At 62.9% G+C, this 49479-nt stretch carries 80 protein-coding genes and 2 tRNA genes (2 of these 82 only partly in view); 31 read left to right on the forward strand and 51 right to left on the reverse strand.

What is annotated here, in order from left to right; all coding sequences use genetic code 11:
• The 8 genes from JQ617_RS08055 to JQ617_RS08090 form a co-directional block, all read left to right on the forward strand.
• Positions 1–61 carry the 3' end of an XkdW family protein gene (locus JQ617_RS08055; protein WP_212025744.1) on the forward strand. 362 nt of this gene lie to the left of the window's left edge, so the window shows 61 of its 423 coding nt (coding positions 363–423); the start codon falls outside the window, past its left edge; the stop codon is at positions 59–61.
• 6 nt (positions 62–67) lie between these two features.
• The gene (locus tag JQ617_RS08060; protein WP_212025746.1) at positions 68–289 is read left to right on the forward strand and encodes a DUF7940 domain-containing protein; all 222 of its coding nucleotides are present in this window, start codon (positions 68–70) and stop codon (positions 287–289) included.
• Entirely contained in the window at positions 289–921 is a 633-nt protein-coding gene (locus tag JQ617_RS08065) for a lysozyme (RefSeq protein WP_212025748.1), read from the forward strand. The genes JQ617_RS08060 and JQ617_RS08065 overlap by 1 nt, the downstream gene beginning before the upstream one ends.
• On the forward strand, positions 921–1232 hold the full coding sequence (locus JQ617_RS08070) for a hypothetical protein (protein WP_212025750.1): 312 nt from the start codon (positions 921–923) through the stop codon (positions 1230–1232). The genes JQ617_RS08065 and JQ617_RS08070 overlap by 1 nt, the downstream gene beginning before the upstream one ends.
• 201 nt (positions 1233–1433) lie before the next feature.
• Positions 1434–1604, forward strand: a complete 171-nt coding sequence (locus JQ617_RS08075) for a hypothetical protein (protein WP_212025752.1) — start codon at positions 1434–1436, stop codon at positions 1602–1604.
• Entirely contained in the window at positions 1604–1843 is a 240-nt protein-coding gene (locus JQ617_RS08080; protein ID WP_212025754.1) for a hypothetical protein, read from the forward strand. Before JQ617_RS08075 ends, JQ617_RS08080 begins: the two co-directional genes overlap by 1 nt.
• Positions 1844–1855: 12 nt before the next feature.
• Entirely contained in the window at positions 1856–2119 is a 264-nt protein-coding gene (locus JQ617_RS08085; RefSeq protein WP_212025756.1) for a hypothetical protein, read from the forward strand.
• Complete coding sequence (locus JQ617_RS08090; protein WP_212025758.1) at positions 2119–3387, forward strand: GDSL-type esterase/lipase family protein; 1269 nt, start codon at positions 2119–2121, stop codon at positions 3385–3387. Before JQ617_RS08085 ends, JQ617_RS08090 begins: the two co-directional genes overlap by 1 nt.
• A 58-nt stretch (positions 3388–3445) precedes the next feature.
• Here JQ617_RS08090 and JQ617_RS08095 read toward each other — a convergent pair whose 3' ends face one another.
• The 31 genes from JQ617_RS08095 to JQ617_RS08240 form a co-directional block, all read right to left on the reverse strand.
• A complete protein-coding gene (locus JQ617_RS08095; protein ID WP_249156710.1) occupies positions 3446–3685 on the reverse strand; it encodes a hypothetical protein in 240 nt (79 codons plus the stop codon).
• Positions 3685–3939: a hypothetical protein gene (locus JQ617_RS08100; RefSeq protein ID WP_212025760.1), complete on the reverse strand. Its 255-nt coding sequence runs from the start codon at positions 3937–3939 to the stop codon at positions 3685–3687. Before JQ617_RS08100 ends, JQ617_RS08095 begins: the two co-directional genes overlap by 1 nt.
• Positions 3936–4145, reverse strand: a complete 210-nt coding sequence (locus JQ617_RS08105) for a hypothetical protein (protein ID WP_212025762.1) — start codon at positions 4143–4145, stop codon at positions 3936–3938. Before JQ617_RS08105 ends, JQ617_RS08100 begins: the two co-directional genes overlap by 4 nt.
• On the reverse strand, positions 4142–4594 hold the full coding sequence (locus JQ617_RS08110) for an Ntn hydrolase family protein (RefSeq protein ID WP_212025764.1): 453 nt from the start codon (positions 4592–4594) through the stop codon (positions 4142–4144). Before JQ617_RS08110 ends, JQ617_RS08105 begins: the two co-directional genes overlap by 4 nt.
• The gene (locus JQ617_RS08115) at positions 4595–4735 is read right to left on the reverse strand and encodes a hypothetical protein (protein ID WP_212025766.1); all 141 of its coding nucleotides are present in this window, start codon (positions 4733–4735) and stop codon (positions 4595–4597) included.
• A 79-nt stretch (positions 4736–4814) separates the two neighbouring features.
• A complete protein-coding gene (locus tag JQ617_RS08120; protein WP_212025768.1) occupies positions 4815–5399 on the reverse strand; it encodes a deoxynucleotide monophosphate kinase family protein in 585 nt (194 codons plus the stop codon).
• Positions 5396–5599, reverse strand: a complete 204-nt coding sequence (locus tag JQ617_RS08125; protein WP_212025770.1) for a hypothetical protein — start codon at positions 5597–5599, stop codon at positions 5396–5398. Before JQ617_RS08125 ends, JQ617_RS08120 begins: the two co-directional genes overlap by 4 nt.
• On the reverse strand, positions 5599–6204 hold the full coding sequence (locus JQ617_RS08130; protein WP_212025772.1) for a Gabija anti-defense Gad2 family protein: 606 nt from the start codon (positions 6202–6204) through the stop codon (positions 5599–5601). Before JQ617_RS08130 ends, JQ617_RS08125 begins: the two co-directional genes overlap by 1 nt.
• A 27-nt stretch (positions 6205–6231) precedes the next feature.
• A complete protein-coding gene (locus tag JQ617_RS08135; RefSeq protein WP_212025774.1) occupies positions 6232–6609 on the reverse strand; it encodes a beta-sandwich lipoprotein in 378 nt (125 codons plus the stop codon).
• 8 nt (positions 6610–6617) lie between these two features.
• Positions 6618–6803 carry a hypothetical protein gene (locus JQ617_RS08140; protein ID WP_212025776.1) on the reverse strand — a complete coding sequence of 62 codons (186 nt, stop codon included), beginning with the start codon at positions 6801–6803 and terminating at the stop codon, positions 6618–6620.
• Positions 6790–6984 carry a hypothetical protein gene (locus JQ617_RS08145; protein WP_212025778.1) on the reverse strand — a complete coding sequence of 65 codons (195 nt, stop codon included), beginning with the start codon at positions 6982–6984 and terminating at the stop codon, positions 6790–6792. Before JQ617_RS08145 ends, JQ617_RS08140 begins: the two co-directional genes overlap by 14 nt.
• A gap of 207 nt (positions 6985–7191) precedes the next feature.
• A complete protein-coding gene (locus JQ617_RS08150) occupies positions 7192–7986 on the reverse strand; it encodes a hypothetical protein (protein WP_212025780.1) in 795 nt (264 codons plus the stop codon).
• A 43-nt stretch (positions 7987–8029) separates the two neighbouring features.
• Positions 8030–8155 (reverse strand): hypothetical protein, encoded by a 126-nt coding sequence (locus tag JQ617_RS40195; protein WP_283842039.1) that lies wholly within the window; start codon positions 8153–8155, stop codon positions 8030–8032.
• Positions 8156–8234: 79 nt separating this feature from the next.
• A complete protein-coding gene (locus JQ617_RS08155; RefSeq protein WP_212025782.1) occupies positions 8235–10304 on the reverse strand; it encodes a DNA polymerase in 2070 nt (689 codons plus the stop codon).
• Positions 10305–10514: 210 nt separating this feature from the next.
• Positions 10515–11129 carry a hypothetical protein gene (locus tag JQ617_RS40345; RefSeq protein ID WP_212025784.1) on the reverse strand — a complete coding sequence of 205 codons (615 nt, stop codon included), beginning with the start codon at positions 11127–11129 and terminating at the stop codon, positions 10515–10517.
• A gap of 61 nt (positions 11130–11190) precedes the next feature.
• Positions 11191–12327: an RtcB family protein gene (locus JQ617_RS08165; protein WP_249156713.1), complete on the reverse strand. Its 1137-nt coding sequence runs from the start codon at positions 12325–12327 to the stop codon at positions 11191–11193.
• A 2-nt stretch (positions 12328–12329) separates the two neighbouring features.
• On the reverse strand, positions 12330–12962 hold the full coding sequence (locus JQ617_RS08170; RefSeq protein WP_212025786.1) for a class I SAM-dependent methyltransferase: 633 nt from the start codon (positions 12960–12962) through the stop codon (positions 12330–12332).
• Positions 12963–12970: 8 nt separating this feature from the next.
• The gene (locus JQ617_RS08175; protein WP_212025788.1) at positions 12971–14599 is read right to left on the reverse strand and encodes a DnaB-like helicase C-terminal domain-containing protein; all 1629 of its coding nucleotides are present in this window, start codon (positions 14597–14599) and stop codon (positions 12971–12973) included.
• Positions 14583–14825 carry a helix-turn-helix domain-containing protein gene (locus tag JQ617_RS08180; RefSeq protein ID WP_212025790.1) on the reverse strand — a complete coding sequence of 81 codons (243 nt, stop codon included), beginning with the start codon at positions 14823–14825 and terminating at the stop codon, positions 14583–14585. Before JQ617_RS08180 ends, JQ617_RS08175 begins: the two co-directional genes overlap by 17 nt.
• A 123-nt stretch (positions 14826–14948) precedes the next feature.
• Positions 14949–15092: a hypothetical protein gene (locus JQ617_RS08185; protein WP_212025792.1), complete on the reverse strand. Its 144-nt coding sequence runs from the start codon at positions 15090–15092 to the stop codon at positions 14949–14951.
• Positions 15089–15322 (reverse strand): hypothetical protein, encoded by a 234-nt coding sequence (locus JQ617_RS08190; protein WP_212025794.1) that lies wholly within the window; start codon positions 15320–15322, stop codon positions 15089–15091. Before JQ617_RS08190 ends, JQ617_RS08185 begins: the two co-directional genes overlap by 4 nt.
• Positions 15323–15330: 8 nt before the next feature.
• Positions 15331–15771, reverse strand: coding sequence for a PDDEXK family nuclease (locus tag JQ617_RS08195; RefSeq protein WP_212025796.1), 441 nt, complete (start codon positions 15769–15771; stop codon positions 15331–15333).
• Positions 15771–16367, reverse strand: a complete 597-nt coding sequence (locus JQ617_RS08200) for a hypothetical protein (protein WP_212025798.1) — start codon at positions 16365–16367, stop codon at positions 15771–15773. The genes JQ617_RS08195 and JQ617_RS08200 overlap by 1 nt, the downstream gene beginning before the upstream one ends.
• A 168-nt stretch (positions 16368–16535) precedes the next feature.
• Positions 16536–16739, reverse strand: coding sequence for a hypothetical protein (locus tag JQ617_RS08205; RefSeq protein WP_212025800.1), 204 nt, complete (start codon positions 16737–16739; stop codon positions 16536–16538).
• 14 nt (positions 16740–16753) lie between these two features.
• Entirely contained in the window at positions 16754–17323 is a 570-nt protein-coding gene (locus JQ617_RS08210; RefSeq protein WP_212025802.1) for a hypothetical protein, read from the reverse strand.
• Positions 17320–17475: a hypothetical protein gene (locus JQ617_RS08215; protein WP_212025804.1), complete on the reverse strand. Its 156-nt coding sequence runs from the start codon at positions 17473–17475 to the stop codon at positions 17320–17322. The genes JQ617_RS08210 and JQ617_RS08215 overlap by 4 nt, the downstream gene beginning before the upstream one ends.
• Positions 17453–19963, reverse strand: a complete 2511-nt coding sequence (locus JQ617_RS08220; protein ID WP_212025805.1) for a DNA-directed RNA polymerase — start codon at positions 19961–19963, stop codon at positions 17453–17455. The genes JQ617_RS08215 and JQ617_RS08220 overlap by 23 nt, the downstream gene beginning before the upstream one ends.
• A 246-nt stretch (positions 19964–20209) precedes the next feature.
• Positions 20210–20283: transfer RNA gene (locus JQ617_RS08225), tRNA-Pro, on the reverse strand.
• Positions 20284–20379: 96 nt separating this feature from the next.
• Positions 20380–20865: a DUF192 domain-containing protein gene (locus tag JQ617_RS08230; protein WP_430642919.1), complete on the reverse strand. Its 486-nt coding sequence runs from the start codon at positions 20863–20865 to the stop codon at positions 20380–20382.
• 237 nt (positions 20866–21102) lie between these two features.
• Positions 21103–21762 carry a cold-shock protein gene (locus JQ617_RS08235; RefSeq protein WP_212025806.1) on the reverse strand — a complete coding sequence of 220 codons (660 nt, stop codon included), beginning with the start codon at positions 21760–21762 and terminating at the stop codon, positions 21103–21105.
• Between the two features lie 198 nt (positions 21763–21960).
• Positions 21961–22722 (reverse strand): SIR2 family NAD-dependent protein deacylase, encoded by a 762-nt coding sequence (locus JQ617_RS08240; protein WP_212025807.1) that lies wholly within the window; start codon positions 22720–22722, stop codon positions 21961–21963.
• Between the two features lie 471 nt (positions 22723–23193).
• On the opposite strand from JQ617_RS08240, the gene JQ617_RS08245 reads away from it, so the two are divergent.
• The gene (locus JQ617_RS08245) at positions 23194–23358 is read left to right on the forward strand and encodes a hypothetical protein (RefSeq protein WP_164933808.1); all 165 of its coding nucleotides are present in this window, start codon (positions 23194–23196) and stop codon (positions 23356–23358) included.
• Positions 23359–23426: 68 nt separating this feature from the next.
• On the opposite strand, the gene JQ617_RS08250 is transcribed toward JQ617_RS08245, so the two are convergent.
• The gene (locus JQ617_RS08250) at positions 23427–23714 is read right to left on the reverse strand and encodes a hypothetical protein (RefSeq protein WP_063684858.1); all 288 of its coding nucleotides are present in this window, start codon (positions 23712–23714) and stop codon (positions 23427–23429) included.
• A 682-nt stretch (positions 23715–24396) separates the two neighbouring features.
• Here JQ617_RS08250 and JQ617_RS40205 point away from each other — a divergent pair.
• Positions 24397–24522, forward strand: a complete 126-nt coding sequence (locus JQ617_RS40205; RefSeq protein WP_283842040.1) for a hypothetical protein — start codon at positions 24397–24399, stop codon at positions 24520–24522.
• On the opposite strand, the gene JQ617_RS08255 is transcribed toward JQ617_RS40205, so the two are convergent.
• The 3 genes from JQ617_RS08255 to JQ617_RS08265 form a co-directional block, all read right to left on the reverse strand.
• The gene (locus tag JQ617_RS08255; protein WP_212025808.1) at positions 24523–24720 is read right to left on the reverse strand and encodes a hypothetical protein; all 198 of its coding nucleotides are present in this window, start codon (positions 24718–24720) and stop codon (positions 24523–24525) included. It lies immediately after the preceding gene.
• Positions 24721–25114: 394 nt separating this feature from the next.
• Positions 25115–25255: a hypothetical protein gene (locus tag JQ617_RS08260; protein ID WP_212025809.1), complete on the reverse strand. Its 141-nt coding sequence runs from the start codon at positions 25253–25255 to the stop codon at positions 25115–25117.
• A gap of 227 nt (positions 25256–25482) precedes the next feature.
• Positions 25483–25620 (reverse strand): hypothetical protein, encoded by a 138-nt coding sequence (locus tag JQ617_RS08265; protein ID WP_167358215.1) that lies wholly within the window; start codon positions 25618–25620, stop codon positions 25483–25485.
• A 379-nt stretch (positions 25621–25999) separates the two neighbouring features.
• On the opposite strand from JQ617_RS08265, the gene JQ617_RS08270 reads away from it, so the two are divergent.
• Positions 26000–26218, forward strand: coding sequence for a hypothetical protein (locus JQ617_RS08270; protein ID WP_212025810.1), 219 nt, complete (start codon positions 26000–26002; stop codon positions 26216–26218).
• A 315-nt stretch (positions 26219–26533) separates the two neighbouring features.
• Here JQ617_RS08270 and JQ617_RS08275 read toward each other — a convergent pair whose 3' ends face one another.
• Positions 26534–26830 (reverse strand): HU family DNA-binding protein, encoded by a 297-nt coding sequence (locus JQ617_RS08275; protein ID WP_057754729.1) that lies wholly within the window; start codon positions 26828–26830, stop codon positions 26534–26536.
• 258 nt (positions 26831–27088) lie between these two features.
• Positions 27089–27880 (reverse strand): AraC family transcriptional regulator, encoded by a 792-nt coding sequence (locus JQ617_RS08280; protein ID WP_212025811.1) that lies wholly within the window; start codon positions 27878–27880, stop codon positions 27089–27091.
• 96 nt (positions 27881–27976) lie between these two features.
• Here JQ617_RS08280 and JQ617_RS08285 point away from each other — a divergent pair, with 96 nt between their 5' ends.
• A complete protein-coding gene (locus tag JQ617_RS08285; protein WP_212025812.1) occupies positions 27977–29524 on the forward strand; it encodes a carboxylesterase/lipase family protein in 1548 nt (515 codons plus the stop codon).
• A 16-nt stretch (positions 29525–29540) separates the two neighbouring features.
• Here JQ617_RS08285 and JQ617_RS08290 read toward each other — a convergent pair whose 3' ends face one another.
• Complete coding sequence (locus JQ617_RS08290) at positions 29541–29966, reverse strand: GFA family protein (protein WP_212026004.1); 426 nt, start codon at positions 29964–29966, stop codon at positions 29541–29543.
• A 390-nt stretch (positions 29967–30356) separates the two neighbouring features.
• On the opposite strand from JQ617_RS08290, the gene JQ617_RS08295 reads away from it, so the two are divergent.
• Positions 30357–30659 (forward strand): hypothetical protein, encoded by a 303-nt coding sequence (locus JQ617_RS08295; RefSeq protein ID WP_212025813.1) that lies wholly within the window; start codon positions 30357–30359, stop codon positions 30657–30659.
• Between the two features lie 167 nt (positions 30660–30826).
• Here JQ617_RS08295 and JQ617_RS08300 read toward each other — a convergent pair whose 3' ends face one another.
• Positions 30827–31162: a GYD domain-containing protein gene (locus tag JQ617_RS08300; RefSeq protein ID WP_212025814.1), complete on the reverse strand. Its 336-nt coding sequence runs from the start codon at positions 31160–31162 to the stop codon at positions 30827–30829.
• 335 nt (positions 31163–31497) lie between these two features.
• On the opposite strand from JQ617_RS08300, the gene JQ617_RS08305 reads away from it, so the two are divergent.
• Entirely contained in the window at positions 31498–31770 is a 273-nt protein-coding gene (locus JQ617_RS08305) for a hypothetical protein (protein ID WP_212025815.1), read from the forward strand.
• Between the two features lie 105 nt (positions 31771–31875).
• Here JQ617_RS08305 and JQ617_RS08310 read toward each other — a convergent pair whose 3' ends face one another.
• From JQ617_RS08310 to JQ617_RS08320, 3 genes are all read right to left on the reverse strand, one after another.
• Entirely contained in the window at positions 31876–32121 is a 246-nt protein-coding gene (locus JQ617_RS08310) for a hypothetical protein (protein ID WP_212025816.1), read from the reverse strand.
• Between the two features lie 10 nt (positions 32122–32131).
• Positions 32132–32290, reverse strand: coding sequence for a hypothetical protein (locus JQ617_RS08315; RefSeq protein ID WP_212025817.1), 159 nt, complete (start codon positions 32288–32290; stop codon positions 32132–32134).
• Positions 32291–32405: 115 nt separating this feature from the next.
• Positions 32406–32684, reverse strand: coding sequence for a hypothetical protein (locus JQ617_RS08320; RefSeq protein ID WP_212025818.1), 279 nt, complete (start codon positions 32682–32684; stop codon positions 32406–32408).
• A gap of 129 nt (positions 32685–32813) precedes the next feature.
• Between JQ617_RS08320 and JQ617_RS08325 the strand changes: the two genes are divergently transcribed.
• Both JQ617_RS08325 and JQ617_RS08330 read left to right on the forward strand, forming a co-directional pair.
• A complete protein-coding gene (locus JQ617_RS08325; RefSeq protein ID WP_212025819.1) occupies positions 32814–32990 on the forward strand; it encodes a hypothetical protein in 177 nt (58 codons plus the stop codon).
• 122 nt (positions 32991–33112) lie between these two features.
• A complete protein-coding gene (locus JQ617_RS08330) occupies positions 33113–33289 on the forward strand; it encodes a hypothetical protein (protein WP_212025820.1) in 177 nt (58 codons plus the stop codon).
• A gap of 209 nt (positions 33290–33498) precedes the next feature.
• On the opposite strand, the gene JQ617_RS08335 is transcribed toward JQ617_RS08330, so the two are convergent.
• The 3 genes from JQ617_RS08335 to JQ617_RS08345 form a co-directional block, all read right to left on the reverse strand.
• Entirely contained in the window at positions 33499–33678 is a 180-nt protein-coding gene (locus JQ617_RS08335; protein ID WP_212025821.1) for a hypothetical protein, read from the reverse strand.
• A 98-nt stretch (positions 33679–33776) separates the two neighbouring features.
• Positions 33777–33974: a hypothetical protein gene (locus JQ617_RS08340; protein ID WP_212025822.1), complete on the reverse strand. Its 198-nt coding sequence runs from the start codon at positions 33972–33974 to the stop codon at positions 33777–33779.
• Positions 33975–34121: 147 nt separating this feature from the next.
• Entirely contained in the window at positions 34122–34388 is a 267-nt protein-coding gene (locus tag JQ617_RS08345) for a hypothetical protein (protein WP_212025824.1), read from the reverse strand.
• 192 nt (positions 34389–34580) lie between these two features.
• Here JQ617_RS08345 and JQ617_RS08350 point away from each other — a divergent pair, with 192 nt between their 5' ends.
• The 4 genes from JQ617_RS08350 (at position 34581) to JQ617_RS08365 (ending at position 37535) form a co-directional block, all read left to right on the forward strand.
• Positions 34581–35075, forward strand: a complete 495-nt coding sequence (locus tag JQ617_RS08350) for a hypothetical protein (RefSeq protein ID WP_212025826.1) — start codon at positions 34581–34583, stop codon at positions 35073–35075.
• Between the two features lie 158 nt (positions 35076–35233).
• Entirely contained in the window at positions 35234–35488 is a 255-nt protein-coding gene (locus JQ617_RS08355) for a hypothetical protein (RefSeq protein ID WP_212025828.1), read from the forward strand.
• Positions 35489–36066: 578 nt separating this feature from the next.
• The gene (locus JQ617_RS08360) at positions 36067–36519 is read left to right on the forward strand and encodes a VOC family protein (protein ID WP_212025830.1); all 453 of its coding nucleotides are present in this window, start codon (positions 36067–36069) and stop codon (positions 36517–36519) included.
• Between the two features lie 377 nt (positions 36520–36896).
• Positions 36897–37535 (forward strand): glutathione S-transferase family protein, encoded by a 639-nt coding sequence (locus tag JQ617_RS08365; RefSeq protein ID WP_212025832.1) that lies wholly within the window; start codon positions 36897–36899, stop codon positions 37533–37535.
• Positions 37536–37669: 134 nt separating this feature from the next.
• Here the strand turns inward: JQ617_RS08365 and JQ617_RS08370 are convergent, their stop codons facing one another.
• From JQ617_RS08370 to JQ617_RS08380, 3 genes are read right to left on the reverse strand one after another with little or no spacing between them, the layout of a single operon-like run.
• Positions 37670–37837, reverse strand: coding sequence for a hypothetical protein (locus tag JQ617_RS08370; protein ID WP_212025833.1), 168 nt, complete (start codon positions 37835–37837; stop codon positions 37670–37672).
• 6 nt (positions 37838–37843) lie between these two features.
• The gene (locus JQ617_RS08375; RefSeq protein WP_212025834.1) at positions 37844–38095 is read right to left on the reverse strand and encodes a hypothetical protein; all 252 of its coding nucleotides are present in this window, start codon (positions 38093–38095) and stop codon (positions 37844–37846) included.
• A gap of 55 nt (positions 38096–38150) precedes the next feature.
• A complete protein-coding gene (locus JQ617_RS08380; protein ID WP_063683661.1) occupies positions 38151–38405 on the reverse strand; it encodes a PilZ domain-containing protein in 255 nt (84 codons plus the stop codon).
• Positions 38406–38632: 227 nt separating this feature from the next.
• Between JQ617_RS08380 and JQ617_RS08385 the strand changes: the two genes are divergently transcribed.
• From JQ617_RS08385 to JQ617_RS08425, 9 genes are all read left to right on the forward strand, one after another.
• Positions 38633–38707: transfer RNA gene (locus JQ617_RS08385), tRNA-Glu, on the forward strand.
• A 102-nt stretch (positions 38708–38809) separates the two neighbouring features.
• A complete protein-coding gene (locus JQ617_RS08390; protein WP_212025835.1) occupies positions 38810–39460 on the forward strand; it encodes a hypothetical protein in 651 nt (216 codons plus the stop codon).
• A gap of 180 nt (positions 39461–39640) precedes the next feature.
• Positions 39641–40267: a PilZ domain-containing protein gene (locus tag JQ617_RS08395; RefSeq protein ID WP_212025836.1), complete on the forward strand. Its 627-nt coding sequence runs from the start codon at positions 39641–39643 to the stop codon at positions 40265–40267.
• A 121-nt stretch (positions 40268–40388) separates the two neighbouring features.
• Positions 40389–41387: an acyl-CoA desaturase gene (locus JQ617_RS08400; RefSeq protein WP_212025837.1), complete on the forward strand. Its 999-nt coding sequence runs from the start codon at positions 40389–40391 to the stop codon at positions 41385–41387.
• A 138-nt stretch (positions 41388–41525) separates the two neighbouring features.
• The gene (locus JQ617_RS08405; RefSeq protein ID WP_212025838.1) at positions 41526–41768 is read left to right on the forward strand and encodes a hypothetical protein; all 243 of its coding nucleotides are present in this window, start codon (positions 41526–41528) and stop codon (positions 41766–41768) included.
• 138 nt (positions 41769–41906) lie between these two features.
• The gene (locus JQ617_RS08410; protein WP_212025839.1) at positions 41907–42062 is read left to right on the forward strand and encodes a hypothetical protein; all 156 of its coding nucleotides are present in this window, start codon (positions 41907–41909) and stop codon (positions 42060–42062) included.
• A gap of 318 nt (positions 42063–42380) precedes the next feature.
• Positions 42381–43421 carry a PrsW family glutamic-type intramembrane protease gene (locus tag JQ617_RS08415; protein WP_212025840.1) on the forward strand — a complete coding sequence of 347 codons (1041 nt, stop codon included), beginning with the start codon at positions 42381–42383 and terminating at the stop codon, positions 43419–43421.
• 69 nt (positions 43422–43490) lie between these two features.
• Complete coding sequence (locus JQ617_RS08420) at positions 43491–44069, forward strand: HdeD family acid-resistance protein (protein ID WP_212025841.1); 579 nt, start codon at positions 43491–43493, stop codon at positions 44067–44069.
• Positions 44070–44302: 233 nt separating this feature from the next.
• Positions 44303–45388: a 3-deoxy-7-phosphoheptulonate synthase gene (locus JQ617_RS08425; RefSeq protein WP_212025842.1), complete on the forward strand. Its 1086-nt coding sequence runs from the start codon at positions 44303–44305 to the stop codon at positions 45386–45388.
• 130 nt (positions 45389–45518) lie between these two features.
• Here JQ617_RS08425 and JQ617_RS08430 read toward each other — a convergent pair whose 3' ends face one another.
• Genes JQ617_RS08430 through epmA form a run of 3 tightly spaced genes read right to left on the reverse strand, consistent with a single transcriptional unit; the run spans position 45519 to position 47971 of the window.
• Positions 45519–45773: a hypothetical protein gene (locus JQ617_RS08430; protein ID WP_212025843.1), complete on the reverse strand. Its 255-nt coding sequence runs from the start codon at positions 45771–45773 to the stop codon at positions 45519–45521.
• Positions 45774–45815: 42 nt separating this feature from the next.
• Positions 45816–46910: a lysine-2,3-aminomutase-like protein gene (locus JQ617_RS08435; RefSeq protein WP_212025844.1), complete on the reverse strand. Its 1095-nt coding sequence runs from the start codon at positions 46908–46910 to the stop codon at positions 45816–45818.
• A gap of 8 nt (positions 46911–46918) precedes the next feature.
• Positions 46919–47971 carry an EF-P lysine aminoacylase EpmA gene (gene epmA / locus JQ617_RS08440; protein ID WP_212025845.1) on the reverse strand — a complete coding sequence of 351 codons (1053 nt, stop codon included), beginning with the start codon at positions 47969–47971 and terminating at the stop codon, positions 46919–46921.
• A 162-nt stretch (positions 47972–48133) separates the two neighbouring features.
• Here epmA and efp point away from each other — a divergent pair, with 162 nt between their 5' ends.
• The gene (gene efp / locus JQ617_RS08445; RefSeq protein WP_063683672.1) at positions 48134–48700 is read left to right on the forward strand and encodes an elongation factor P; all 567 of its coding nucleotides are present in this window, start codon (positions 48134–48136) and stop codon (positions 48698–48700) included.
• Positions 48701–48715: 15 nt separating this feature from the next.
• Positions 48716–49479: the 5' portion of a M23 family peptidase gene (locus JQ617_RS08450; protein WP_212025846.1), read on the forward strand. It continues 859 nt past the right edge of the window; the window shows 764 of its 1623 coding nt (coding positions 1–764); its start codon is at positions 48716–48718; its stop codon lies beyond the right edge, outside the window.

The following is a 49479-nucleotide window of genomic DNA, read 5'->3' on the forward strand; positions in this document are numbered from 1 at the left end:
CGCACTCAACCTAACGTCCGATCAGATTGACGTGCTGTTCAAGTACGCGGCCACCCAATAGGACCGCATGAAGAACCTCGAAGCCGAACTCATTGCCGACTGGCAGTGGGTTCTCAAGCGCTCGTGGTCTGTACGCTTCATGGTCATCGCAGCGCTCTTGTCGGGCGCTGAGACCGTCGTACCGCTCCTGAGCGACAAAATTCCCCACGGCCCATTCGCCATCCTCTCTTTCCTTGTCACGTCTGCTGCGTTCGTCGCGCGGTTCGTGGCTCAGTCTCGTGAGACTTAATGCCCCAACTCAAGACCTCCCATAAGGTCACAGGGGCCATCGCTGGCACAGTCATGCTCGCCGTCCCCGTGGTCGCTCAATTCGAGGGCCTGTGGTTGACGGCGAAGCCTGACAGGCTCGCACATGGCATCCCGACCGTCTGTTACGGCGAGACCGAAGGCGTGCGTCTTGGTGACACCTACACCAAGCAGCAGTGTCAGTTCATGCTTGCGAACAAGCTCCCTCGTTACCTCAACGAGATTGATCGCTGCATCAAGGTCCCCGTCAGCGACCGCACGCGAGCGGCCTACCTGTCCTTCGCCTACAACGTCGGCTCAGGAGCCTTCTGCGGCTCGACGTCCCTCAAGCTCCTCAACCGGGGCCAGGACGAAGCGTCGTGCCGTGCCCTCGCTCCCTACAATCGTTCTGCCGGGCAATTCCGACAGGGCCTCGCGAACAGGCGCTCGAAAGAGATTGCCATGTGCCTCGAAGGTCTCAAGGAGCCCAAGCGCCTCATCGGGCCTGATGCCGTCGAGAAGACCTTCAAGCACGCTGAAGCCGTCAACCCGAAGATTGCCGCCGAGCCAACGCCCGTGCTGCCTCCGAAGCTGACGTTCTGGCAGAAGCTCATGAATTGGTTCTGGAGCAAGTAATGCTTATCGCCCTCGAATGGGCTCTGAAGAACTGGAAGGTCGTCGCCATGGCGGCCTTCGTTCTCACGGCCTCCGGCTTCCTCTGGAAAGCTGGCTACCAATATCGAGCCGCACGAGACGCCGCCGCGCAGGTCAAGGTCCTTCAGGGCCGCCTCGACGCTGAGCAGCGCGCTACGTCGGCTTACCGCTCGCAGTTCCTCAAGGATCACGCCGAGCTATCCGAACTGAAGAGACGTGCAAGTGAAACTCCTCCCAATAGCGGCCCTTGTCTTGACCGGGACGCTTCTCGCCGCGTGCGATCAATCCACTAGCTCCTCCACGCCCTCCGCGCTTCCTTACGCTCCCGCTGAATTTCAGACGTGCTTCCGTGGCGTCGTTGGAGTGCCTGACAAGGCTCTCAGCGTCGCGGAAGTCGAGAGCCTGTGGAAGCAGGACCGTGTTCGTGTAGTTGCCTCTCAACGCTGCGGAGCGCGCTTCGTCGCATGGTACGAGAACCTTCGGAAGAACTGGAAGTGAAGACTCTCCACGACATGGCAACCAATGTGACTGCGGCGGTTGGCCTGTTCGTCCATTGGTGGCTTCCCGTGCTCGACGGCGTGTCCGTGCTGAGCGCGAAGGTCCTCCCCATCGCCTCCGTACTCTGGATTGGCTACCAGTTCTATAAGGCCAAGAAGAAGAAGTAATGCCGCTCGACCTCACTCGCCTAACCGACGCTGTAACGAAGGTTGCAGGCATCGCCGCTGAGAACGCGTCCCTGAAGAAGGACATGAATGACGCTCAGACGGCGGTGGATGCTCTCACGGCGTCCTTGATCGCTGCCACGACCAGCCCGGCTGGAGCCGTTGGCCTCGCTGCTGTCTCCGCTGCACTCGACCCTGATGCGGTCAACGCAGCCATCGCAGACCTCGCAGCCAAGACCTAACGAAAGACAAGAATGAAGAAGGTCAATGAGACGTTCACTGCCAAGCAGGCGAACGTCACTTCGGCCGCTTCGAAGATCGTCCCTGAAGCCGCCCGCGATACCGTCATGATCCGCAACATTGGATCGAACACGGTTTACGTGGGTGGCTCCAATGTCACGTCTTCGACCGGCTTCCCGATCAACGCGGGTGAAGCTCTCACGTTGGAGAGCACCATCGACGTTTACGCCATCACTGCCAGCGGTACGAGCGTCGTAGCCATCCTTGAGGAGCGCTAATGGCCCGTCTGTACTCTCCGGGCCTCTTGACGAAGTTCAACGACAATACGGTTGTTGGACTCGGAGATAGCCGCGTCGCGCAAATCCACGCGGACGGTGCTTTCCTCAACAAGAACGCTCAGAACCACTTCACCATGGGCAACGCTCTCGCGGGCAACCGCGCGGTGCTCGTGAAGAACCTTGGCGTCTCTGGAGACCGCACGGACCAAATCCTTGCGCGCCTCAGTGCCGCTCTCGCGACCGGCGCTAAGTGGCTCTACATTCACGCGGGCTGCAACGATATCGGCCAGAACTATCCGACCGCTACCACGTCCGGCATCACCGCCTGGACGAACATCAAGACCATGATTGATGCTGCGGTAGCCATCGGTATGAAGGTCATCTACGTCCTTGAACCGGGCGCGGCGAACTTCAACACGGCCAACCTGCTCCTGCAACTCGCCATCCTCAACGAGAACGCTCGTGAGTATGCTGAGACCTGCCCGAACTTGGTTCTGTTCGACCTGCCGTCCGCGCTGTGGTCAACGTCCGCCACGTCAACGTCTGCCGTGTCGCTGATTACCTCGCTCGACGGCACGCACGAGAACCTTGCCAGCGCCTACACGGCCGGTAAGGCGTTCGCGGCGCTGTTGACGGCCATCTTGCCTCCGCGCCCTCACGGCGTCCGTGGAGCCCATGAGGTCCCCGGCAACTCGCTCGTGAACCTGCTCAACAACCCAATGTTCACCACTCAATCGGGTGGTAGCGCGGGCACGGGCAACACGGGCACTGTCTGCGGCTCTTGGGCCGGTCAACGCTCTGGCTCTGCCTCTGGAGCCTACTCCGTGGGTACGGCCAGCGACGGCTCTGGACTGCGAGAGCAGATCATCGCCGCGACGTGGACCGCACAGGGTGAAGAGGTCCGTCTTGTCCAAGACGTGGCGATCGGTAATTGGTCTCCCGGTGACAGAGTGAAGCTATCGGCAGAAGTCGTAGTGGATGCTGGCGCGACCAACCTCGCTGGCGTGACGCTGTATGTGCAGGCCAACGGCACTGGCTCGCCAGATGGCAAGACCGCCGTGACCTCCATGGACGGTTGGTGCTCGACCGCAGGATGGGGCGTCCAGACCACTGAGGGATACAAGGTCCTCTTGGAAACGGAAGTGCTGCCTATCCCGGCCTACACCACGAAGAGTTGGCTGACTACCCATCTGAAGGTGGTTGGTGCTGGCGCTGGCTCTGCCACTGCCCGCGTCCGCCGCATGCAGTTGCGGAAGCGCTTCGCCTAAAAAAAGAACCGATGATCGACCTTGGGATTGCTCCCTTGGCCGTCATCGGTTTTTTTCGTTAGATCAGGCCACGCCGCAAGAGCGAAGCCTTCTTGGTCCTCTGCGACCTGTCACAGTGGTTCGGGTCGATCCAGTCCAGAACCTTGCAGAGCACGCATCCCCAGCGCTTACCATCGTCCCGCGCGTTGGCGGACCTGAATGAGATTGTCTCATCCGGGTAGCCGCCGAACAGCGCGTTGCCGAGTTGGTCGAGGCCGATCAGGACGCCGTAGATGTAGCGCCGAACCGGCTTCAGCATCAGCCGAGCAGGTTCTTGATGTTCGCAGCGACCTTGCGCGCCGCCTCGACCTCTGCCGTATGCTCAGCGTGCTCCTTGAGCGCCTTGGCGGCGGCCACGGTCTTGCGCTGCGCGTAGGCGACCTGCTGAGCCGCATGGGCTTCGAGGTCCTTGACGGTCTTCGTCAGGTTCGCGGTGATGCTCGAAACGGTCTTGCCGCTCTCGAAGGAGAACTCGAAGCGGATGAAGTTCTTGATGAGGTCGAGAATGTTCACTTGGTCTTGCCCTTGGTGATTTGCTGTTGGTTGGTGCCCTTCATCGCGACGCGGACAGGACCGACAGTGCCCTCTTGGGCCTCCGTCTCCTGCACTTCCGTCACGAAGGCGAAGTATTTGCGCGCGTTGTCGAGGACGTTCGGGTTGCCCACGGTTGCCGTAGCGACCTTAAGGCACTCCAAGCGTAGCTGTTGTTCGGCAGTCATTCAGTCTCCGGTTCTTGGTGGCCGGGGCGCTCCACTTGGACTTCGCCTCCGGTCGTCATGTTGCGCCTGCACGCGGCCTTCACAGCCTCTTCGGCCGTCGCGCCCATCTCCATCGCCCCATAGGCCACGTCGGAGCCGGAGCCCCACGCCGCGAACGGTTCTGGATAGGCGGGCAGGAAGCGGTCCCCGACGCCGTGGAAGGTCGTCACGACGCCTCCAGCCTCCACGAGGATGCCAACGAAGTCCTTGCCCTGCGGCGGCGGACCTTCCTCGCAGTCCTCAAGCCACTGGACCAAGCGCTCCTCAATGGTGTCATCGCCCGCAAGAGCGAACAGGGAGCCGTCTGACAGCCTCCTGATCTTCTTGCAGGTGTCCGTGAGGATCAGGGTATCGAGTGTGACACGGCCATCGGCCGCCAGAACGCCGTCACGGTACGCAATGGTCGTCACTCAGCAGCCGCCTCTCGTGTCGAGCCACGGGCGCTGGAGGCACGCCGTGCGACCTTCAGCCTGATAGGCCCCATAGGCGCACAGGCCCATGAGGACGACGTAGAAGGCCAGCACGAGCCTGATGTAAGCCCGCTCGCTCATGCGCGGTACATGCGCTGGAGGAGCTTCACGAGCGCTCCAGAGCCCCACGAGAGCAGCAGCCAGCCCGCGAACAGGACAATCAGGACTTCCATGCGTCGGTCCTCAGAATGTCGTTCGCCACGTAGGAGACGTTGAGCTTCAGGTCGTCCAGCGTGCCGTTGTTGTAGATGGTGAAGTCGAACTCGTGGTTATCGAGCAGTCCTTCAGCAATCTGAGTGTCGCCACGAGCGGGGCCAGGACGAATGATGCGCACGCATCGGCCGCCGTTCCGCTTGATCATGTCGAACTCGTTGGGGAAGCGCATGTCGTCGAAGATGACGCCATAGCTCTTGAGGGCCTTCAGAGCCCGCTTCTCAGCCAGCATGGTCCACACGTTCGTATGGACGCACTGGCGGCCCCAATTGGTGCCGATGGTCTGGAGCATGGACCGCAGCGTCACCCCAAGCTCAGGGATGAGCGCCTTGTCCTTGCGTTCGTCTCGCAGCCACGCCCTCGCCTCCTGCTCGCTCCCGATGAACGGGGCGGCGACGCTGACAACGAAGTCGTAGAAGGGCTCAGCAAACGCCAGCTTGATACCGAACAGGTGCTCCGTGAGCATGAGGCTCACAGTGCTCTTGCCGGACTGCATGGAGCTTGAATAGAGCCCGATCAGGTGTTGCTTCAAAGGACCTCCAGAACGGCCTCGCGAACCTGCCAGTCCTTCTTCCAGTGCTGCGACCAATAGCCGTTGTTGGCCTTGAGTTGCTTCAGCACGCCTGCGGCGATGCCATAGGTGCTGTAGAGCGCGGGAAGAGTCCGGGTGGTGTTCGCGGGCTTCAGTTCTTCTGTCTTGGGGTTGAAGATGACGTAGAAACGTCGCTGCATCAGAACAGCGAGACTTCCGCGCCCTTGAGGCGCTGCTGAGCCTCCTCCACGATGGCGTCGTGGTGCGGGAGCCAATAGAACTCCCAGCCCTGATACTTCTGGCTCAGGCGGTTGTAGCGCTTGATGGAGCGCATGACGCCCTCAACGCTGTCAGCACGCGTGAGCGTGAGGCGCTGATTGGCCTTGTCGTGGTCGTAGGCCGCCGTCTTGACGACGCCGAGCGCATCGAGACCAATCTGGCACAGGCCGAAGTCCACGCGGTCGATGATGGCCGCCGTGTTGAAGCCGGGTGTCAGTTGGATCAGGTTGAGGTCGGGTCCGCCTTCGCGGGAGCGATAGACGGTCGAGCCATCGACCTCGCCAGCGGCATCGGTCATGTACGCGCCGCCGCAGCGGCTCTGATAGAAGTAGCCCTGCTTCGCCAGCCCGTCTTCGAGCGCGGCGATGTTGTAGGCTTCCTCCGTGAAGAACACGTCGAGGTCCTTGACCTCCCGGCCGTTGTCGAGGTCACGGAGAGCGCCGCCAGCGAGAAACGCGGAAGGCAGCACGGAGCGGACGCGGCTCATGGTGTCGAGCCACGCCAAAGGCAGTGTCGGGTTGGTCATGTATTCCTTGAGGGTGTTTGCGCGCGCTTAGCGGACGTTGATGGACGGCACGATGACCGAAGGCTTGAACGTCACGCGGTACTGATAGACGCTCGCCTGTGCGGGCTCCATCTGCTCCGAGAAGTAGGTCACGTTGTCGCTGAGACCGAGAAAGTGCTTCTTGTAGGTGCCGGGTCCGGTCTTGCAGATGACTGCGAGCTTGCGGTCGGACGGCTCCTGCGAGCACAGGCCCTCAATCGTGAGCATGTATTCGCCAGTGATGCCGTTGTAGAAGACGATGCGGCGGTTAATCTCGAAGTTGTCAGCGGCCTTCGAGAGGTTCTGCGAGGCCACTTGGGCGTCGTCGCAGGCAGCAAGGCTCAGTGCCCCGCCGATGAGGGCGAGGACGGCGATGAGCTTCTTCATGGTGCTCCTTAGTGAACGGTTTGCCACACGCCCTTGTCGTCGGTCCTCTCGACCTCGACCATGACGCGGATGGAGACAGCGCCGAACGGCGGCTTGTTGTTGAGTTGAGCTTCGGCCTTGGCCTGCCCGATGGTCTGGAAAGGACCGTCGAAGCCCTTGTCGCTCAGCCAGAAGTATCCCTTACGGATGCTCATTCTGCGGTACGTCCTTCATGATGGTTTCGATATCGGAGAAGAGGCCCGCGATAGCCATGCGGAAGCCCCAATCGGTCTTCACGCGCCCTAGACGGGCGACGTGCGCCTTGGTCCAGTGCTTGAGCCAATGCGTCTCGTAGACCTGAGAGGCAGCGTCAGCCGCCTCCCTGATCATCTTCATTCCGTTACTCGCGGTCGCCACGGAGCACCGTGAGCATGCGTTCCCACTTCGTCTGAGGCGGGAGCACCGTGTAACCGGCCGTCGTCAGCACGTTCTTGCAGTGCTCAAGGTACGGCTGGCGCTCCTGCACGACCTTGCAGAACGGTCCTCCGCAGCCCTGTGGGTTGCTGCACGGGAAGGGCTCGTGCGGCTTGCACACGAACTCCCTCACGCTGGAGGCGTCCACAGGATGGGCTTCTTGGCCTCACTGTCCCACTCGCCATCCCGAAGGATGCGAGCGAGCCGCGCCTGCTTGATGGCGTCGGCTTCAGTGTGCCCATGAGCCTCGTAAGCCGCCTTGACGGACTTCCAGAGCTCTGCGGCGCTGGAGCGCTGATGGATGGTCGAGAGGATGGCCTGAGCCTTCTTCGGTCCCACGCCTGTCAGTCCAGGGTAGCCGTCTGCCGTGTCCCCGATGAGGACCTGATAGAAGAACCACCAATCGGCCTCGTGAGGCTCGATCTTCTGCACGGACTTGCCGTCGTACAGCGTGCAAGGAATGGTCTTCATGTCCTTGTCGGCTGAGCAGATGATGGAGTTCTTCAGGCGACTGCCGAAGATGCCGAGCACGTCGTCAGCCTCCAAGCCGTCCTGCTCGAAGTAGGGCCACGTCTCCTTCGCGCGCTTCAGGACCTCTGCATAGGCGAGCGGCTTGCGCGTGCCCTTGCGGTTGGCCTTATAGGAGCCGTCCACGTCGTAGCGGAAGTTGCGGCCTGCGGAGATGCAGAGCAGCACGTCCTCGCTATCGAACTTCGTGATGAGCCGGTTGATGGCCCGCTCTACGCCGCCGAACGCCTCTCCAGCGTCCGCAACGAGCGTGCGGGTGTTCTCATCGGTCTCGTCTCCTGTGACAGAGCCCCAAGAGATATCCCGCTCCACAGCAGCACACTGACGAAAGATGATCAGGTCTGCGTCGAGCAGGAGCTTTGCGTTCTTCAGCGATACACTCCAATCTGGAGCCACGTTCGCGGGTCCAGCATGGTCATGAGATAGATGTAGAGCAGCATTAGACCTCGCTTTCGTTGATGAAGCGCATGCCGGTGACAGTGATGAGCCACTTCTGGCCGTACACGTTGCCGCCGATGCGCGTTGTGATGAGACCCTTACAGGCCGCCATGGCTACGTGAGCCATGTGAGCCCGCGAAAAATCGCACTGAAGGGTGAACGGAGAACGCCACGCGCGCCGAAGCACGCGCAGCAGAACTTGGTCGTCAGTGGCAGTCGAGCCAATTCCGACCGATCTTGTATTCACTCGCGAGTGGCACTCGGAAGCCGAGCTTGACGCCTGCTTGCTTCGCGCACTCAACGAGCGTCTTACCGACTTCTTCTGCAATGCTTTTCCTGCACGCTACCTGTTGTTCGTCATGGACCCACAGCATGAGCACGAAGTCCCTGCCCCACACGTAGCCCTTCGCCTCCAATGCCGCGACGCTGGAGCACAGCCACTCTTTGCAGAGGATGGCTTCGATGCTGGAGCAAGCGAAGTTGAGTGCGGAGTGCTCTGAGCGGCACGGCACCATGCGCCCGTCGAGACCGGGCAGATGGTTCTTGTAGTGCTTCAGGCACGCCTTGAGCTTCTTGTGCAGCCCTTCCAGCTTCAGCTTCTCATCGAAGCTCTTGCGGACGACCGTACCAACCTGCTTGTCGGTCCTGATCTTGGTCTTGCCGTTGTGCTCGTACTTGAAGAACTTGTCGAACAGGTAGCCCCATTCGGGGTTCTTGTTCTTCGCGGTCGTCAAGCAGTCGCGAACAACGCGTCCAGACTTCGGAGGGAAGCAGCCGAACAGGTACGAGTACCCGAAGGTCTTTGCGCCCTTCTCACGGAGAATGTCATGGAGCTTGCTGTTCTTGTCACGAGGCTCATCTGGACCAACGAGCCCCATAGCCTGCGTGTGCGACCAGTGAACGTCGCCGGTCGTGACTATCTCGCTGTACCTGCCTCCATCCAGAGGGTGTAGAAGGTGTGCGAGGGCGCGAAGCTGGAGGCCGGACATATCAGCGCCGACTTGGACAATCTCTTCGTCCTTGCCTCCCCAACCGGCTTGGTGGGTGGTGATGCCGTTAGGACCAAACAAGGCCCGGCAGTCAGCGCCATAAGGGCTCTTAGCCGCTGGGACTTGCCCCATGTTCGGGCTGAAATGAGAAGCCCGTGAGTGGACGGTGCCCATGGTGTCCATGGCCCCGTGCATCTTGTCGTCGTCGTGGACCTTCTTGAGCCACGCGTTGTCGCCATCAGCAATCTGCCCAAGGCGCTTGTCGAGCAGGAGGTATTCCACGAGCTTCGAAGCTTGCGGGAAGGTGTCAGTGAGCGCTTCAAGCACGTCGTCATCGACCTTCGCCTCTCCTGATGCCGTGAACTCCTCCGGCTCCCATCCCATCTCCTTCAGCTTCTTGATGATATGCTTGCGGGACGACGGGTTGAACGTGACGCGTTCGATCTTGGTGCAGGGGTAGCCGTGGAATACACGCTTGGTCCTTGAGACCTTCCCATCGAAGGGGTCCTCGTATTCCTCTGCTACTTCCTCATAGAAGCCCCAATAGCCAGCCTTCTTGTCAGGCCGCTTCGGGGTCCACGTCTGCGCTGTGCCATCCGGCTTCAGCCCGCGCTTGACGGGCTCGTACCAGCTTCCGAAGTCCGCGATGAGGTCCTTGGCGATGACCTCCTGCTTCCCCAAGAGCGCCACATGGAGCTTCTGAGCCGCCTCACGGTCGAACCAACAGCCTGCGGCCTCCATACGACGCACGAGCTTCGCGATGCGGTGCTCCAGGTCGATAGCTTCCGGGCTGTACTTCTCAGGCTCCAGCCAGTCCCAAAGGCCGTCCTGCACGTCCACGTCGCTCTCGCAACGCTCGCCCATTTCGGGTGTGTACTCGGACCAATCCTCAATGTCCGCATGGAGCTTCTGGATACCCAAGCGGTAGCCCCACGCCTCGATAGAGTGCTTGCCGTGGAGCTTGCCGGGCAGACGGCCAGCCTTCACCAAGCCAGTGTCAGCGTCCTTCTGTGAGGGCCGCATGACCTTGACGACGATGAAGCTGTCCGTCTCCTTCTTCAGCCGGAGGTCGGGATAGAGCTTCTTCAGCGCGGCGAAGTCGTAGCCGATGCCGAAATGCGCAATGGTCTCGTCCGCCTTTTCGAGCAATTCAAGAGCCTGCGGTATCTGATCAGGCCCAAAGGCGAACTTCTCTTTGGTGTCGCGGTCCTTCGCGTAGATGCAATGGACCTTCGTGACGGTATCGAGGAAGCCGTTGGCCTCGATATCGAAGTGGAGCCGCCTCAAGCGTCCCGCCCCGCCGTGGGAACACACTCGATCTTCATGCGAGTGCTCTTGTCCTTACGGCGGGCGAATAGGGCTTCGGCGGCTTCCTGACACGAGTTGTTCGTGACGGGATAGAGCTTCGGGATGGTGTAGGTGATGGGGCGCTCAGGGTGCGCTCCCATCCACACTGTCACCACGACCTGAAGCAAAGCGGTCGCAATCATGTGTTCCTTACTTGTCTGGACGAACTCGCACGAAGCGCGGATGGCGAAACTTGCCGTCGTCCGTCAGCTTCATGCATTCAACTTCGATGGTCTCTCCCATGATGCCGCGTCCGTCGTCTGGCTCTTTGCAGTAATTCCAGAACGTCACACGCTCAGCATCGGAGAAGCCCGTGCCTACCTTGCCCATGGGCGTCATCAGCGCGCCCATACGGCCTTTGTGCTTGCCGGTGCCTTCGATGATGCCCGTAACGAGCACGTCGTAGGTCTCAGTCGGCTTCACCTTGAGCCACACGTCTCCTTGACGGAGCACGAGTCCTTCATAGCCCTTGGCAATCTGGCAGTTCATCTCTTCAGTGATGTAGCCAGCCACAGGGTCCTCAACGAACCCAAGGTCCAAGCGCTTGTCGAGCGGGTCGAGCGAGAACATCTGATCGACCGAGATTGGCCGGTCCTTTGTCTTCGCTCTCACGCGCTCAATGGTCTCCTTGAAGCCGCCGCAGTAGACTTCAGCGTCCTTCAGCTTCCCACAGTCCCGCAGGATGGGGAGGTTGTAGAGTGGCTTGCCGTTACGACTCTGCCACCCTCCAGCCACTCGCAGGGCTCGCACGCCATCGATTTTCACGGTGACGCGCCAGAGACCCTTCAGGTCCTTGCCGGACCAGTTCTTCGCCTTGATCAGTTCTTCAGTCCTTCCACGGGTCGAACTCGCCCTTCCCTGCCATGACGACAGCGAACGGACGGAGTGTGTGCAGCACCTTCACGGAGCCGGAGTGATGGGCCAGGACATCGGGCAGACGACGGTAGGCCATGGGGCTCTCGTCAATGTCCGCGCCAATGAGCAGGACGCCTCGCTGATGCAGCCACGCTTCCATCTCTTCGCGAGTGAAGCGCTTCTTGGCTGCGTTGCGGCCGAACATGCGGCCCGCGCCGTGGACGGTCGAGTACAGCGATGCGCGCGCTTCTTCGCTGTCTACGCCTTCGAGGATCACAGCGTCATCGCCCATGGAGCCGCCCACGAAGCCACGCTGGCCGGGGAAGGCTGGCGTAGCGCCCTTGCGGACCACCCACAGGTCACGCCCGCCGTGGTTCTCACGCCAAGCGTAGTTGTGATGGTTGTGAACCATATCCACGATGTTGCCGCCGATGATCTTGCGGACCCGCTCGACCACCCATTCACGGCCCGCGTAGCTGTAGCGGCCCGCAAGCTCCATGGCGGCGATGTAGCGCTGCCCAAGCTCGCTGTGCTCGTCTACGACGGTCGGAGGCACGTTCATGCCATCCTTGCCACCCGCCTCCTTGAGGTAGCGGGTCGCGCTCGTGTGGCCGAAGCCACGGGAGCCGAAGTGGACGCCAATCCACACGAAGCCGTCTTCGTCGCGCAGGAGGTCCACATAGTGGTTGCCGCCTCCGACCGTGCCCAACTGAGCCACGGCCTTGTTGCGGTACGCCTCCATGTCGGAAGCCTTCCACGCGTCACTGTCATCGAACAGGCCGTGCTCGACCCGCTCATCATTCGTCCGACCGACGCCGAAGGAGATGACGTTGGCAATGTCCCGCAGGATTTGCATCGAACGGTGCTGGATGCTCCAGAACGGCACGTCCAGCTTCACGGCCATGTTGCCGCAGCCGATATCGAAGCCGACGCCAGAGATGCTGACTTGCCCATCATAGGCGATGACGCCGCCAACCGGCTGCGCATACCCAAGGTGCCCGTCCGCGCACAGCACGCCAGCGACGGCGTTACCGACCTGCATGCAGTTGCGCATCTGCGCGATGGTGTTGTCCTCGTGCGCTCCGAAGACCTTAAGCGGCTTGTCCATTCCTACTTCCTCTCGAAGATCAGGGCGTAGTCGAGCCCATCGTTGAACGTGATGATTTGGTCGGGCGCGCAGATATCCTCCCACTGCTCGACGCTCATCAGGCGCTCATCCCCGAAGGTTGGAGCGTCGTAGAGGCCGGGCACGTAGTGGACCTGCACACGGGCTTTGCGGAAGTTGTGGATGACCTGCCTGATGGTGTGGTCATCGAAGTGCTCCAGCATGCCGTGGCTGTGAACGACCTCCGCTTCCGTGAAGTGCTTCGCGTTGGTGCAGTCGAGCGCGAACACGGCTGCGTTGTCGTTCCACAGGCGAGCACGAGTGGTCTGGACCATCTCCGGGTCCGCATCAGACGCCGCGAAGACGACGCTGCGGGGAGCCCCTTGGACCTTTGCGAGGTCGCAGAGGGCCTTGGTGATGGTCCCGGTGCCACAGCCAATCTCAAGCACAAGGTCGTTCGGGCGGATGCGGGAGGCGATGGCGCTGATGAAGGGGCGATAGCGCTCCCTCACATACGCCAGATAGCCGGGGCCTGTGCGTCCATTGTAGAACTCAGCCCACTTGCTCCTACCGACGCCGGAGGCAGCGGTGATGAGTGACAGTTCGCCTGCGCGAACGCCTTCAGAGACCTGATGCATGATGATCCTTAGAGGCCAGCGATGAGTGGCGGGTTGAGCCAACCTGTCTGGCGGTTATAGATGAGGGTGTCTGCCACGCCGGTATCTCCGGTCTCGCGGCACTTCAGGACGCGAATGACGCTTTGGTCCTTCGTGTCGTCGTCTGCTTGCTGATCGCGCTCAAGGGCCAGGACGTTGAATGACAACTGCTCCAGAGCCGCTGAGCCTCGCAAGTCACTCAGAGAGATGGTCGAGCCCTCGTTGAAGCTCTTGTCCTTGGCGCGCTTGAGATGGCAGATGGCGATGATGCCAACGCCCGTCTCCTGCACCAACTGCGCAAGTCGCGTCATGAGAATGTCGATATCCTTTCGCTCGCCCTCGCTGCTGCTCTCCATGCCGGACGTGACGATGGAGATATGGTCGAGGATGATGAAGTCGCACTTCTCAACCGTCGCCATGTAGCGGAGCTTGGCGAGGAGGTTGTCCTGCTCCAGCGAACCGAAGTGGTTGTAGAAGCACATGCGACGCACGATGGCGTCACGAGCGGTCGCATACTGCTCTCGCGTGAGCAGCGCACTGTTGGCCCGGAGCCTCGACAGCGGCACAGAGTGGTGCAAGGCCACGTAAGCCTTCGCCGTCTTCTTGTACTGCTCCTCAAGATAGATGTTGCCGATCTTCAGGCCGTGCGTCGTGCTGAGCATGTACGCGAGTTGCCTCGCCCAAGTGCTCTTGCCGATGCCGGAGCCCGCAGTGAGCAGCGTAAGCTCGCCCTTGCGGAGGCCCATCAGCTTCTCATTGAGGTCTGGAGTGCCGTGAAGCTCGTAACCGGGAGCCTGCTCCTCCATGAGGTCGTCAACGGAGATATCCTCGCCGCTGATAATCCCGTCCGGCCGCCACGGAGAGCCGTTGGCCGCCTTCCAGAACGCGTCAACGAGCGCCGCAGCGCCGTCCTTGATCAGGACTTCGTTGGCATCCTTGCGAGGCAGGACGGCAATGTGGACCTTGCCGATGGGCAGGACCTCTGCGGCCTCTTGGACCGCCTTGAGCCCGTGTTCGTCCTGATCGAACATCAGGATAATCTTCTTGAACCGGGACAGCCACTCGTAATGGAGTTGGCAGTTGTAGGCCGCGTCCTTCACGCCGTTGGGCAACGAGACGACGGCATACTTGTGCTTGAAGGCTTGGCTGACGCTCATGGCGTCCAGTTCGCCTTCCGTGATGACCACGCTCAGGTCGCCGCCAGCGCGCCACATGCCGTAGAAGGGCATGTCCTTGCTGCCATTGATGCACGAGAACTTCTTCCCGGCCTTCCTGAGCTTCTGAGCGACAAGCTCGCCCGTGGCGTCGCGGTAGTTCGCTATCTGGCACTGTCTCTCGACGTTGACCTGATAGTCCCACTTCTCGCAGGTCTCCTTCGACAGTCCCCGGTTTTCGAGTTCTGCGTAGATGCCTGTGACGAAGGAGGTTTCTTTCGGCTCCTTCAGCCTTGTCTCCTTCTCTTCCCGCTCCTCGCCCGTTGGTGGCTCCCAATGCTCACACCCAAAGCAGTAGCCGCTTCCATCCGCTCGACGTGAGAGGTTGTCGCGGCTACCGCATTTCGGGCATGGCTCGTGAGCTACGTGAGGGCTGCTCTCGCGGTCCTTACGCCGACGCTTCAAGCGTGTACGAGGGATAGGTGTTGCGTTCTTCGTCGGTCTTCATGGTCGTCTTGACCTTGAAGCCCGCCTTGCGAAGCTCGTGGACCTGCTGCGCAAGCGCCATGGAGCCGTAGGTGCTCCAGAACACGAGCGGCGTGAGAGCGCCACGGGTCTTGAGGTAGTTGAGGGTCTTCTTCGTGAGCGGCTTCAGGTTCATTTCAGCAACAAGCGCGGTGGATGCGTTCATGTCAGTCCTCGATTTGGGAATTGGGGATGAGCCAGGACGAAACGACGTACCAGAAGCCTCCGTGGAGGCGTTCGTGGACCACGTAGTCTCCGTCCTCGCCAAACCAGATGTTGTGACGGTCCATCAGGTCTTCTTGGCCTCCAACGCAGCCTTGATGGTCTCAGCGACCTCGCTGCTTTCGCACAGCGCCATGCGCTCAACGCGCTCGACTGCGTAGATGGTGCCGGTTGGAGTCTGGAGGGTCTTGACGACGTACTGCTGCTTCACGCGCGCTTGCCCTTCTTGGTCGGAAGGACATAGGCAACCTCGCCACTCGTCATGGCGTTGAAGCGCTTCATCGCGTCCTTCGGCGTCGTGCCATTGATGGTCACTTCGCTCCCGTTGATGAGGAGCTTCCAGCCGCGCATGTGCTTGCGGACATGCGGTCGCACTGCCTCGATATCGTGCGCCTTGGGAGCATCGACCGAGAACAGGTTCGTGTGGGAGGTTGCCTTCATGTTAGTCCTTACTTGGTGGAGAGTTTCTTCAGTTCTTTGATCCACGAAGCAGGCACGACGCCACGGTCAGACCACGTAAAGCCGTGGTCATCCGCCCATTTGGCGTATGTCGTCTTGCTGCCTTTGTAGATCGGCTTCTTCGCGTCCTGAAAGACGATGCGAATGTCCACGCCCGGATGCTGCTCCTTCAGGAGGATGAGCTTCTGGCGTTCTTGGGCACCGCTGCTGTCAGACCTAAAGCCGCCGAAGCGGCCCTTGGCCTCAATCAGGATATTGGTGTTGCGAATGGTGAAGTCGGGGAGGTACTTCGCCTCCCTCGCCGGGACGATGTAGTGAACCCATTGACTTTCGAAGTCATAGGGCACGCCAGCATCGTCTAGTTGGTCCGCAACCTTCTTCTCCAGACGGGAACGAAACCGAGCCTCAATGAGGGCCGGTCGTTTTGCCATCAGAGCTTGAGGGCGCTGGCATCACCTTCGCTGGCGTCGTCGGGCTCGCTGCCCGCATCGTCGCCGTTATTCTCGCCTTCGTCGCCGAAGCTGGTGGGCTCGTACTCTTCAGCGTCGAAGCCGTCTTCAGCGGCACCGAACGCCTGCGAGGAGTCGAAGCCCTCTGCCAGCTTGATCACGCGCACAGCGTCCGGCCACAGCGAGACACCACGCTTCGCGCCCTTCTCCCACGCGGCGATGACGCCAGCGATACGGATTTTGGAGCCGCCACGGATGACAGCGCCCTGCGGCAACGGCTTGCCCTTGGCGTCGGTCAACTGCGGCTTCTTCTTCGGGGACTTGAAGATGAAGGCGATGGCACCTTCCTTCGTCTCCTTCCACGGGGCATGGACGTTCTTCTTGCCAGCGAAATGCTGGTCAATGACGGCCTGAATTTCCTCTTGGAAACGCTCCGTGTAGTCCTCATCGGCAGTCGCTTCGGTCTTGTACTTGCCATCCGCGTACTCGCCCTTGGTGTCGGGCTCCGAGAGCTTCGGATAGCGCGCGGTAACAACTTCAGTCACGAACGGGACGTACTTGAACTTCTTGTCAGCCATTGTGCTGCAAGCTTCCTTGTGTCTTAGAGATTGGTGGCGGGGGTCAATGGGCGCTGAGCGTGTCCCATGCTTACTCGACCAACTTCGCGGTGCGGGGCTCGAACCCGCCGCTCAGGTCATTCCCAACTCCCCCGCCGTAGGGAGAGCGCTAAGATGCCTCAGAGGGCTTCAGAGCGCAGGCAGAGCCAGGGCGGCTTCCACCTTACCGTTGACGATGCGGCACTTCGTATGCCCGCCAACGTCCGTGCTCACGCTCATCACGCCGTCGAGACCCTTCACGGTCCCGATGCGCAGGTTCGCACGCTTGTAGTTGAGGCAGGCAACCGCAACGCGGTCGCCAACCTTGATTGCGTTGCCGAGCTTGTCGGTCACGCTCTCATATGCCGTCACAGCGCCTCCGTGGTCACGCGGACCTGCGAGGAGTGCTGCGAGACGCACTTCAGGACCACGACCGTTGAGCCGGGCGTCCCTTCAGCGAGCTTGTTGGCGTGCTTGTCAGCATCCAACTGCGACGTGAAGTGGTTGTCGCCGGTCGCGGTGAACTCCGGGCCGATCTTCCAAGCGGTGATGTAGCGGGACTGCTTCATTCGTGGTTCCTTCCCCATTTCCGAAACAGTACGTACCGTGAACACCACTTTCGGGTCAAGCGAAATTTCCAGATGGTCCGGGAAACCCGAAGGGCGGCCGTTGATGGCCTTGTCCATCGCCACGAGGGCGTCGAGGCCGTTGAGGTAGGTCGAGGGACCCTTGGACTTCGGCGGCTCATCCCTGAGCTTCATCACGGCAACCTCCTCCTTGCGGAACCACTGGTAGGTTCTGTTCGACCAGCGGGACGGAATTTCGAAGCGGACCCACACGCAGGGGCCAGTGTCACGGACCACACGGCCGGTCGCGCCACGGAAGCGGCGGTGCTCGCCTTCGGGGCGGATGACGATGACGTTCGATCCGATCTTCAATGCCCGTACTCCTTGCGCAGGTTCTCTTCGATCAGGTTCACGTCCATGCCCGCCGCCATCATGCGCACAGCATGGTCGCAGGGGATGCGCCCAAGGCGGGAGACGAACTCCCGCGCTTGAGACAGTAGGCTACGCAAATGCGTATTTGGCATTGAGCACTTCCTTGATGTTGAGCTTGCCGGTTAACTGTTCGCGCTTGGCTACAATTTCCAACCAACGGCTATTGTGTTCATCCAAGGCACACTTCGTCCGTTCAAGGACTTCAGTGAGCACGTCATGCTTCTCGTACATCTCCACGAAGGTCTCGCGGATGATGCCTTGGAAGCGCGCCGCATGGCTTGGAAGACTGCCGAAGCTGTCATGGACCAACGCGAATTGCTTGATGCCCTCACGGAGTGCGTTGAGCACAGTGAGGAGCAGGTGCGATGCGTCACACGCATGCACAAAGTTCGGGGCCGAGCCGTTGACGGCGCGGTGCTTGTCAATGTCCTTCTGAGTGCCCGTGGCGACTTCAGGCTTGAACTTCCGCCTGACGCCGTGGTCGTGCATCCACAGAATGATGCGCTCCGTGACGGGCTCGTGGTAGCGGTTGCTCCACGGGAGCCCAACGGGAGTCGTCCACTCCAGAGGCTTGCCCTCGTGCGCCATGATAGCGGCGAGGTCCTGCAAGAACTCCATGGCCTTCATAGGCAACGGAAGCTCCTTCGCGATGGCTTCACTGGCTGTTGTGGCGAGGAGGCTCGCCGCAGCGAAGTGCTCCTTCCGGGTTGCCCCGAACGGATGCACGGCTCGCTTCTTCACGAGGACTTCGCGCTTCAGCGGGTCCATGAGGTCGTCCATGTGCTGTTGCGTCATGCCGAACTTCTTGGACCCGTAGAACGTCGTCATCGTGTTACGCTTGAACACTTTGCGCCAGTCGCCTTCGTAGGCCAGGACGGTTTGAGCCACGGGGTTGCCCGAAGCTTCCATGGCCGCCTTCGAAGCGGTCGCTACGATGGTGTAGAGGTCGTGGACCTCGTTACGGTCGCAGAGGTTGACCTTCCACGCGTCTTCCGAACGCGTAGCGCCGCACAAATGCTGCGCACCGGAGCAAGAACCGTCCCACGAGCACGGAAGCCCACAGATGTAGTCGGCTCCATACTCCAAAGCCTTCGTTAGCTCCATGCACGCCGCAAGGAACAGGAAGGGTTTGTCGGCTTGGGTCCAGAACGATAACGCCTCTGGCGTCAACGGTCCTCCCCGCTCCCAATCCCTTTGCGCGCAGTCCTTGATGCGCTCCAGATTGTCTTCGGTCCACTTGATACGTTCCTCGTAGGTCTTCTTCGACACCTTGCCGAAGTCGCCACAGTTAGCGACATGCACCATGAGCCACTGAATGCCCTCCTCCGTGATGGGCTCCGCGTCCTTGAACAGGAACAGGGAGCGCACGCGGTCTTCACGCTGGAAGTTGAACGTGCAGAGAGGATATTCGCGGCCCCGCCAATCGAGATTGTGCGGGATATAGAAGGCGTCGAGCTTCGCCAGAGCGTCCGCAGTCTCCATGTCGTCGTCGTACTTCAGACGGTCACGGGCGAGCGTGCGGTTCTCCTTCTTCTTCTCAGCCTTCTCCATGCGGAACGCCTTCTTCGCGTCGTCGTCCATGGCGTCCCACACGTCGTCCTCGACGGTCGGGAGCACAAGGTCTTCGTCGGAAGGCAGGCCATCCACGGCGATGCCACGGCGCTTGCACTCCTTCATGACGCGCAGGAGGTCGTGGTTGATAACCCACGGCACGGCCTGCACAGCGTTCACGGCGTCGAGGGCGGGCTGCATCTCTCCAGAGTCGATAGCGGCCTTCACAGCCACGATGGTCTCACGGTGGCGCGTCCGCACGAGCGTAGCCAGCTTGCGCGCGGTCGGGTCCACAGGCCCGCCCTTGTTGAAGTCCGTCCACGGAACGGGCGGCTCATCAGAAGGCAGGAAGACCGGGTAGCGGCGAATGTGCTGCTGCATGGCCTCGTGAGCCTTCGCAGCCGCCCCTTCGGTCACGGCGAGCATCTGTTGGTCGCCCTCGTGATAGACTTCGAAGAGGTCGGGCAGAGCCGTTTGCAGCACGTCAATCACGAGGTTGCCCACGGCGACGTGCTGAGCAGCGGTCCAGCGGTTGACGAAGCTGAAGCCCTTCTTCTTGGCGATGGAGCGCGCGGCCTGCACGCGGTACTTCAGGTTCCCGTGCTTCTCCTTCACCCACTGCTCAATCTCAGCTTTGATCTTCTTGTCGTGGACCTCAAGCTGTTGAGAGAACAGTTCGTGCCGAAGCATCTCGCCAGTCCGCTCGCAGATCGCCGTGTAGTTCTCCTCCTCGATCACACCACGCAGAGCGCAGTTGAGCGCCACGAGAGCGCAAATGTGCGACGGGATGGTCTTGAGCAGGCTCAGGGCCTTCTCAGACAGGCTGTCCTTGCCGTTGGCACACTTGATGGGCTGAGCCAGCGCCTCCTCCAGAGCGACCGCAAGTCGCTCGTAGCAGCCTTGGGCAATGTGGAGGGCTTCGTCGGTCGAGCCGTAGCCGAAGTTGCGGTTGGCGCGCTTCTTGAGCTTGTCAAAGCGCGCGGCGGCAGCGTCAATCTCAGCGTTGGGTTGGTCGATGATCAATTCCATTCGAAGCTCGCTTTCTGCATAGGTGGTCGTTGGATTGGCTAAGTCGTTGAACCGTCTTACTGAAAGTGCATTTTCACTGCTTTCGCAGACCAAATGCAGTTGTGTTCATTAATCATATAGGCGTGGTGGGACCTATCCGGGTCAATACGGGCTTTGGTCTGTAGGGAAGCGCTGTAGGGGAAGGCCGGAGGGCTGATCAGCTAAGCGGCTGATATCTCTGCGTTTTGGTCCACGTCTGTAGTGGAGTCGGGGCAGCTGGATTCGAACCAACGACCTGCAGTACCCAAAACTGCCGCGCTACCAGGCTGCGCTATACCCCGAATGTCCGGCGAGCCCCGTCGATACACGCTTCCAAAGGCGCCAGCAAGCTTACAAACCGGCACCAGCAAGGCTGCCGGTGCCCCCGCCGGGCGGTGCTATTTGCTGCCAAACAGGGGGTGGCCGACACGGTCGCCGGGGCGGATGCCGTATTTCTGCGCGGTGCCCGCCACCACCTCCAGCACGGCTCGCGCCGGTCCTCCGGACGAGATGATCTTGGTCGACAGCGGCTCGGTGTTCTCAGCAATCCGCAGGATGCGGCCGTCGGCGCGGATGAAGATCATGTCGAGCGAGACATAGGTGTTCTTCATCCACATCGAGATTTCCTGCTCGGGGTTGAAGTCGAACAGCATGCCTTTGCCGTCCGCCAGCTCCTTCCGATACATCAGGCCGGTCTGCTTCTCCTGCTCGGTCGTTGCCATCTCCACCGAGAACACCTGCACGCCGTTCTTGGTGACGATCTCGAGCGGCTGGAAGCTGGCGGCGCCCGCGGGCGCGCTCGCGACGGCGAGGCCGGCGACGACGAGGATGGCGGCGAGCCAACTCCCGGCAAGGAACCGAAAGGGCTTGCGATCAGACTTCAAGGCAAAACGCATGGGGGATGGCACTCGAGGCGTGGGAATGGAACAGTCCTACGCGGCGACCGCCGGAAAAGCCAGAGGCGCGCCGGTTGGCCGGCGCGCCTCTGCTCACGATTGCGGGAATTGGATTGCCCGGGAGCTAAAGCATGATCCGGAAAAGTGCGAAGCGGTTTTCCGAAAAGATCATGCGCAAACAACAACCTAAAGCGCGATGACGATTCATCAAAATCTGATCGCGCTTTAGTGCGACTGCAGGCCAGGCGATCCGGTCTCGGGATGGATCTCGGCTGCCATCATGCCCTTGGAACCGGGCCCGAAGCGGACCAGCACATACTGCCCGGGCCGCAGCTCGGTCATGCCGAAGCGGCGCAGCGTCTCCATGTGCACGAAGATGTCGGGCGTGCCCTCGCCGCAGGTCAGGAAGCCGAAGCCGCGCAGCCGGTTGAACCACTTGACCTGGGCCCGCTCCAGTCCGCTGGTCGCCGTGACCGTGACATGGGTGCGCGGCGGAAGCATCTGCGCCGGATGGATCGCGGTCGACTCGTCCATCGAGACGACGCGGAAGGCCTGGTAGCCCTTGGCGCGCTGGATGCACTCGACGACGATACGCGCGCCTTCGTACGCGGTCTGGAAGCCGTCGCGCCTAAGCACGGTAACGTGCAGGAGCACGTCGGGCCAGCCGTTGTCCGGAACGATGAAGCCGTAACCTTTGGATGCATCGAACCATTTGATGACGCCGGTCACCTCGACGAGGTTGGCGCTCGCCTCTCCCAACCCGGTGAAGGGACTGAGCGCTGTGTCGCGGCCGACGCCATGCTCGCCCGGCGTCAACCGCCCTGGCGTAGTGCCCTGTCCGGGAACTCCAAGCTTCTTGGACTCAAATCCGTCCGACGACCCCATAACCCCGGACCCCACACTGCCATGCAACCCGCCACATTGGCGGCGCTCGAATCACGCGTCTTAAGAGAATGTTCTCAATTGGACGCGACGCGAATCTTTCGACTCAAAAGATAACACTCCCGGTTGAGAGGCATAGATAAAAAAGAGATTCGCCGGAACCTATGAACAGCTTGCACAGCCGCGAATCAAATTGATGCCTCAATTACCGACAAAGGGGCCGAGGGTTTCGCCGATGTCGTGGCGGATGACGAGATCGGCGATGTCGTCCTGTTCGGTCGGCTCGCGATTGATGATCACCAAACGTGCACCGGCGTTCTTCGCCATCATCGGAAAGCCTGCGGCAGGCCACACCACAAGCGACGAACCGATCGCGATGAAGAGGTCGCAATGCTGCGACAGCTCCGTTGCGCGCTGCATTTCATCCTCGGGCATCATCTGACCGAACGAGATCGTGGCGGTCTTCACCGGTTCGTCGCACGCGGTGCAGTTGGGGGCGGCGCCCTCCTCGTCAAATCGTCGCTTCACCCAGTCGAGCTGATACGCCTCGCCGCACCCGATGCAGCGCGCATAGGTGGTATTTCCGTGCAGTTCAATCACGTGCTCCGCGGCGAATCCCGACGCCTGGTGCAAATTGTCGATGTTCTGGGTGATGATGGCGGGAACCTTGCCGGCGCGGTAGAGCGAGGCCAGCGCCCGATGGCCCCGGCCGGGCTTCGCCGCGGCAAAGACCTCCTCCATCGCAAAGCGGCGGCGCCAGGATTCGTCGCGTGCGTCCTGGCTGGCGACGAACTCGCCGAACTCGATCGGACGGTAGCGTGTCCAAATTCCGCCCGGCGAGCGGAAATCGGGGATGCCGCATTCGGTCGAGATGCCGGCGCCGGTGAACGGCACGATGGTCCTGGCTTCGGCGATCATGTCGCCGAGACGTTCAACGCCGCTACGAAGATCTGACGCAATCATGGGCAAGCCATCCTGACTTGAAAGCATGGCTCTATAGCATGGTCCGCGCCGGTCGTTGGTGCGTTCCTGCCTCGCAGCGGATCAGACTCAGCGCGCGCCGGGCCGGCGTCGCGACGTCGTCCTCGTCTGACCCGCCGGCGCTTCGATGCCGAGTCGATCCAACGCGATTGTCGCCGTGCTCGGCGCCTGATTGCACTTGCGGTTTGGCGTTCGGCTAGCTGCGTCGCATCCAAGCGACAAGATTGTTGACGCTCTTATCCACCGCGAACAAACGCCTCGCGTGACGCACGCAGAGCAGCGGAGCTCGGCAATTTTTTCCGACCATCGCTAATCACATTCCTGCAATGCCTCCTCCCCATTGACGCCCCAATCAGAAGCGCCAATGCATGTGTTGACGCGACTCAAGCTGATTGCGGCGGCAGGACTTGAGTGCAGTAGTGCACACATACTCACGTGTAGAGGGGATTTGAGATGACCGAAGACGAACAGCGCAAGATCCGCGAACGCGAAGAGATCGCCGCCCGTGTCGCCGCCTTCCGTGCCACGCAGGAAAAATTCAAACGTGAACGCGAAGAGTATTTCGTGTCGACGCTCGAGAACGCCCGCAAGGTGGAACGGCCCTCGCTCTGGCCGTAAGGCACGCCTGATCGGTGCGCACGAAAAAAGCCCGGAGCATCGCTCCGGGCTTTTCGCTTATTGAGCCGTTACCAATGGCGATAGTAGTGGCGGTGCCGGTAGTACGGTCCACCATAATAGGCGTACGGGCCCGATCCGTAATAATAGCCCGGCCCGTCATAATAGCCGTAGCCCGGACCATAATAGCCGTACGGATGCGACGCGGCGACCGCGCCTGCGGTGATGGCGCCGGCCGCGAGGCCGAATGCCAGGCCCGGACCGATGCCGCGACCGCGCGCCTCAGCCGGCGCAGGAGCCGCGATCGCCGTCACGCCGACGGCAGCGACGGTGGCTAGAACTGCCAGGGTTTTCTTCATCATGCACTCCTCCTTCGCATTCCGGCGAGACAACGCGGTCCGCCTGCGTTGGTTGCGCGCAGGCTGGAACCGGAGGCTGGCAAAAAAATTCGCGACAGGCGGAACGAAAGCGCGCCGGCCTGGTTGAGGTTACGAGTGCAGAGCCTCCGCTATCCGGTAGAGGCAACAGCACGAAGCCCCGTCAGTATCCTCCGCGATGCTGGCGGGGTTTTCAGTTCCACGGGAGCAAATGGCAGCAGACGTTAACGGCTGCCAATGCGGGGCGGACACGAGGGAGGAAGGATTGCCGCTATCCGCTTTGCTGGCCCGTATCCGCAGGCTCGTGCCCAAATCCGGCGACCAACATTACGACGAGATCGTACGCAATTTCGGAGTTGGGACGCTGCGCCCGCCACCAACGCCGATGAGTGACGGCGAGCTCGCGCGGGCCATAGGCGAGTTCCTGAGGGAACAGCCGTCATCGGAGTCGGTCGCCACTCTCGGCAGGCGGCTCGACCCCTCCTCTCGCCTCTAACGCACGATCGGAAAAGGGCGGAACGCACTCAACAAGGTCGGGCGCGAAGAACGGGCCCAAGCGCGATGACAATCCTCCCCCGGTTGCGCGTGAGGGGATTTCTTTTCGTGATCGCGGAACAAACGCGCGGTTTGCACGTTGAGGTTGCCTTCACCAACGAGGCCCGACATGCCCGCGTGGCTCGAGATATTGCTCAATCTGTCTGGCTATGCCGGTTTCGTCGCGCTTGCGAGCCGCGGTGGCGCGTGCACGCGCGCCTCCGTCGACGATCGCATCGCCGGCGACGAGCGCTAGCTAGTTGGTGTGCGGCGCGTGGCCCGCGGTGCGGACCAGCCGGTCGGCCTTGACCGCGACGCGCGTGTCCTCGAGTTGCGGCCGCAGCGAGAAGCTGATCACCACGAAAGCGAGGCAGAACAGCGAGCCGACGATGGCGACACGCCGGTAGGTGTGGCGGTCGCCTTGGTAGAATGACGGTTCTGAAAAAGGTGTCATGAGAAATACGTTGGCAAAGTTGCTTCTTGGCAAAGCGGTTTCTTGATTGTCCTTGCAGGACATACCTACGCCAGGCAGCGGCGATCGCAACGCAATTGGGCTTTTAACCTAACCGAATAGGGTTATCCGCTTCCGCGCAAGCTTCCGTTAGGAGTTGGCGCAGCGCCGCGCTGGGCGAGCGATCGCCGATTGCGCTGCGCTCCGTCCCGCCAACGGGTTCGTCGCTTTTCATGCGGCGCCGATCAGGCAAGGCGCACGCTGCGTCGTCTCACGCTGGCTCGTTCTGACACAGGTGCCGCATCGAAGCGCGGGCAGCCACGCCTTGTTCTGCATCCGACTCCATTTCGTTCCCGAAGAACGAATCGGAGTCGAGAAAACCGGCGTGGCTCTCTTCCTAACGAATGATGAAGTCGCGCGCCGCTGCGGCCTCGGCGGCAGATATTTTCGGCGGCAGGAATTTCGACACGACCGCAAACACGATGACGATCTCGCGGCAGGGCTCGCATCGAAAGCTGTTGGTCGAGGTCGCCGTCATCGGCCTTGCGCATCGCGGACATGTCATGGGGCGCGAACGCTGATCCAGGATGATCGTTCCTAAGCGTTACCGCGGCGAACAGATCGAAGCGCAATGCCCTGCGCGAGAGCCGGCTTGCGATCAGAAATCCGACGTAACAAACGCCACGCGGCAATGCCCGATCAAGCGCGGGCGACCCGAGCGAGTCCGCCGCCTGCCTGATCTCGCCGAATTAGGCTGCACGCGGCTCAAGCCGCGCGCCTGGCTTTGCCCTTCTCGGAAAAGCACTCGAGGATCTGGATGCGGAGCTCTTCCGCCGCCGGGCCCTCGACCTTCCTGAGCTCGTTCCAGAGCCGGATCACTTCGCGTTGTTTATCGACGGTCATGAGTCACCTCCAAGGTGGACTCATAAGAACAAAATAAGAACAAAAAGTCCAGCCCTCGCGCGCGATCTCCGCGAAATTATCTTGAACCTTCCGCGCGCTGCGCAGACTCATGAGCACTGGGGATTTCAGCGCCCAGCAACATAGCAGCGCCGCTTGACGAACATATTCCGTCACCGCGGCGCTGTTGCTTTTTGGATTTTCAACCTTAAGTTAGAGGTGGAGCTGACGGCCAGGCGCTGAAATCCCATCGCCGTCAGTTTGGAAAGCCCCGTGCGAGAGCGCGGGGTTTTTTCCTGTCAGGCATCGCAAACGCTTGGCGCGGACACCCATCGCGGGAACGGCTCTGCGCCCTGCCCGTTACTCCGCCGAGGGTGACGCAATGCCAAGGACGTTTTTCGCCATCGAGGTCGTCAGGCAGGTCGAGGCGACGCTCGAGATCATCGTGGAAGCTGCGGATGAGGATACCGCGCAGGCCGCGGCGCTCGCGCATCTGAAGGCGCGCGGCAACGAATATGAATGGCTCAATCCAAAGTCGGAGTTCATCGTCTGGCGCAAGCGGCCGGTCGACACGCCGCCGATCGTGGACGTGACGGCATGATCCGTGCGCGTCTCCTCGCGCGCGACGAGCCGTGGAACGGATTGCGCGCCTGCGCATTATCACGGTGAATTCAGTGGTGCTGAGGGCTGTGCGACGCGGCCGTCAGCTTTGAAGAACCCCGCAGCCCCCGCGCGGGGTTTTTCTCTTTTTGCAATTGGCGGCTGAACCTTTTCGGTGCCCGCGCGTCTAATTAAATGAAGCTTCCCCCAGGCTTCACCCCCACCAGAAAGCCCCGCTTCCCCCAGGCGGGGTTTTCGCTTTTGCGGGGTAGCCGCGCCGCCGGCCTTGCGTGCTACAGGCGGCGCGATCGCCGTATCAGACGGCGTCCTTGGCCACCTTCAGCGGCGAGGCCTTCACCGACTTGCTGGCGGGCTTGGCCGCGAACTGCATCGGCTCCTTGGTGAAGGGATTGATGCCCATGCGGGCTTCGGTCGCCGGCTTGTTCACGACCGACATCTTCACGAAACCGGGAATGACGAACTCGCCGGACTCGTTGAGCTCCTTGTATCCGACGGTGGCCATGTACTCGATGACCGACTTCACGTCGTTCTTCGCAAGCTGCGTGCCCTCGGCGATCGCATCGATCAATTGAGTCTTGGTCATCTTCGCCATGTCGAGAATCCTTCTGAATTGGGTGCGCGTGAGTGTTGAGTTCACTCCGCCGGGCACATGACAAAACCGCGCAGCGCGCTTCGTGGTCATGCCGACGGTCAGGAAGTCACCGGGCTTAGAACCCATCGAGGCCGAAAACGCAAGCCGCAGTTTCACGGCCATCCCGTCACTTTTTGCTTGCGCCTGCCGCCCCTTGCGCAAGATCTCGCGCGCTATATCGGCCGCGACATGGCGAAACTGCGTCAACGACTTTCGCCGTCAACGCGCGTTCGCGATGCCGTTGATATAGGTCGCCGGCGGCTGGCCGAGCGCCTTCCTGAACATGGTGATGAAGGCCGTGACCGATTCATAGCCGAGCTGGGCCGAGACTTGCTGCACGCTCGCGCCCGCGGCGAGCTCGCGGATCGCGACGATCAGATGCAGCTGCTGACGCCAGCGTCCGAACGTCAGTCCCGTCTCCTTGACCACGAGACGCGCAAGGCTGCTCTCGCTGAGCGCGAGATGACTCGCCCATTCCGCAAGCGTGCGACGGTCCGCCGGATCGTCCGCAAGTGCAGTCGCAATGCGCTTCAAGCGCGGCTCCGCCGGAAGCGGCAGATGCAGCTGCTGCAGCGGCATGTGCGGCAGCTCGCCGAGCAGCACGCCGATCAGGCGTTCGCGCCGCGCCTCGTCGTGCTGCGTGCCGTCGGACAACTCAACGATCAATTCGCGCAGCAAGGGCGAGATCGAGATCGTGCAGCAGCGCCCGGGCAGCCGGCTCAGCTCCGGCTCGACATAGACGAAGAACAGCCGCGCATTCGCGGTCGCCCGGTTGCTGTGCGCCATGCCGCCGGGAATCCAGACCGCGCAATGCGGCGGCACCATCCACAGGCCGCTAGGGACGCGGCAGGTGACGCCGCCGCCGAGCGAGACCACCAGCTGTCCCTTGCGATGGCTGTGCTCGGGCACCTCGCCCCTGGTGCCGTCGGCATCGACGCGCACGGCAATGACCGGCGCGGAGCGGTCGTCCACATCGAGGTCGAGCCAGGGATAGCTGAGGGGCTGCCGCATGATTGACGGTATTTGACGATCGATTGCGATAATACGCAAATTCTTCCAGTCCGGAAGCCGGTAAATCCGAGGTCGCCCCCAACAGGAGATGCGACCGTGGACGCCCTCACCACCTCAAAGACTGCGGAACTCGGCCGGCTGGTCCGCACGCAGGCAGGCTATGTGCGCGGCGAGGCACGGGACGCAGACGGCGTGCTGGCATTCAAAGGCATTCCCTACGCCGCACCGCCGCTCGGGCCGCTGCGCTGGCGGGCGCCGCAGGCGCCATTGCCCTGGCGCGATGTGCGCGACGCCTCGGCCTTCGGCGCGGGATGTCTCTCCTCGCTCGCGCATGACCCCCGCCCGGGCCCGCGCAGCGAGGATTGCCTCACGCTGAATGTCTGGACCGCTGCAACAACAGCCGACGAGAAGCGGCCGGTGATGGCCTGGATCCACGGCGGCGGCTTTCAGTTCGGCTCCGCCGCCAATCCCGCCACCGACGGCCGACCGCTGGCGGCGAAAGGCATTGTCGTCGTCAGCTTCAACTACCGCCTCGGCATCCTCGGTTTCCTCGCCCATCCCGATCTCGACACCGATGCGCCGTCGGGCAATTACGGCCTGCAGGACCAGCTTGCGGCACTGCGCTGGATCCGCGCCAACATCGCCGCGTTCGGCGGCGACCCCGACAACGTCACCCTGTTCGGCGAGTCCGCCGGTGCGATGGCGGTCGGCATCCTCATGGCCTCGCCGCTCGCCCATGGCCTGTTCCACAAGGCGATCGGCCAGAGCGGCGCGTTCTGGGACGGCCGGCACGGCCCTTTGCAGAGTTACGATGAAGCCCGCGCGCGCGGCCTCGCTTTCGCGCGCCGGCAAGACAGCGCGTCGATCGCAGCGTTGCGCGACCTGCCCGTCGAGCATCTGATCGCCGCCGCGCCCTGGAGCTTCGCGCGCGACCATGTCACGGAAGCGTTCTCGCCGAGCATCGATCGCCATTTGATCCCGGATGCGCCCGCGCGGCGTTTCCTGCGCGGCGATCAGATGCAGATCCCGCTGCTGGCGGGCTGGAACGGCGCGGAAGGATTTCCGTTCATGGCGCTCTCTCTCCCCGCGCACTCCGCGCAGGCGTTTCGCGCTGCGGCCGAGGCGATGTTCGGCACGGCGCGCCTTGCGGATTTCCTAAGCCTCTATCCCGCCGGCACCGACGCCGAGGCCCGGGCGTCCGCCGCCGCGCTGACGGGCGACATGGTGATCTCCGAGCAATGCTGGCAATGGCTGCGGCTGCACGCTGCCGGCCGTGCGCCGACTTACGGCTATCACTTCAACCACACCTCGCCCTACACGCCGGTCGCCTCGCACGTCACCGAGATCCCCTTCGTGTTCGGCACGCTGACGCCACAGCAGATCGTCGGCAGCACGGCGCCGCCGGCCGAGGCGGACCGCGCGCTGTCACGGATGATGATGGACTATTGGGTCAATTTCGCGCGGCGCGGAGATCCCAACGGGCCGGGCCTGCCGTTTTGGCCCGCTCATGACGAGACCGGCGTGGTGCAGATCCTGGGCGCGACGATCGAACCTCGCAAGGCTCCGCAGGCCGATCGCTTCGCTTTCCTCGGCGGGTTCAGGGAGAACGGCGTGCTGCCGATGCGCTGGCGAAGGGTGCGCTAAACGCCGGCTGCGACCTTCAGTCCGCCGGAATGAAACGCAGCGTGCCGGCGCGACGCGTCGGCTGGCCGGTGTCGTTGGTGTGATTGACGCCGTCCATCACCGGCACCTCCGGGAAATCGAACGGGCTGACGCCGTCGAGGCACGCCACGTTGACGGCATAAAGGGTCGTGTCGGACCGCCGCTGATGATGGGTGTAGATGCCGCAGCGCGCGCAGAAGAAATGCTGCGCCGTCCCGGTGTGAAAACGGTAGCTGGTCAGCGCGTCCTCGCCCGCCAGGAACCTGATCCCGCCCATCTCCGCCATGACGACGACCGCCCCGCGCATCCGGCAGTAGGAGCAGGTGCAGCGGCGGATCGAATTGAAACTGTCGCTCAGGGTCGCCTCGAACCGAACGGCGCCGCAATGGCACTGCCCTGCCCGAATGGTCTTCTCGCCCGCCATCGTGTCCATGTCTCCTGTTCCGATCCCTCTACGCTTCCGGGATATCACAGACGACGTCTTGGTGGGGAGCGGAGCAAGCGCCTCGTCCTTCGAGACGCGCGACGCGCTGCTCGGAATGAGGCTCAGCGGCATTGGCATACGCAAAAATCGTCGCCGCGAACACCGCCCTCATCCTGAGGGCCCGCCATCGGCGGGCGTCTCGAAGGATTGGCCGCGAGCGAGCTGCCGCCCCATTTCGTCATTTGCGACAGCCTCGCCGTCTCCACGCCCCCGGTGGAAACAAGGCGTCACCTTGCAGTGAAACTTGTGACTTGAGACGTGTTGTTCAGACTTCAGTAACCCAACGCATCCAAGCTCGCGTCAGTATCGTTGCGTTGGAGTATCCCCACAGTGCTGGATTTTCACGAGCTGCGTGAACTCGCGGCTGATGTTCGCGTGTTCATCGACGTCGCCGAAGACAAGGCCGAGGCGCTCAGGGCCGTGATCGCGGCCTATGACGTGGTGCTGGCGATCTTCCCGGCAAGGGAAGGCATGGGCCTGCACGTCATCAAGGGCAAGGAGATCCTCGACAGGATCGCAGGCGCGCGCAGCCACGCGGCCTACAGCCACACCGCCATCGCGGTTCCCGATCTCGCCCACGCCGAAGCGCTGAAATACCTGACCACGCCGGTCGAGCAGCGCATCGCGGCTTAGGTCGCGCCCCGCGGGCTGCTTTCCGTTCGAGTTCTCTCGGCAAACGCGACCTCATCCTGAGGGCCCGCCGCAAGGCGGGCGTCTCGAAGGATGGGCTGCAGGCAAGCTGCCCGCCAGATCGTCACGAAAGCGAGACACCTCGCCCGTTGCCGGGGCGGCGCGTCCGATCAGCTGCCCGGCGGCTTGTAGGACGAGCGCAGCTTCGCCGCGTTCTGCCGCACAGACTTGATCTCGTCCTGCGTGAACAGGCGCGTCAGCTTCACGTTCTGCAGCGTGCCAGCCGTGACGGTGAGCCCGGAGATCGCCGGCGCCGCGCTGGGATCGGGCACGTCGAAGATCACGAGGACGCCGGGGCCGTCGGCCGCGACGCTGTACATCGAGACCAGCTTGCCGCCGGCCGCCTCGATCAGCTTTGCCGCCGCCTCCTGGCGATTGGTCGTGGGGTTTTCCAGAATGGCATTGAGCGCGCGCGGTGTGTATTGCCCTGTGAGACAGAAATGCATGGCTTGCTCCGTTCTGAAATGAAGACGCACATCGCGACGAGCTGATCGTCACGATGGTGGGCTCTGAAATGAATGGAGTGCATCGCCCGCCGTGGGCACAAACGCCGCCAGGTACTGACGAGGTTTCGGCACACCTCGTTGGCGGCTCGGACGCGAACATACAGCAGCGGGCGTGCTGGCGAAAGGCGGTTTCGCCAAGCCGCTCCACATCGCCGCACGATCCGGTCGCCCAAGCCGATGTTTTCGTTTTTGAAAACGCGCCGGAGATTTCTTTCCCTCGCTAGGAACGTGACCTCCTTGTGCCCGTTGGCCAACACAACCAACAGGAGTTCGAGATGAAGAAAATCCTCGTTGCGGCCGCGGCGCTCGGCCTGATGTGCGGCACCGCCCTCGCGCAGAACCAGACAGGCCCTGCCCCACAATCCGACAACATGCAGAAGCCCGGCATGAAGAACACGAACAGGGGCTCGACGACCACCGGCACGACCGGAATGAGCCGCGATGGCATGGGAAGCAGCGGAATGGTGCGGCCGGATGCGTCTGGCCAGGGCGGTTCCGGCCCCGGCAGCGACCAGGGCGGCACGAAGACGCGCAGCAACATGAGATAAGCCGGGCGTCGCTCGCCCGACCTTGCGGCCGCGTCGCTTTCCTCGAAGCGGCGCGGCTCTCGCGAACTGACCGGACGTTCGGCCGATCAATTGATCGAAAGGCGGTCACTTCTTGACGACGACGTCGATGTGCCTGTTGCGATCGTCCCACCGGCCCGACGACAGGCAGCTTTGGCGATAACCTTCGCAGGCCGCAAGGTCGCCGCCATGCTTGGAATTCCAGGCCTTGCAGGTCGAGGCGATGTAGGTGCAGGTGCACTTGCCGGTCGCGCATTGCTTTTCAACCGCGGTTTCGGCGGAGGCCGCGCCGATCGACGCGACGGTGAACAGCAGGGCTGCAAGCAGCTTCATGTCTGAGCCTTCAACGCTTCCAGGTATCGAAATTGCCGTCTCGCTTGCCGACCTCCTTCGCCTGCTTGACGGAGATGCCGTCACGGCAGGCGATGTAGGACTGGACCTGTGCGTTGGTCCCGGCCCGGTGCGCACGCCACATCTCGGGTGTGAACCCGTTCTTGGCCATGCATTCGATCGCGTGAGGGGTGCTGTTGGAGGCCGCGTGAGCGGGGACGACGGCCAATGAAAAAAGTATCGCTGAAACGCAAAAGAGAGCTCTCACTTATCCTCCCGATTTCCGGCTATTGTTGTTTACAGACGAAGGGCGTCCCGTTGGACGTTCGTCCCGTGACCGTCTTGCCCTTCCTGGTCACGGGATAGTTGTTGCCTCTCCCGTAGGGCGACAGATGGATGTAGGCGGTATCGCCCCCATCGTAATTGCCCGACACCATGTTCTTCGCAGAACAGGTCCAGGCTTCTGCTTGTGCACTGCCACTCAATGCGGCGCAGAAAAGCGCGAGCAGCCCCAGCCGGCCCGTCATTTCGAATTCCCCCAATGGAACCAGAATAGCGGGTTCCATCAAAACCTCAAGTGGTCGGTTCCAATTTACTCAACGCTGAATTTGGCATGGGCGAGCGTTCACAACGAAAGGCGCACGGAACGCTCGGTTTGCGCGCGAATTGACTCATCACAGGACAAGGAGATTGCAATGAGCGTTGAAGGCAAGGCCAAGGAAGGCGCCGGCTACATCAAGGAAGAGATCTACGAGCACGGCAAATCCCCCGAGAGCCAGAAGAAGGCCCAAGAGGGCCGTGACCTCAGGAACGAAGGCCGCGTCGAGGACGGCAAGCCGCCGAAGACGACGAAGCCCGGCACCGGTCACTAGACCGACCATTTCGGAAAACCGCTCCTGGCAATGTCAGGGGCGGTTTTTTGTTTGTCGGAGGATCGGCAGCGCTTCGCCGGCATGCCCGTGGAACGCCCGTCAGGCCGCGGAGTTGGCGCTGCATGACCAGAGAATCCCTCGAGCACCAGGCTGCGCGGGCTGAAGCGCTCGCCGCGCAAACCGCCGATGAGGAAGTCAAGCAAAGTCTCCTCGACGCAGCGCGGGAGTATCGCGCGCGGCTGAAGTCGGAGCCATTCGAGCCCAGGCCCGAGTGGGATCTGCCGAAAGAGATCTCGTGACTGGCCGCTTCGGCGCCCGGGCCAACCATGAAAGAAGCTACATGAGTGATCGCACAGGAAATGAACCTTCACCCCTGGTGATCTTCGGCGTTGCGATCATTCCGATCGTCGTGGTGCTCGCGTGGTTCGCGCTGCGATGATGAGAACGCCGCCGGCCGAAAGCCGCCCATAACGAGAAAGGCTCCCGCCAGGGGAGCCTTCAAAATCCTTCAGTGATGGTGCCGGTGCGTGATTACGACGACCTTGTGGTGGCCGTGATGGCGATGCCAGCCGCCGCCGTGATGACCGTGCTTGATGATGACCGTCTTCGCGCTTGCCGGTGAGGGGGCGACCGGCACCACGACGACGACAGCGGCCAGAGCAGCCAGACCAAGAATGAGTTTCCGCATCAGTGCCTCCCAAAGTTACAACATCGGGAAAACGCGGCAGCACGGCTTACGTTCCGGCGTCGTGGATTGCTTTTCACAAGCAGATTTTGGCGGGGAGCTTATCGCCGCATCGCGGGTGCGCTCTTCAGCGCATTCATTCCGGCTTCCCTGATGTTGTCCGGCGTCATGTCGCGGCCGGCTGCCGCGAGGATTTGCGCGGCGACGTGAGCCCTTGTGGCGGTCTGATACTGGTCGATCTGTCCGCAGACCTCATCCAAAATGGTGCGCAGCAAGGCTAGCGTATCGGCGTCAAACATGAAATGGCCCTCAGCCTGAAAGCCGCATCATCGCGGCCGCGCCGGCGCCGGGCATTCACACGTGTTAACGCCGCTCGAAAAATCGATGCTGCAGGGCCGCGAGCGCAAGTGCGCGTCCCCTCCTCTGCTTCGGCCACACGTTCTTGGCTAGCGACCGTCGTCCTGCATATCCCTGATCGCGAAGTGGCAGCCGAACGCCACGAGGACCAGCGCGAACGTCGCTCCGAGCAGGATCCGCAGCGTCTCTCCCATCTCCGCGCTCACATAGCGGATGTCGTGCCGCTGCGCGTAGCGTTCGGGATGCGCCGCATCCGGCACCTGAGGCGAGATCGTCGTCAGCACGAGCCAGGCGACGGTACCGCAAAGCGCCGCGACCCTCGCAACCTTCCCCAGCCTCTGCAGCCAGCGCTTCATGCCGCCCTCGTCATGCGCGGATCTCCGCTTCGCTCTTGCCGGGCTCGCTTCCACGAGCTCCAAGCCTTTAGTCGCCGGGACGCCCCATGATGTTCAGCCCCGCGGATTTCCGGCACCTTCCGATCGCCCCGGCCCCGGCTGGCAGGATGCTCCCGCTGTTGTATATGGTCGGATGTTTCTCGCGAGGGCCTGATGAAGATTGCCATTGTTATCGCCGGTGTGATCGTTGTGGCCATTGCCGCCCTCGTGGCGATCCAGCCGGGCCTCCTGAAGCCCGCATCGCTGGCCGACGTGAAGAAGTCCGACATCCTCGGCTTTTCCCCCGGGATGACATCCGAGGAGACCAACAAGGTCATCACGCAGCGCCGCTACCGCTGCCGCCAGCTGCGCGACACGTTTACGCTCGAATGCGCGGTCGATGGCGCCAAGCTCACGATCGACAGCGACGCTGCCGATGACAGGCATCCGATCCGGCGCGTCACTGCGGAGCTGAGCAATCCGGGGCCGCAAGACGCCGCCGTCAAATCGATCTCCGACCAGTTCAACGCCCAGCCCGTCAAGGATGCCCGCGAGGGATGGATATGGATCGTCGGCCGCGGCTTGAAGCTGAGCTACGACGGCGCCGCCTTGAAACTCGTGGACGAGGCCGAAGAGAACAGGCGCAGCAAGGACGGATCGAGCCGCTAGAACCGTCGGCATCGATCATCCTCACGTGTTGCCCGTGCCCTCGCGCGGAGAGGATCACGCATGCACGGCCCGCACCTTGCCTTGCCGGCAGGACGGGCTAGCATCCCCCGCAACCATAAGGCGCCAACTCAAGTAGCGCCACCCAAGGGGAGATCACCATGACGACACGCCGCGCCCGGCGCATCCTGCTGCTGCCGCTCGCCCTCGCCGCCACGCTGAGCGTCGCCTCCGCCGCCGAGCTCAATCCCGCCGCCGTCACCTACAAGCTGCCGGACCAGATCCCCTGGGGCCCGGTCGACGCGCGCGGCGCGCAGACCGCCGTGGTGGTCGGCGAGCTTACGGAACATCACCGGCTTTCCTACTACAACCAATTGAGCCAGTCTTGCTCAGGAAACACTCTGCCATCGCGGTGACGCATTGCGGCGACAGTGCACTTAATGCCCTTCTCGTCCGCGGTGCTGGGGCTGCGAATTCCATCCGTGCTGAGCGCGCAACCGCAATTGAGTGCACCGTCGCCGTAAGCGCAGGCCATGGCGGCGCGCGCGAACCTTTGGCTCGGTGCACTGCCAGAGCATTTCCGCTCATTTCGGATCTGTGCAGATTACTCTGTCAATCGAATACCCACTACGAATAGTAATGCCCTCATCGCAATGCTCCGACATTAAAGCCTGCCACGATGTATGATTGCACGCGTCATTATCACCCAGCTATGGTTGAATCGCAATACATCGATTTCGATAGACTCCGCAGCACCGAATTGTAGTAACAGCTCCCTGGCCCCGCAGCTCACCTTGACAATCCTCAATTGAGACTACCGTCAAAATAGTTTTCACCCCGGCCGAGCATCCCATCGCGGGCCATCGCGCTTTCGTGCTGCGATGCGTCCACACCTCCTCCCCGCCCCCTGCCCCTCCTCCCCGTTTCCTGCTATCTCTCCCCCGCCATCCCGGCCCAAAGCAAAACTCTCCGTCCATCAAAGGGAGCAACAACCATGCGATACCTCCACACCATGCTGCGCGTGCGCAATCTCGATGTCGCGCTGAAGTTTTATCAGGATGCGCTGGGGCTGAAGGAGGTGCGGCGGATCGAGAACGACAAGGGGCGGTTCACGCTGGTGTTCCTGTGCTCGTCTGACGATCTCGAGGCACTGAAGAAGCAGCCCTCGAGCCGCGGCGCGCCGCTGGTCGAGCTCACCTGGAATTGGGACGAGGAGAAGTACGGCGAGGACCGCTTCTTCGGCCATCTCGCCTATGAGGTCGACGACATCTACGAAACCTGCGCGAAGCTGCAGAAGGCCGGCGTCACCATCAACCGCCCGCCGCGCGACGGCAACATGGCCTTCGTGCGCTCGCCCGACCTGCACTCGATCGAGATCTTGCAGAAGGGCGATCCGAAGCCGCCGCAGGAGCCCTGGGTTTCCATGCCGAATACCGGCCATTGGTAGACCCTTAGCGCAGGAACAAGCCCCCATCCCCGGCGTTCACCCCAGGACAATGCGATTGGAGGAGAACGCGATGGGACGCGGAATTTTGTTGTGGCTGCTGGGCGTGCCGATCCCGGTGATCATTCTGTTGTGGCTGTTCTTCGGCCACTGACGTCAGGTTCGATTTGCGATGAAAAGCTCCGCCCCGGGCGGAGCTTTTTGCATGAGGGGTCCCGCGCAATCGCCGACGCTGCGCTGAGGAAATTCCGCTACGAGATGGCCTGTAGCCCGGATGGAGCGAAGCGCAATCCGGGATTCTCAGCCCAAGCGATAGCGGCCCCGGATTTCGCTTCGCTTCATCCGGGCTACGACACCGGAAATGCCGCGGGAGGACCCTCATGCCTGACACCAAGCTGACGATCTGGGGCCGCGCCAATTCGGTCAACGTGCAGAAGGTCCTGTGGTGCCTCGCCGAGCTTGGCCTCGCCTACGAGCGCATCGACGCCGGCATGCAATACGGCAAGACCCGCGAGGCCGATTATCTCGCGATGAACCCCAACGCGCGGATCCCGACGCTGGTCGAGGGTGACTTCGTGCTGTGGGAGTCGAACTCGATCATGCGCTATCTGTGCCTCGCCCATGGAAGCGGCACGCCGATCTATCCGGAAGCGCCGCGGCTTCGCACCAGCGTCGACCGCTGGCTCGACTGGACGCTGTCGGCGTTGCAGCCGGTGGACCGGCCGGTGTTCTGGGGCATCGTGCGCACGGCGCCCGCCGAGCGCGACATGATCAAGGTGCAGCGCGATGCCGATGCCGCCGCCGAGGTCTGGGCGATCGCCGACCGCCTGCTCGCCACGCGCCGCTTCATCGAGGGCGAGCAGTTCACGCTCGCCGATATCGCGATCGGCTCCTATGCGCGGCGCTGGCTCGGCGTCGAAGGCATCACGCGGCCGGCCCAGCCGCACCTGACGCGCTGGCTCGCCGAGCTCGGCAAGCGGCCGGGATTTGCGCAATTCGTCGCACCGCCGATGTCGTGAGCCGGCGGCGCCGCCTAAGGCTCGCTGCACGCGCGGGAAATCGCCGCTTTGGCGCAGCGCGTCCGGCGTCGCAGCCGCGCTTGACGGCTACTGTGCATGGGGTTGTTTTCGCACTTTTTGTTTGAAGGGTGCGATCAGCGCCAGCCGCGCTCGACCAGTAGCACGCAGACAATCAGCACCAGCGTCACCACGGCGGTGGCAAGCTTGGCCGTCCAGCTCAGGCCGCGGCCGACCCACCACAGCAGCGCGCAATACATCAGCACGGGGACGATGATGTCGAGCCGCAACAGATCCGGCGGCATGCAGCTTCAGCGCCTGACCGTGGCGTCGATGCTGATCGAGCCGCCGATCTTCACGCAGGTCCCGGTCGCCTCGACCATGTGGAAGCCGCGCCCGTAGGAGGCGCAGGCGTTGGCCTTCGCCGCGCCGGCGCTGCTGCCCTTGAGCGGCAAGGTCTTGCCCGCCTGCGGCGGCTCGGCGGCCGGCAGGCGCAGCGCCTCGGCCCGTACCACGGACGACGTGATGAGCAACGAGATCAGGATCAGGAGCGGTGCACGCATGCCGCTGTTCTAGCCCGCCCGGCCGCCGCGCGCCATCCGGCCAGCGCTGACGATGTCAGATGAACCGGACGCCGGCCGAGCGGCCGCGGCGCCAGATCACCTGGCAGCTCCGCCCGGTCCGGGCATCGCGCGCGAAGGCCATCCGGATCACGCCGGGCAACTGGCTCGCGTCGTCGTCCATCATGATCTTGGCGCCGGTGTCGGAGATGTCCTCGACCAGGCAATGCCGCGCCGCGAACCCGCCGTCGAGCGTGATCCAGGCGTGCCGCGACAGCAGCTTGCGGGCTGCGCGCTTCTTGGGCTGTGGCATCGGCGAAAATTCTCCCGCTTTAGCGCTAGCTCAGGGAACCCTAAGAAACCGTTGAAATCGCCCCGAAATGCTGGCCTGGGCCGCGCTGTCCACCGGTTCCAAAAGACGTTCCCGAACGGCTTGCCCACGGCCGCAAAGGCCACTATACGTTCGCCCGCTGCAAGCCGCCGGGCACGACTCGGACTGGCCAGCGGCCGTGCCGCCCAAAGCGGCGGGGCCTTGCGTTTGCTCCCTTCGTCTATCGGTTAGGACGCCACCCTTTCACGGTGGAGAGAGCGGTTCGATTCCGCTAGGGAGCGCCATCCGCGAGACAGCTCGCCGGATGCCGCAGCGAAATTCGCCCCCTTGATGAACCTCCCTGTCCCTGGACGCCGACCAATCGTCGATTGGAACCGGACGAGGCCATGGACCCGCGTAAATCCCCTTCAGACAGCCAGCCCGGCGTCGCCCCCCAGGCGCCAGCCTGGATGCGCCGCACCGCGCCTTACGCGCCGGAGCGCCGCGCCCGGATGCTGGAGCACATGGCGCGCGCCAGATCGCTGCCGCAGCCGCAGGCCGCGCCGAAGCAAGCGCGCACCGACGGCGTCGAGATCCTCCTCGAGGTCATCGGCAATGTCGTCGTGTTCGGCGTGATCGCCATTCTCTGCATGTCGCGCATCCCGCTCTACATCGGCGCGTTCCTGTTCCTGACCGACGGCGAGCGCATCGAACGCATGTTCGCCGCGACCGGCATCCGGTTCGAGCCCGCTGCGTTCGGGCCCGATATCGTCAAGGGCTTTGCGTCCTGGTTCGGATGGTTCGCGCTGCTCGGCGCATTGAAGGGCTCGGTCCCCGCCCTGATCGCGCGATGGCTGCCGCCGGCCGAGTCGTGGTCCGTCGTCGCCGGCATCGCGCTTCTGCTCGCCTGCATTGAGGTGTTCGGCTCGCTCGCGATCCGGCGCATCCTCGTGTGGTCCGGACTGGAGCACCGGGTGCGTGGCCTGATCTGGACGGCGATCAAATTGCTGATCGCCCTCGGCCTGCTGGCTCTGCTGGTGCTGTTCGGACCGAACTAACGGGCGTTGCTCGTGACGCACCCGGCAATGACGATGCCGTGAGACTGCATAATTTCGTCCACGATCGACCCTGCGCATTTACCAGAAATTTACCCCTGCTCGTGAGCGCCGGTATCATTTGCTTAGAATATGATTGCTACCGTGAATTTACGGAAGCAGTCCGAAACACGATTGGCCCCCATGTCCGTCGCAGAGTTCCTCAGGCAGCGTGCAGTGGAAGTGACGGTCAGCGGCAGCTACTCGCTGCCGCGCTGGTACGATTGTGAGGGCAAGCTGCGCAGCTTCGCCTGCCGGACCAAGCGCGTGTCGCCGTTCCGCATGATCGTAGACGTGCCCGTCGTCGGCAAGGTCGGCGAGCGCCTGACCTCCTATTTCCAGGATTTTGGCGAGTTCCAGTGCACCATCAGCGCGACGCTGAAATCGGGCTTCCTGATGGAGCTCGAGATGACGCGGGCCCGGCGCGCCTGGATGTCGGAAAAGCTGACCTGGCTGGAGAAGAAGCAGAAGGACGCCAGCGTCCAGGATCTGCGGCGCGACGCGCGCTTCGTCCCACAGATCTCCCATACGCTGCTGACGCTCGCCGACGGCAGCATCCATCCCTGCTTCATCATCGATGTCTCCACGGCCGGCGTTGCCATTTCCTGCGAATACGATCCGCCGTTGGGAACCGCCCTTGCCGTCGGCGCCTGCGTCGGGCGCGTCATCCGCAAGTTCGACAATGGCTTCGCGGTCAAATTCGCGGAAAAACAGTCGCGGGACGACCTTGATCGCCTGATCGTGCGCTCGCCCCTGCTGCAGTCCGCCTGAGCCGCACCGGGCCATCTTAACTCTTTTTTAACTAAACGCTGGAGGCGGAAGCCCCTGCGCGTTAGGGTGTGAGCCAATACGTCCGCAATCATTGCGGGCCTTCAGTATTGGAAGTTCCGGAATGTCCATCGCCGAGTCCGCCCCGGCTGCCATCGCAAATGCCACCGTCAGCGCAGCCAGGCCGCAGCTTCCGCCGGGTGTCGTGACCGAGGGTCCTCTGGTTCAGGCCAAGCTGCGCGAGAGCTATCTCCTGCTCGGCATCCTCTATGTCGGCGCCGTCGCGGGCATCGTCTGGGCCATCACGCAAGGTGTCGGCAAGGTTGAGCTCTTCACCTTCGCCTGGATGTTCGCGCTGACGACGTTCGGCATCGGCGCGGGCATGCACCGCCTGTTCGTGCATCGCAGCTTCCGCACCGGCCCCATCATGCGCGTCTTCTTCTGCGCCATCGCGCAGATGGCCGTGCAGGGCTCGATCGCCAAATGGGTCGCCAACCACCGCCGCCATCATCTCTATGCCGACGACGTCGGCGATCCCCACAGCCCGCAATTCGACGGCTTCGGCAATCGCTATGTCAGCGCGCTGAAAGGCTTCCTGCACGCCCAGGGCAGCTGGGTGTTCGATCAGGCGACGACCGACAACGAATATTACGCCAAGGACATCCTCGCCGATCCCATCGCGATGTTCTTCGTCCGCACGCGCTGGGTCTGGTACGGGATGTCGGCCGTGTTCATCCCCGGCGTGGTCGGCTACACCTTCGGCGGCGTGCACAGCATGATCGGCTGCGTGCTGTTCTCCGGCCTGCTCCGCGCCTATCTGCTGATCCTCACCAGCCAGCTCACCGGCTCGGTCTGCCACGCCTACGGCTATCGCCGCTTCGAGGTCGAAGACGCCTCGACCAACGAGTTCGTGACCACGATCCTCACCTTCGGCGAGGGTCTGCACAACAACCATCACCGCTTCCCGCGGGACGCCTATATCTCGCATGCCTGGTGGGAGATCGATCTCAACGGCCTGATCATCCTCGGCCTGGAAAAGATCGGCCTCGTCCACGACGTCTTCCACGCCTCGCACCGCCAGCTGGAGCGGGCCGAAGCGCAGGCAGCCTCGACGGCGCGCTGAAGCGGCAGGTTGCGGCCGCGCCTCGCGGCCGTCTTGCCTCCGCATCGCCGCCCTATCCTGGCCCCATTGCGGGATCAGCTTTTGAGTGTCCGTGCCGCGTGCCGGACGTCATTTGCGGACTTGCGATCGGGGGACCGGATGGCAGTCAACAAGATCACCTGGGACAGGGTCGGCCGGGTCACCGAGCCCGGGCGCTACATGTACACCTTCGGCTGGCTCACCATCACCGCCGGCGATCTCGAGATCTGGAAGCAATACCCCAACGCCGCTTTCACGCTGCTCGCGCACAATGTCGAGCCGAACGCATTTGTCGGCGAGGAATTCCATCTCGGCGCCTTCGACATCACCCCCGAAGCGCCGCCGCCCTTCACCACGCACTGACGCCCGAAGAGCCGGCTACGGCGGCCTCGCGCGGGCTGCCGATTCGAGCCGCGCAAGCAGCGCTGTGCGGACGGCCCGCCTGCGCAAAGCGCAGGCCATGGCGGGAACACGTGGCACACGCGTTGCTTAACAAGTGCCATGATACACATCCCAGCCGTCGACCAGGCCTTCCTGCTGCTGCTCATCGTGTTCTGCCTCGGCACGTGCCTCGTGCGTGCCTTCTGGGAGCTGGAGCAGGTCCGGGCCCGCCGGATCGCACCGCCGCCGCGCCGTCGCACGATGGAGCGTGACTAGGTCAACGCGTTCAGCCGCGTGCGACCCCGGACGGGGCAATCCGTCCCGGGACCGCGAGGACATCCAGCGTGAATCGAAGAAATCTTCGCACTTCCCTGATCCGACTTGCCAATTCGCCCGCCGCCGGCGAAATGGCGTCGTTGCGGTGGATGACGAAGCGATCCTGTCATGCAATTGATTGTGCTCGTATTCTACACATGACGGCCCCGATGAACGTTGGCCGTCGCGCGCGTTAAGCGAGGCGACAGCCGGCGCATGACAGATGGTCGCATCGGTAGAAGTAGCTAAGCGGGCCAAGGGAACCTATTTTCGGCGCCGATGTACCTGATTGAAGCGTTACCCACCGTCATCGGAACCGCCGCCATCGCTCCGGCGCTGCTGATGCTGTGGCTCGTCATTGCCGCCGAAGAGCGCCCCGGACCGCCGGCCCAGGTCTGGACCGCGTTCCTGCTCGGCGCCGCCAGCATTTCCCTGCTGGGCCTCGCCCGCGCCCCCTTCACCAAGATGGTCGCCGCTCCGGACAACCCCTGGGCCGCGCTGGCCATGCATTCGGTGTTCGGCGTCGCGCTGCCCGAAGAGGCCGTCAAGGTGATCGCCATCGTGCTGGTCTCCTCGACCAAGCGGCGCACCTTTGCGAACCCCATGGACACCGTGGTCTATGGCGCGGCCGTCGGCCTCGGCTTCGCCGCCTATGAGAACCTCGCCTACCTCGTCCAGCATGCCGAGATGTGGCGGTCGCTGGCGGCCCTGCGCAGTGTGCTGACCGTGCCGTTCCACGGCGCCCTCGGCATCATCGCCGGCGCCTACCTGACCATTGCGCGCGCCGGCACGGCGCTGGGCGCGAACCGTCACAACCGCGACTGGGCGCGTCTTTCCAGCCGCCTGCTGATCTTCGGCGGCCCGCTGGCGCTGCATGCGGCCTTCGACTTCCCGCTGCTCACGCTCCAGCGCATGCCGGACCTCGATCCCACCTTGCGGATGTGGCTGGGCGGCGCGAGCCTCTTGATCGGCTTCAGCTCGATCGCCTTCGCCATCCGCCTCGTCCGGCGCGTCGCGCGCCACCATGCGCCCCGCACCGAGATCGCGCGGGAGCGGCTCAGCCAGCTCCGGCGGATGTGGGCCCTGCTGCTGGCCGGCGGCGGCGTCGGCTTTCTCGGCCTCGCCTTCGTGCTGACCTCGATCCACCACTGGCTGATCAACCCCGAGCGCAACCTGACTCTGGCGCTGATCCCGATCGGCTTCGTCTCGATCCTGCTCGGCCTTGCGCTTCTGATCGTCACGATCGCGATCTACGTTCTCGGCCGCAACCGCGTTCGCACCAGCGGCGAAGGTTTTTCGTCGGCGCACGGCGGCGGTTGAGCCGCGGGATGGCGAGCGCGCGGCGCAACGGTTAGATTGGGTACATCCGTTGCCAATGTGGGGGTCACCATGACTTCGCCCGAGGATTTTTCAAAGCTGCAATCCGCCATGAGCGAGGCGGTGAAGTCGCATTGGAAGGCCTTCCTGTTCGAAGGCATTCTGCTCGCCGTGCTCGGCATAGCCGCGCTGATCGTGCCGCCGCTCGCAAGCCTCGCCACCGCGATCTTCCTCGGCTGGATGTTCCTGATCAGCGGCATCGGCGGGTTGGTCGTGACCTATTGGGCACGCGCCACGCCGGGCTTCTGGTGGTCGCTGATCTCGGCTGCGCTCGCCGTGCTCGCCGGCATGCTGCTGCTGGCGCGGCCGATGCAGGCCGTGCTGACGCTGACCATCGTGCTCGGCGCCTATTTCCTCGCCGAGGGCGTCGCCACCATCATGTACGCCCTGGAGCATCGCCGCGAGCCCAGCGGCCGCTGGTCGTGGCTCCTGATCTCGGGCCTCGTCGACATCGCGATCTCCTTCATGGTGATCACGGGGCTGCCGAGCTCGGCAGAATGGGCGATCGGCGTCCTCGTCGGTATCAACCTGCTGTTCGGCGGCGCCACCCTGATCGGCGTGGCGCTGGCGGCGCGCAACAGCAACACCTGAGGGGTCTCGTCATCCAAAGGGGCGATTAGGGGGTGACAACCCGCCCATGGCACGCTATATGGCCAACCATGATCACCGTCGCCACCAGCTATTTTTGGTACTTTAGCTACGACAGCTCGCTGGCGGCAGGAGGATCGCGCTCAATCTGAATATTGAAGCAAACGTCCGAACAGCCGCCAGACCTGGCGGCTTTTTTATTGGCCGGCAGGTTCTGAAACAAACAGGAGCCCGCCGTGCTGAGCACGACTGACGATCTTCGTATCCGCGAACTGAAAGAGCTGAGCACGCCCGATGAGGTGATGCGGGAAGTCCCGCGCACACTCACCGCGACCCGTGTGGTCATGGCGGCGCGCAACGCCATCCATGCCATCCTCAACGGCCAGGACGACCGCCTGCTGGTCGTGGTCGGCCCCTGCTCGGTGCATGACCCCAAGGCCGCGCTCGAATATGCCGAGCGGCTTGCAGCCTTGCGCGAGGACCTTGCCGACCAGCTCGAGATCGTGATGCGGGTCTATTTCGAGAAGCCGCGGACCACTGTCGGCTGGAAGGGCCTGATCAACGATCCTGACCTCGACGGCAGCTTCGACATCAACAAGGGCCTGCGGCTGGCGCGCAACGTGCTGTCGGCGGTGAACAATCTCGGCCTGCCTGCGGGCACCGAATTCCTCGACATGACGACGCCGCAGTACATCGCGGATCTCGTGTCCTGGGCCGCGATCGGCGCGCGCACGACCGAAAGCCAGATCCACCGCGAGCTGGCCTCCGGCCTGTCCTGCCCGGTCGGCTTCAAGAACGGCACCGACGGCAATGTTCGCATTGCTGCAGATGCGGTGAAATCGGCCTCGCATCCGCATCACTTCATGGCCGTCACAAAACTCGGCCGCTCGGCGATCGCCTCGACCGCGGGCAACGAGGACTGCCACATCATCCTGCGCGGCGGCAGCAAGCCGAACTACGATGCCGCAAGCGTCGCAGCGGCCTGCAACGACCTGGCGAAATCCGGCGTCGCTCCGCTGGTGATGGTCGATGCGAGCCACGCCAATTCGAGCAAGAAGCCGGAAAACCAGTCCATCGTGATGGCCGACATCGCCGGCCAGATCGCGGGCGGCGAGAACCGTATCATGGGCGTGATGATCGAGAGCAATCTCGTCGCCGGCCGCCAGGACGTGGTGCCGGGCAAGCCCCTCACTTACGGCCAGAGCATCACGGATGGCTGCATCGACTGGGCGACCACAGCGACCGTGCTCGAGCAGCTCGCTGACGCGGTCGAGATCCGCCGCAACGCCCAGCGGGCGGGATTGCACGAGCGGACGGCCTGAGGCCGTGCAAAAGGCGGGCGGGGCGATGCTGTTCGCGCCCTGCCCGCCGTTGCTTTTCTGCGCATGATCTCAGCGCAAACGCGTTCCGCGTTTGTCGCGAGGGAAAACCTACTTCCGGATCCTGCTCCGATCAGCAGCCGCGGCAGATGCTCTTGATCTTCTTGTCGAGCAGAGCGTCTTCCTTGTTCGCGGGAGTGTTCGGATCGCTCAGGTTCTTCTCGCTCGGCACATCGCTCGCGCGCGGCTGACGATGACCGACAGGGGCCGGCAACACCGATCCGGAAGATGCACCACTCGAGGTCGATCCCTTGGAGCCGCCGGTCTGCGCAACGGCCGCGCTGCCAAGCAAGACCACGAGCGATGCTGCCAGCATGATCTTCATCATTTCCGTTCCTCCATTCTCGACAGGCGCTTCCATCATCCCCGCTCAGGTCTCGGGCGGATAGAGATGAACGTCGCCGCAATAGTCGACGATACGATAGCGCGTTTCGGCCGCCGCATCACCCGCGTCAGGTGCGGTATTTTGTGCCGCCAACACGTAATTCGGTCCGACCGGGGATTTGCCGGCGCCGCCGGGAATGTCGATGACATAGTCAGGCTGACACAGTCCTGAGATTCGCCCGCGCAACTGCCGCATCAAAGCCTGCCCCTCGGCCAGCGTCGTTCGCAAATGCACGGTGCCCGGCGCGAGGTCGCCGTGATGCAGATAGTAGGGCTTGATCCGGCATTCGACGAAAGCTCGCATCAAATCCGACAAGGCGGCGACGTTGTCGTTGACGCCGCGCAACAGCACGGACTGGCTGACCATGGGAATTCCGGCATCGACGAGCCGCGCACAGGCGGCGCGGGCGTCGGCCGTGAGCTCGCGCGCATGATTGGCGTGCAGCGCAACCCAGGTGGTCGCACCCGGAACCTTCAGCGCGGCGACCATCTCCTCGCTGACGCGCGCGGGATCGGCCACGGGCACGCGGGTGTGGAGGCGGATGATCTTGACGTGATCAATCGCGGCAAGATCGGCCATGATCTCGCTCATGCGGCGCGGCGAGAGCATCAGCGGATCGCCGCCGGTCAGGATCACCTCCCAGATCTCGCTGTGGGAGCGGATGTAGTCGATCGCAGCGCGATAGGCGCTGTCCGAGAGCGCATTCTCCTTGCCGGGCCCGACCATCTCGCGGCGGAAGCAGAAGCGGCAATAGACGGCACAGACGTGAACCAGCTTGAACAGCACGCGATCGGGATAGCGATGCACGATCCCCGGAACCGGCGAATGCGGGTGATCGCCGATCGGGTCGGCGCTCTCGCCCGGCTGCATCTCCAGTTCGGCCGCGGTCGGAACGAACTGCCGCGCGATGGGATCGTCGGCATCGGAGGTGTCGATCAGCTCGACCAGCGCCGGCGTGATCGCGACCGCATAGCGCGCGGCGACGCGCTCCAGCGCCGGCAGCGCCGCGGCCGGCGCGAGGCCCTCGGCCACCAGTTCAGCCGGCTCGCGCAAGGTGCGTGCAAGGTTGGTCTTCGTCATGTCTCACTTCACGTTTCATCTGCAGGCGGTGTCCACACCACCTGATCAATCCGTGTTGCGCCGCTCGCCAGCATCACCAGCCGGTCGAAGCCGAGCGCGACGCCGCTCGCTTCCGGCATGGCGGCGACTGCAGCCAGAAAATCCTCGTCCAGCGGGTAGGCCTCGCCATAACGGCGCTGCTTCTCGGCCATCGATTCCGTGAAGCGCTTGCGCTGCTCCTCGGCATCGGTCAGCTCGCCAAAGCCGTTGGCGAGCTCGACGCCGCAGGCATAGACCTCGAACCGCTCGGCGACCCTGGGATCGCCAGACTTCACCCGCGCCAAGGCCGCCTCTGGAGATGGGTATTCGAGCAGGATGGTCAAACGTCCCTGCCCCAGCTGCGGCTCGACATGCTCGACCAGGACCTTGCTGAAGATATCCGACCAGGTGTCGTCCTCTGCCACACGGACCTTGCCGCCGGCCGCCTGGGCCAGCGAGGCACGGTTACCCTCGCCGCCCGAGATTGTCGACAGCAGGTCGATGCCGGCGAACCGCTCGAAGGCACCTGCGACGGTCAGGAGCACGGGCTCGGCGAAGGGATCGGCGGTCCGCCCCCGGAACGAGAAAGTCCCGATCCCGGTCGTTTGCGCCGACCGGGCGATGACATGGACGGTATCGGCCATGATGGCGTCATAGGGCGCACCGGCCCGGTACCACTCCAGCATGGTGAATTCGGGCAGATGCAGGTCGCCGCGCTCGCGGTCGCGGAACACCCGCGCAAACTCGAAAATCCGCTCCTCCCCCGCCGCCAGCAGCTTCTTGCAGGCAAATTCCGGGGAGGTCCGCAGGTATCGGCTGGCCCGGCTGCCGTCCGGCCGCATGATCTCGGTCCGGGGGGCGTGCAGATGGGTCTCATTGCCCGGGGAGACCTGGAGCACCGAGGTTTCGACCTCGACAAACCCCTGTTCGGCGAAATAGCCCCTGAGAGACCCGGTAATGGCCCCCCGCGCCCTGAGGAATGGCCGCCGGTCGAGGTGCCTGCCGGGCGACCAGAATGGCGAGATCGGCTTGTCCCCAGCCATTAACCGACCGCCCCGCAGGCCAGCAAAAAGCTGGCATCCAGCGGCAAAATCAGTATGTTGCGGCCCGAAACGGGCGCCGAGGTCTGATTTGAGGCCCCAAGTCCCCCATCAATTTGACCACGTCCTGGCCGCAGCCGGGCCAAGCAAGCAGGAAATACAGCTTTGAGAGTCATCGCCAGTTCTATTCGCAAGGGCAACGTGATCGAGCAAGACGGCAAGCTCTATGTCGTCGTGAGCGCCGAGAACATCCATCCCGGCAAGGGCACCCCGGTCAGCCAGATCGAAATGCGCCGAATCTCGGACGGGGTAAAGATCTCCGAACGCTACAAGACCACCGACCAGGTCGAAAAGGCCACGATCGAAGAGCGCAACTACACCTTCCTGTATGAAGATGGCGATGGCTTCCACTTCATGAACCCCGAGACCTACGACCAGGTCCAGGTGCCCAAGGACGTCGTCGGCGACGCGGCCGCGTATCTTCAGCCGGAGATGATCGTCAAGCTGTCGACCCACGACGTCAACGTGGTCTCGCTCGCGCTGCCGCAGCGCGTGACGCTGGAAGTGGTCGAGACCGAGCCGGTGACCAAGGGCCAGACCGCTTCGTCCTCCTACAAGCCCGCGGTGCTGTCCAACGGCATCCGCACCGCCGTGCCGCCGCACATCTCGGTCGGCACCCGCATCGTGGTGATGACCGAAGACGGCTCCTACTCCGAGCGCGCCAAGGACTAAGAGGGATCAAAGCAGGTGCCGCCAGGGGGCGAGACAGTGGTTGGGAAGAGTTTCCGCTTCGTCTCGCTGCTTCTGGCGTCGCTCTCGCTCCTCTATGCCGCTCCGCTCGCCGCGGACGAGTTCCGCAGCCCCTCACTCACGGCCCTGCGCGTCGATTGGCGCGCAGCGCTTGACCAGCTCCGTGCCGAGATCAACAGCCGCCCCCAGATCGCGGGCGACTTCACCTTCGTGCCTCGCCGCTCGGTGCCCCGCTACGATCCGCGCGCAACGCCGGCGCTGGTGCAGCTCAACGGGATCTCCTCGCAATTCTTCACCGGCATTGCCCGCAGCTCCGTGCCCGTGCTGCTGCCGTTCGATGCGGGGGCCTATCTCGAGGCCCGGCGCAGCGGCGCACCAGCAAGCCTGTCGCTGTCGCGCTACCAGGCCGATTTCAATCCCGTCGACATGTTCGATGCCGGTCCCGCCGGATACAGCGCGACCTTTTCGCTCGAGCCCGGCGCCGGTGACGGCATGCCGAGCCGGGTCTATGCACGGCCGGTCGAAGTGCAGATCACGGGCTCGGCGCTGCTCTACGACATCGCTGACCCCAACGGCGGCAAGGGCGAGCCGGTCAAGCCGCTCGCCACGACCTATCCGGACCTGCGCAGGTTCATCCGCGAAGGTTACGTCCGCTACGCCTTCGCGCGCTTTGGCGTCGCCTATGTGGTGTCGGTGCAGTGCCTCGACAGCGTCGCAAAACCGCGGCGGCTCGCCTGCAAGGAAGCCTATCCGGTGGCCGA

Source organism: Bradyrhizobium sp. KB893862 SZCCT0404, from assembly GCF_018130885.1.
GTDB classification, from domain to species: domain Bacteria; phylum Pseudomonadota; class Alphaproteobacteria; order Rhizobiales; family Xanthobacteraceae; genus Bradyrhizobium; species Bradyrhizobium stylosanthis.

Coding starts and splice junctions, on each gene's coding strand:
- JQ617_RS08060 (WP_212025746.1), top strand. CDS start 68: ATGAAGAACCTCGAAGCCGAACTCATTGCCGACTGGCAGTGGGTTCTC.
- JQ617_RS08065 (WP_212025748.1), top strand. CDS start 289: ATGCCCCAACTCAAGACCTCCCATAAGGTCACAGGGGCCATCGCTGGC.
- JQ617_RS08070 (WP_212025750.1), top strand. CDS start 921: ATGCTTATCGCCCTCGAATGGGCTCTGAAGAACTGGAAGGTCGTCGCC.
- JQ617_RS08080 (WP_212025754.1), top strand. CDS start 1,604: ATGCCGCTCGACCTCACTCGCCTAACCGACGCTGTAACGAAGGTTGCA.
- JQ617_RS08085 (WP_212025756.1), top strand. CDS start 1,856: ATGAAGAAGGTCAATGAGACGTTCACTGCCAAGCAGGCGAACGTCACT.
- JQ617_RS08090 (WP_212025758.1), top strand. CDS start 2,119: ATGGCCCGTCTGTACTCTCCGGGCCTCTTGACGAAGTTCAACGACAAT.
- JQ617_RS08095 (WP_249156710.1), bottom strand. CDS start 3,685: ATGCTGAAGCCGGTTCGGCGCTACATCTACGGCGTCCTGATCGGCCTC.
- JQ617_RS08105 (WP_212025762.1), bottom strand. CDS start 4,145: ATGACTGCCGAACAACAGCTACGCTTGGAGTGCCTTAAGGTCGCTACG.
- JQ617_RS08115 (WP_212025766.1), bottom strand. CDS start 4,735: ATGAGCGAGCGGGCTTACATCAGGCTCGTGCTGGCCTTCTACGTCGTC.
- JQ617_RS08125 (WP_212025770.1), bottom strand. CDS start 5,599: ATGCAGCGACGTTTCTACGTCATCTTCAACCCCAAGACAGAAGAACTG.
- JQ617_RS08130 (WP_212025772.1), bottom strand. CDS start 6,204: ATGACCAACCCGACACTGCCTTTGGCGTGGCTCGACACCATGAGCCGC.
- JQ617_RS08135 (WP_212025774.1), bottom strand. CDS start 6,609: ATGAAGAAGCTCATCGCCGTCCTCGCCCTCATCGGCGGGGCACTGAGC.
- JQ617_RS08140 (WP_212025776.1), bottom strand. CDS start 6,803: ATGAGCATCCGTAAGGGATACTTCTGGCTGAGCGACAAGGGCTTCGAC.
- JQ617_RS08145 (WP_212025778.1), bottom strand. CDS start 6,984: ATGAAGATGATCAGGGAGGCGGCTGACGCTGCCTCTCAGGTCTACGAG.
- JQ617_RS40195 (WP_283842039.1), bottom strand. CDS start 8,155: ATGGCTCACGTAGCCATGGCGGCCTGTAAGGGTCTCATCACAACGCGC.
- JQ617_RS08165 (WP_249156713.1), bottom strand. CDS start 12,327: ATGGACAAGCCGCTTAAGGTCTTCGGAGCGCACGAGGACAACACCATC.
- JQ617_RS08170 (WP_212025786.1), bottom strand. CDS start 12,962: ATGCATCAGGTCTCTGAAGGCGTTCGCGCAGGCGAACTGTCACTCATC.
- JQ617_RS08180 (WP_212025790.1), bottom strand. CDS start 14,825: ATGAACGCATCCACCGCGCTTGTTGCTGAAATGAACCTGAAGCCGCTC.
- JQ617_RS08190 (WP_212025794.1), bottom strand. CDS start 15,322: ATGAAGGCAACCTCCCACACGAACCTGTTCTCGGTCGATGCTCCCAAG.
- JQ617_RS08195 (WP_212025796.1), bottom strand. CDS start 15,771: ATGGCAAAACGACCGGCCCTCATTGAGGCTCGGTTTCGTTCCCGTCTG.
- JQ617_RS08200 (WP_212025798.1), bottom strand. CDS start 16,367: ATGGCTGACAAGAAGTTCAAGTACGTCCCGTTCGTGACTGAAGTTGTT.
- JQ617_RS08215 (WP_212025804.1), bottom strand. CDS start 17,475: ATGCCAAATACGCATTTGCGTAGCCTACTGTCTCAAGCGCGGGAGTTC.
- JQ617_RS08220 (WP_212025805.1), bottom strand. CDS start 19,963: ATGGAATTGATCATCGACCAACCCAACGCTGAGATTGACGCTGCCGCC.
- JQ617_RS08235 (WP_212025806.1), bottom strand. CDS start 21,762: ATGGGGTCGTCGGACGGATTTGAGTCCAAGAAGCTTGGAGTTCCCGGA.
- JQ617_RS08240 (WP_212025807.1), bottom strand. CDS start 22,722: ATGATTGCGTCAGATCTTCGTAGCGGCGTTGAACGTCTCGGCGACATG.
- JQ617_RS08245 (WP_164933808.1), top strand. CDS start 23,194: ATGACCGAAGACGAACAGCGCAAGATCCGCGAACGCGAAGAGATCGCC.
- JQ617_RS08250 (WP_063684858.1), bottom strand. CDS start 23,714: ATGAAGAAAACCCTGGCAGTTCTAGCCACCGTCGCTGCCGTCGGCGTG.
- JQ617_RS40205 (WP_283842040.1), top strand. CDS start 24,397: ATGCCCGCGTGGCTCGAGATATTGCTCAATCTGTCTGGCTATGCCGGT.
- JQ617_RS08255 (WP_212025808.1), bottom strand. CDS start 24,720: ATGACACCTTTTTCAGAACCGTCATTCTACCAAGGCGACCGCCACACC.
- JQ617_RS08260 (WP_212025809.1), bottom strand. CDS start 25,255: ATGACGGCGACCTCGACCAACAGCTTTCGATGCGAGCCCTGCCGCGAG.
- JQ617_RS08265 (WP_167358215.1), bottom strand. CDS start 25,620: ATGACCGTCGATAAACAACGCGAAGTGATCCGGCTCTGGAACGAGCTC.
- JQ617_RS08270 (WP_212025810.1), top strand. CDS start 26,000: ATGCCAAGGACGTTTTTCGCCATCGAGGTCGTCAGGCAGGTCGAGGCG.
- JQ617_RS08275 (WP_057754729.1), bottom strand. CDS start 26,830: ATGGCGAAGATGACCAAGACTCAATTGATCGATGCGATCGCCGAGGGC.
- JQ617_RS08280 (WP_212025811.1), bottom strand. CDS start 27,880: ATGCGGCAGCCCCTCAGCTATCCCTGGCTCGACCTCGATGTGGACGAC.
- JQ617_RS08290 (WP_212026004.1), bottom strand. CDS start 29,966: ATGGCGGGCGAGAAGACCATTCGGGCAGGGCAGTGCCATTGCGGCGCC.
- JQ617_RS08300 (WP_212025814.1), bottom strand. CDS start 31,162: ATGCATTTCTGTCTCACAGGGCAATACACACCGCGCGCGCTCAATGCC.
- JQ617_RS08305 (WP_212025815.1), top strand. CDS start 31,498: ATGAAGAAAATCCTCGTTGCGGCCGCGGCGCTCGGCCTGATGTGCGGC.
- JQ617_RS08310 (WP_212025816.1), bottom strand. CDS start 32,121: ATGAAGCTGCTTGCAGCCCTGCTGTTCACCGTCGCGTCGATCGGCGCG.
- JQ617_RS08315 (WP_212025817.1), bottom strand. CDS start 32,290: ATGGCCAAGAACGGGTTCACACCCGAGATGTGGCGTGCGCACCGGGCC.
- JQ617_RS08320 (WP_212025818.1), bottom strand. CDS start 32,684: ATGGAACCCGCTATTCTGGTTCCATTGGGGGAATTCGAAATGACGGGC.
- JQ617_RS08325 (WP_212025819.1), top strand. CDS start 32,814: ATGAGCGTTGAAGGCAAGGCCAAGGAAGGCGCCGGCTACATCAAGGAA.
- JQ617_RS08330 (WP_212025820.1), top strand. CDS start 33,113: ATGACCAGAGAATCCCTCGAGCACCAGGCTGCGCGGGCTGAAGCGCTC.
- JQ617_RS08335 (WP_212025821.1), bottom strand. CDS start 33,678: ATGCGGAAACTCATTCTTGGTCTGGCTGCTCTGGCCGCTGTCGTCGTC.
- JQ617_RS08340 (WP_212025822.1), bottom strand. CDS start 33,974: ATGTTTGACGCCGATACGCTAGCCTTGCTGCGCACCATTTTGGATGAG.
- JQ617_RS08345 (WP_212025824.1), bottom strand. CDS start 34,388: ATGAAGCGCTGGCTGCAGAGGCTGGGGAAGGTTGCGAGGGTCGCGGCG.
- JQ617_RS08350 (WP_212025826.1), top strand. CDS start 34,581: ATGAAGATTGCCATTGTTATCGCCGGTGTGATCGTTGTGGCCATTGCC.
- JQ617_RS08355 (WP_212025828.1), top strand. CDS start 35,234: ATGACGACACGCCGCGCCCGGCGCATCCTGCTGCTGCCGCTCGCCCTC.
- JQ617_RS08360 (WP_212025830.1), top strand. CDS start 36,067: ATGCGATACCTCCACACCATGCTGCGCGTGCGCAATCTCGATGTCGCG.
- JQ617_RS08365 (WP_212025832.1), top strand. CDS start 36,897: ATGCCTGACACCAAGCTGACGATCTGGGGCCGCGCCAATTCGGTCAAC.
- JQ617_RS08370 (WP_212025833.1), bottom strand. CDS start 37,837: ATGCCGCCGGATCTGTTGCGGCTCGACATCATCGTCCCCGTGCTGATG.
- JQ617_RS08375 (WP_212025834.1), bottom strand. CDS start 38,095: ATGCGTGCACCGCTCCTGATCCTGATCTCGTTGCTCATCACGTCGTCC.
- JQ617_RS08380 (WP_063683661.1), bottom strand. CDS start 38,405: ATGCCACAGCCCAAGAAGCGCGCAGCCCGCAAGCTGCTGTCGCGGCAC.
- JQ617_RS08390 (WP_212025835.1), top strand. CDS start 38,810: ATGGACCCGCGTAAATCCCCTTCAGACAGCCAGCCCGGCGTCGCCCCC.
- JQ617_RS08395 (WP_212025836.1), top strand. CDS start 39,641: ATGTCCGTCGCAGAGTTCCTCAGGCAGCGTGCAGTGGAAGTGACGGTC.
- JQ617_RS08400 (WP_212025837.1), top strand. CDS start 40,389: ATGTCCATCGCCGAGTCCGCCCCGGCTGCCATCGCAAATGCCACCGTC.
- JQ617_RS08405 (WP_212025838.1), top strand. CDS start 41,526: ATGGCAGTCAACAAGATCACCTGGGACAGGGTCGGCCGGGTCACCGAG.
- JQ617_RS08410 (WP_212025839.1), top strand. CDS start 41,907: ATGATACACATCCCAGCCGTCGACCAGGCCTTCCTGCTGCTGCTCATC.
- JQ617_RS08415 (WP_212025840.1), top strand. CDS start 42,381: ATGTACCTGATTGAAGCGTTACCCACCGTCATCGGAACCGCCGCCATC.
- JQ617_RS08420 (WP_212025841.1), top strand. CDS start 43,491: ATGACTTCGCCCGAGGATTTTTCAAAGCTGCAATCCGCCATGAGCGAG.
- JQ617_RS08430 (WP_212025843.1), bottom strand. CDS start 45,773: ATGATGAAGATCATGCTGGCAGCATCGCTCGTGGTCTTGCTTGGCAGC.
- JQ617_RS08435 (WP_212025844.1), bottom strand. CDS start 46,910: ATGACGAAGACCAACCTTGCACGCACCTTGCGCGAGCCGGCTGAACTG.
- epmA (WP_212025845.1), bottom strand. CDS start 47,971: ATGGCTGGGGACAAGCCGATCTCGCCATTCTGGTCGCCCGGCAGGCAC.